This window comes from Deinococcus aestuarii (assembly GCF_018863415.1).
Classification (GTDB): Bacteria; Deinococcota; Deinococci; order Deinococcales; family Deinococcaceae; genus Deinococcus; species Deinococcus aestuarii.
Window position 1 is genome coordinate 1 of record NZ_JAHKSN010000003.1, and the last position, 56,824, is coordinate 56,824.

Annotated in this window: 55 protein-coding genes and 1 riboswitch (1 of these 56 cut by a window edge); of the genes, 45 read left to right on the forward strand and 10 right to left on the reverse strand. The window is 71.1% G+C overall.

Annotation, left to right across the window (positions count from 1 at the left end):
• Positions 1-130: 130 nt before the first annotated feature.
• From IC605_RS05980 to IC605_RS06090, 23 genes are all read left to right on the forward strand, one after another.
• Positions 131-550 (forward strand): glycoside hydrolase family 2 TIM barrel-domain containing protein, encoded by a 420-nt coding sequence (locus IC605_RS05980; protein ID WP_216320379.1) that lies wholly within the window; start codon positions 131-133, stop codon positions 548-550.
• Positions 547-1,815: a lactate racemase domain-containing protein gene (locus IC605_RS05985; RefSeq protein ID WP_216320382.1), complete on the forward strand. Its 1,269-nt coding sequence runs from the start codon at positions 547-549 to the stop codon at positions 1,813-1,815. The genes IC605_RS05980 and IC605_RS05985 overlap by 4 nt, the downstream gene beginning before the upstream one ends.
• Positions 1,812-2,234 (forward strand): phosphoribosyltransferase, encoded by a 423-nt coding sequence (locus tag IC605_RS05990; RefSeq protein ID WP_216320385.1) that lies wholly within the window; start codon positions 1,812-1,814, stop codon positions 2,232-2,234. The genes IC605_RS05985 and IC605_RS05990 overlap by 4 nt, the downstream gene beginning before the upstream one ends.
• Complete coding sequence (locus IC605_RS05995) at positions 2,204-2,728, forward strand: gluconokinase (protein WP_216320388.1); 525 nt, start codon at positions 2,204-2,206, stop codon at positions 2,726-2,728. Before IC605_RS05990 ends, IC605_RS05995 begins: the two co-directional genes overlap by 31 nt.
• Positions 2,729-2,798: 70 nt before the next feature.
• Positions 2,799-4,298, forward strand: coding sequence for a decarboxylating NADP(+)-dependent phosphogluconate dehydrogenase (gene gnd, locus IC605_RS06000; RefSeq protein ID WP_216320391.1), 1,500 nt, complete (start codon positions 2,799-2,801; stop codon positions 4,296-4,298).
• Between the two features lie 18 nt (positions 4,299-4,316).
• Positions 4,317-4,610 carry a transaldolase family protein gene (locus tag IC605_RS06005; protein ID WP_216320394.1) on the forward strand — a complete coding sequence of 98 codons (294 nt, stop codon included), beginning with the start codon at positions 4,317-4,319 and terminating at the stop codon, positions 4,608-4,610.
• Between the two features lie 99 nt (positions 4,611-4,709).
• Positions 4,710-5,861 carry a branched-chain amino acid ABC transporter substrate-binding protein gene (locus tag IC605_RS06010; protein ID WP_216320397.1) on the forward strand — a complete coding sequence of 384 codons (1,152 nt, stop codon included), beginning with the start codon at positions 4,710-4,712 and terminating at the stop codon, positions 5,859-5,861.
• A 60-nt stretch (positions 5,862-5,921) separates the two neighbouring features.
• Positions 5,922-6,182, forward strand: coding sequence for an aldehyde dehydrogenase family protein (locus tag IC605_RS25000; RefSeq protein ID WP_216320969.1), 261 nt, complete (start codon positions 5,922-5,924; stop codon positions 6,180-6,182).
• A gap of 35 nt (positions 6,183-6,217) precedes the next feature.
• Entirely contained in the window at positions 6,218-6,607 is a 390-nt protein-coding gene (locus IC605_RS25005; RefSeq protein ID WP_343216520.1) for an aldehyde dehydrogenase family protein, read from the forward strand.
• Positions 6,604-6,903: a sigma factor-like helix-turn-helix DNA-binding protein gene (locus tag IC605_RS24455; protein ID WP_343216521.1), complete on the forward strand. Its 300-nt coding sequence runs from the start codon at positions 6,604-6,606 to the stop codon at positions 6,901-6,903. The genes IC605_RS25005 and IC605_RS24455 overlap by 4 nt, the downstream gene beginning before the upstream one ends.
• A gap of 62 nt (positions 6,904-6,965) precedes the next feature.
• A riboswitch (cobalamin riboswitch) is annotated at positions 6,966-7,083 on the forward strand.
• 240 nt (positions 7,084-7,323) lie between these two features.
• Positions 7,324-8,010 (forward strand): cobalt-precorrin-7 (C(5))-methyltransferase, encoded by a 687-nt coding sequence (locus IC605_RS06030; protein WP_216320400.1) that lies wholly within the window; start codon positions 7,324-7,326, stop codon positions 8,008-8,010.
• Complete coding sequence (locus IC605_RS06035) at positions 8,007-9,569, forward strand: precorrin-8X methylmutase (protein WP_216320403.1); 1,563 nt, start codon at positions 8,007-8,009, stop codon at positions 9,567-9,569. The genes IC605_RS06030 and IC605_RS06035 overlap by 4 nt, the downstream gene beginning before the upstream one ends.
• Positions 9,566-10,705, forward strand: a complete 1,140-nt coding sequence (cbiD, locus tag IC605_RS06040; protein ID WP_343216522.1) for a cobalt-precorrin-5B (C(1))-methyltransferase CbiD — start codon at positions 9,566-9,568, stop codon at positions 10,703-10,705. The genes IC605_RS06035 and cbiD overlap by 4 nt, the downstream gene beginning before the upstream one ends.
• A complete protein-coding gene (gene cobI / locus IC605_RS06045; RefSeq protein ID WP_216320406.1) occupies positions 10,702-11,433 on the forward strand; it encodes a precorrin-2 C(20)-methyltransferase in 732 nt (243 codons plus the stop codon). Before cbiD ends, cobI begins: the two co-directional genes overlap by 4 nt.
• The gene (cobM, locus tag IC605_RS06050) at positions 11,430-12,212 is read left to right on the forward strand and encodes a precorrin-4 C(11)-methyltransferase (protein ID WP_216320409.1); all 783 of its coding nucleotides are present in this window, start codon (positions 11,430-11,432) and stop codon (positions 12,210-12,212) included. Before cobI ends, cobM begins: the two co-directional genes overlap by 4 nt.
• The gene (locus IC605_RS06055) at positions 12,209-12,979 is read left to right on the forward strand and encodes a cobalamin biosynthesis protein (RefSeq protein ID WP_216320412.1); all 771 of its coding nucleotides are present in this window, start codon (positions 12,209-12,211) and stop codon (positions 12,977-12,979) included. Before cobM ends, IC605_RS06055 begins: the two co-directional genes overlap by 4 nt.
• Positions 12,976-14,502 (forward strand): precorrin-3B C(17)-methyltransferase, encoded by a 1,527-nt coding sequence (gene cobJ, locus IC605_RS06060; RefSeq protein WP_216320417.1) that lies wholly within the window; start codon positions 12,976-12,978, stop codon positions 14,500-14,502. Before IC605_RS06055 ends, cobJ begins: the two co-directional genes overlap by 4 nt.
• Positions 14,499-15,599 carry a CobW family GTP-binding protein gene (locus IC605_RS06065; RefSeq protein WP_216320420.1) on the forward strand — a complete coding sequence of 367 codons (1,101 nt, stop codon included), beginning with the start codon at positions 14,499-14,501 and terminating at the stop codon, positions 15,597-15,599. Before cobJ ends, IC605_RS06065 begins: the two co-directional genes overlap by 4 nt.
• A gap of 7 nt (positions 15,600-15,606) precedes the next feature.
• Positions 15,607-16,587 carry a HoxN/HupN/NixA family nickel/cobalt transporter gene (locus IC605_RS06070; protein ID WP_343216523.1) on the forward strand — a complete coding sequence of 327 codons (981 nt, stop codon included), beginning with the start codon at positions 15,607-15,609 and terminating at the stop codon, positions 16,585-16,587.
• Complete coding sequence (gene cobN, locus IC605_RS06075) at positions 16,584-20,960, forward strand: cobaltochelatase subunit CobN (protein ID WP_216320426.1); 4,377 nt, start codon at positions 16,584-16,586, stop codon at positions 20,958-20,960. The genes IC605_RS06070 and cobN overlap by 4 nt, the downstream gene beginning before the upstream one ends.
• 43 nt (positions 20,961-21,003) lie before the next feature.
• The gene (locus IC605_RS06080; RefSeq protein ID WP_216320429.1) at positions 21,004-21,246 is read left to right on the forward strand and encodes a type II toxin-antitoxin system Phd/YefM family antitoxin; all 243 of its coding nucleotides are present in this window, start codon (positions 21,004-21,006) and stop codon (positions 21,244-21,246) included.
• Entirely contained in the window at positions 21,243-21,632 is a 390-nt protein-coding gene (locus tag IC605_RS06085; RefSeq protein ID WP_216320433.1) for a type II toxin-antitoxin system VapC family toxin, read from the forward strand. Before IC605_RS06080 ends, IC605_RS06085 begins: the two co-directional genes overlap by 4 nt.
• A 16-nt stretch (positions 21,633-21,648) precedes the next feature.
• Positions 21,649-23,367 carry a VWA domain-containing protein gene (locus tag IC605_RS06090; RefSeq protein WP_216320436.1) on the forward strand — a complete coding sequence of 573 codons (1,719 nt, stop codon included), beginning with the start codon at positions 21,649-21,651 and terminating at the stop codon, positions 23,365-23,367.
• A gap of 542 nt (positions 23,368-23,909) precedes the next feature.
• Here the strand turns inward: IC605_RS06090 and IC605_RS06095 are convergent.
• Both IC605_RS06095 and IC605_RS06100 read right to left on the reverse strand, forming a co-directional pair.
• Positions 23,910-24,527, reverse strand: a complete 618-nt coding sequence (locus IC605_RS06095) for an NADPH-dependent FMN reductase (RefSeq protein ID WP_216320439.1) — start codon at positions 24,525-24,527, stop codon at positions 23,910-23,912.
• Between the two features lie 206 nt (positions 24,528-24,733).
• Entirely contained in the window at positions 24,734-25,174 is a 441-nt protein-coding gene (locus IC605_RS06100) for a MarR family winged helix-turn-helix transcriptional regulator (RefSeq protein WP_216320443.1), read from the reverse strand.
• A gap of 256 nt (positions 25,175-25,430) precedes the next feature.
• Between IC605_RS06100 and IC605_RS06105 the strand changes: the two genes are divergently transcribed.
• Together IC605_RS06105 and IC605_RS06110 are read left to right on the forward strand one after the other, a co-directional pair.
• Positions 25,431-26,204: an SDR family NAD(P)-dependent oxidoreductase gene (locus tag IC605_RS06105; RefSeq protein WP_216320446.1), complete on the forward strand. Its 774-nt coding sequence runs from the start codon at positions 25,431-25,433 to the stop codon at positions 26,202-26,204.
• Between the two features lie 50 nt (positions 26,205-26,254).
• Entirely contained in the window at positions 26,255-27,661 is a 1,407-nt protein-coding gene (locus IC605_RS06110) for a glucose/sorbosone family PQQ-dependent dehydrogenase (RefSeq protein ID WP_216320448.1), read from the forward strand.
• A 339-nt stretch (positions 27,662-28,000) separates the two neighbouring features.
• Here IC605_RS06110 and IC605_RS06115 read toward each other — a convergent pair whose 3' ends face one another.
• A complete protein-coding gene (locus tag IC605_RS06115; RefSeq protein ID WP_216320450.1) occupies positions 28,001-28,858 on the reverse strand; it encodes an SDR family oxidoreductase in 858 nt (285 codons plus the stop codon).
• A gap of 137 nt (positions 28,859-28,995) precedes the next feature.
• On the opposite strand from IC605_RS06115, the gene IC605_RS06120 reads away from it, so the two are divergent.
• The 5 genes from IC605_RS06120 to IC605_RS06140 all read left to right on the forward strand — a co-directional run bounded on the left by IC605_RS06120 (position 28,996) and on the right by IC605_RS06140 (position 32,726).
• Entirely contained in the window at positions 28,996-29,730 is a 735-nt protein-coding gene (locus IC605_RS06120; RefSeq protein WP_343216524.1) for a TetR/AcrR family transcriptional regulator, read from the forward strand.
• 431 nt (positions 29,731-30,161) lie between these two features.
• Positions 30,162-30,638 carry a MarR family winged helix-turn-helix transcriptional regulator gene (locus tag IC605_RS06125; protein WP_216320454.1) on the forward strand — a complete coding sequence of 159 codons (477 nt, stop codon included), beginning with the start codon at positions 30,162-30,164 and terminating at the stop codon, positions 30,636-30,638.
• A 67-nt stretch (positions 30,639-30,705) separates the two neighbouring features.
• Positions 30,706-31,137, forward strand: a complete 432-nt coding sequence (locus tag IC605_RS06130; protein ID WP_216320456.1) for a DoxX family protein — start codon at positions 30,706-30,708, stop codon at positions 31,135-31,137.
• 36 nt (positions 31,138-31,173) lie between these two features.
• Positions 31,174-31,812 (forward strand): NADPH-dependent F420 reductase, encoded by a 639-nt coding sequence (locus IC605_RS06135; protein WP_216320458.1) that lies wholly within the window; start codon positions 31,174-31,176, stop codon positions 31,810-31,812.
• A 50-nt stretch (positions 31,813-31,862) separates the two neighbouring features.
• Positions 31,863-32,726: a VOC family protein gene (locus tag IC605_RS06140; RefSeq protein WP_216320461.1), complete on the forward strand. Its 864-nt coding sequence runs from the start codon at positions 31,863-31,865 to the stop codon at positions 32,724-32,726.
• A 112-nt stretch (positions 32,727-32,838) separates the two neighbouring features.
• Here the strand turns inward: IC605_RS06140 and IC605_RS06145 are convergent, their stop codons facing one another.
• The 3 genes from IC605_RS06145 to IC605_RS06155 all read right to left on the reverse strand — a co-directional run bounded on the left by IC605_RS06145 (position 32,839) and on the right by IC605_RS06155 (position 37,251).
• A complete protein-coding gene (locus IC605_RS06145) occupies positions 32,839-34,122 on the reverse strand; it encodes a S1C family serine protease (RefSeq protein WP_216320464.1) in 1,284 nt (427 codons plus the stop codon).
• A 196-nt stretch (positions 34,123-34,318) separates the two neighbouring features.
• Complete coding sequence (locus IC605_RS06150) at positions 34,319-36,523, reverse strand: phospholipase D-like domain-containing protein (RefSeq protein ID WP_216320466.1); 2,205 nt, start codon at positions 36,521-36,523, stop codon at positions 34,319-34,321.
• Positions 36,524-36,564: 41 nt separating this feature from the next.
• Complete coding sequence (locus IC605_RS06155; protein ID WP_216320468.1) at positions 36,565-37,251, reverse strand: ArsR/SmtB family transcription factor; 687 nt, start codon at positions 37,249-37,251, stop codon at positions 36,565-36,567.
• 87 nt (positions 37,252-37,338) lie between these two features.
• On the opposite strand from IC605_RS06155, the gene IC605_RS06160 reads away from it, so the two are divergent.
• The 7 genes from IC605_RS06160 (at position 37,339) to IC605_RS06190 (ending at position 44,865) form a co-directional block, all read left to right on the forward strand.
• A complete protein-coding gene (locus IC605_RS06160; protein WP_216320470.1) occupies positions 37,339-38,772 on the forward strand; it encodes an MFS transporter in 1,434 nt (477 codons plus the stop codon).
• Positions 38,765-39,682: a haloalkane dehalogenase gene (locus IC605_RS06165; protein ID WP_216320472.1), complete on the forward strand. Its 918-nt coding sequence runs from the start codon at positions 38,765-38,767 to the stop codon at positions 39,680-39,682. The genes IC605_RS06160 and IC605_RS06165 overlap by 8 nt, the downstream gene beginning before the upstream one ends.
• A 74-nt stretch (positions 39,683-39,756) precedes the next feature.
• A complete protein-coding gene (locus IC605_RS06170) occupies positions 39,757-41,646 on the forward strand; it encodes a sensor histidine kinase (RefSeq protein ID WP_216320473.1) in 1,890 nt (629 codons plus the stop codon).
• Complete coding sequence (locus IC605_RS06175; protein WP_216320475.1) at positions 41,639-42,283, forward strand: response regulator transcription factor; 645 nt, start codon at positions 41,639-41,641, stop codon at positions 42,281-42,283. The genes IC605_RS06170 and IC605_RS06175 overlap by 8 nt, the downstream gene beginning before the upstream one ends.
• A 67-nt stretch (positions 42,284-42,350) precedes the next feature.
• On the forward strand, positions 42,351-42,884 hold the full coding sequence (locus IC605_RS06180; RefSeq protein WP_216320476.1) for a GlcG/HbpS family heme-binding protein: 534 nt from the start codon (positions 42,351-42,353) through the stop codon (positions 42,882-42,884).
• On the forward strand, positions 42,881-43,555 hold the full coding sequence (locus tag IC605_RS06185; protein WP_343216525.1) for an ankyrin repeat domain-containing protein: 675 nt from the start codon (positions 42,881-42,883) through the stop codon (positions 43,553-43,555). Before IC605_RS06180 ends, IC605_RS06185 begins: the two co-directional genes overlap by 4 nt.
• 485 nt (positions 43,556-44,040) lie before the next feature.
• Positions 44,041-44,865, forward strand: coding sequence for an SDR family NAD(P)-dependent oxidoreductase (locus tag IC605_RS06190; protein ID WP_216320478.1), 825 nt, complete (start codon positions 44,041-44,043; stop codon positions 44,863-44,865).
• A 52-nt stretch (positions 44,866-44,917) separates the two neighbouring features.
• On the opposite strand, the gene IC605_RS06195 is transcribed toward IC605_RS06190, so the two are convergent.
• Genes IC605_RS06195 through IC605_RS06210 form a run of 4 tightly spaced genes read right to left on the reverse strand, consistent with a single transcriptional unit; the run spans position 44,918 to position 49,118 of the window.
• Positions 44,918-45,973 carry a zinc-dependent alcohol dehydrogenase family protein gene (locus IC605_RS06195; protein WP_216320480.1) on the reverse strand — a complete coding sequence of 352 codons (1,056 nt, stop codon included), beginning with the start codon at positions 45,971-45,973 and terminating at the stop codon, positions 44,918-44,920.
• Positions 45,974-45,998: 25 nt separating this feature from the next.
• Complete coding sequence (locus IC605_RS06200; protein WP_216320482.1) at positions 45,999-47,345, reverse strand: amidase; 1,347 nt, start codon at positions 47,343-47,345, stop codon at positions 45,999-46,001.
• Positions 47,338-47,532, reverse strand: coding sequence for a hypothetical protein (locus IC605_RS06205; RefSeq protein ID WP_216320484.1), 195 nt, complete (start codon positions 47,530-47,532; stop codon positions 47,338-47,340). The genes IC605_RS06200 and IC605_RS06205 overlap by 8 nt, the downstream gene beginning before the upstream one ends.
• Positions 47,529-49,118, reverse strand: coding sequence for an ABC transporter substrate-binding protein (locus tag IC605_RS06210; RefSeq protein ID WP_216320486.1), 1,590 nt, complete (start codon positions 49,116-49,118; stop codon positions 47,529-47,531). The genes IC605_RS06205 and IC605_RS06210 overlap by 4 nt, the downstream gene beginning before the upstream one ends.
• 254 nt (positions 49,119-49,372) lie before the next feature.
• Here IC605_RS06210 and IC605_RS06215 point away from each other — a divergent pair, with 254 nt between their 5' ends.
• The 8 genes from IC605_RS06215 to IC605_RS06250 all read left to right on the forward strand — a co-directional run.
• Positions 49,373-50,944 carry an ABC transporter substrate-binding protein gene (locus IC605_RS06215; protein WP_216320487.1) on the forward strand — a complete coding sequence of 524 codons (1,572 nt, stop codon included), beginning with the start codon at positions 49,373-49,375 and terminating at the stop codon, positions 50,942-50,944.
• 171 nt (positions 50,945-51,115) lie between these two features.
• A complete protein-coding gene (locus tag IC605_RS06220; RefSeq protein WP_216320489.1) occupies positions 51,116-52,054 on the forward strand; it encodes an ABC transporter permease in 939 nt (312 codons plus the stop codon).
• Positions 52,047-52,910, forward strand: a complete 864-nt coding sequence (locus tag IC605_RS06225; RefSeq protein WP_216320491.1) for an ABC transporter permease — start codon at positions 52,047-52,049, stop codon at positions 52,908-52,910. Before IC605_RS06220 ends, IC605_RS06225 begins: the two co-directional genes overlap by 8 nt.
• Complete coding sequence (locus IC605_RS06230) at positions 52,907-53,908, forward strand: ABC transporter ATP-binding protein (RefSeq protein ID WP_216320494.1); 1,002 nt, start codon at positions 52,907-52,909, stop codon at positions 53,906-53,908. The genes IC605_RS06225 and IC605_RS06230 overlap by 4 nt, the downstream gene beginning before the upstream one ends.
• Positions 53,905-54,951 (forward strand): ABC transporter ATP-binding protein, encoded by a 1,047-nt coding sequence (locus tag IC605_RS06235; RefSeq protein ID WP_216320496.1) that lies wholly within the window; start codon positions 53,905-53,907, stop codon positions 54,949-54,951. The genes IC605_RS06230 and IC605_RS06235 overlap by 4 nt, the downstream gene beginning before the upstream one ends.
• The gene (locus IC605_RS06240; protein WP_246580496.1) at positions 54,948-55,985 is read left to right on the forward strand and encodes a GntR family transcriptional regulator; all 1,038 of its coding nucleotides are present in this window, start codon (positions 54,948-54,950) and stop codon (positions 55,983-55,985) included. Before IC605_RS06235 ends, IC605_RS06240 begins: the two co-directional genes overlap by 4 nt.
• On the forward strand, positions 55,975-56,721 hold the full coding sequence (locus IC605_RS06245; RefSeq protein WP_246580497.1) for a creatininase family protein: 747 nt from the start codon (positions 55,975-55,977) through the stop codon (positions 56,719-56,721). The genes IC605_RS06240 and IC605_RS06245 overlap by 11 nt, the downstream gene beginning before the upstream one ends.
• Positions 56,718-56,824, forward strand: partial view of a ketopantoate reductase family protein gene (locus tag IC605_RS06250; protein WP_216320498.1) — the beginning only. 916 nt of this gene lie beyond the right edge of the window; the window shows 107 of its 1,023 coding nt (coding positions 1-107); its start codon is at positions 56,718-56,720; its stop codon lies off the right edge, out of view. The genes IC605_RS06245 and IC605_RS06250 overlap by 4 nt, the downstream gene beginning before the upstream one ends.

Sequence of the window (56,824 nt, forward strand, 5' to 3'; positions counted from 1 at the left end):
GCAGCAGGAAATGATACGTCTCGTCATCGACATCACTCGGGTACCCTTGTCGCACCATCCCCCATTCTGCTCACCACAGACCCTCTCCCCTCAACTTGGAACGCCTTTTACACAGCCTCTAGGCGGGCAGTTGGGCGAGGCGCGCGTGGGGCTGTCGGCGGAACTCGACCGCCTGTGGGAGCAGTTCGGCAGGCCCATCATCATGACCGAGTTCGGCGCGGACACGATGGCGGGGATGCACGGCCAGCCGCCCGTCATGTGGACCGAGGAGTACCAGGCCGACTACATCCGCTTCCACCTGGAGGAGGCCGAGAAGCGCGACTACGTGGCCGGAATGCAGGTCTGGAACTTCGCCGACTTCGCCGCCGTGCAGAGCATCATGCGGGTGGGCGGGCTTAATATGAAGGGCGTGTTCACCCGTCAGCGCACGCCGAAGATGGCCGCCCACGTCCTGCGCGAGTTCTGGGTGGACCGCGCCCAGAAGGGGGAGCCGTCCCCCCGTCAGGCCGTGTCCGACACTCAGCGGACCGACAAGGAGTTGTCGCGGTGACCCTGCTGGCCCGAGCCGTCGCCCCTCCAGGCGAACTCCTTGACGAGGGGACGATCACCCGCATCCTGGAACCGCTGCGGGGCCGCTTCACGGGCCAGAAGGTGCTCGTCCTGATTCCCGACCACACCCGCACCCTGCCGCTGCCACAACTGTTCCGCCTGCTCGCGGACGTGCTCTCGGACGCCTCGCAGCTCGACTTCATGGTCGCGCTGGGCACCCATCCGCCGATGACCGACGAGCACATCCGCCAGATTCTCGGTCTGACCGAGGAGGAGCGGCAGCGCAAGTACGGCCACATCCGCCTGTTGAATCACGAGTGGGCCGACCCCGAGACGCTCGTCAGCATCGGCACCGTGACGCAGGAGAAGGTGAGGGAGATCGCGGGTGACCGCTGGCACCCCACCCTCGGCGGCGACGTGGACATCCTGATCAACCGGGCGGCGGTGGAGGCCGATCAAATCGTGATCTTGGGGCCGACCTTCCCGCATGAGGTGGTGGGCTTCTCGGGCGGGGCGAAGTATCTCTTCCCAGGGATCAGCGGTGCGGACATGATCAACGTCACTCACTGGCTCGGCGCCCTGGCGGGGGTGCGCGGCACCATCGGCATCAAGGACACGCCCGTGCGCGCCCTGATCCACGAGGCGGCCACCCACCTGAGAACGCCCCTCACCCTGATCGCCCTGGTGGTGCAGGGCCAGGGGCTGGGGGGCATGTTCGTCGGCGACCACCTGGAGGCTTGGTCGGCGGCGGCGGACCTGTCGAGCGAGCGGCACATCGTCTGGGTGGAGAAGCCCTACCGCTTCATCCTGTCCGCCGCGCCCCCCATGTACGACGAACTGTGGACGGCGGGCAAGGCGATGTACAAGCTCGACCCCGCCCTGGCCGACGGCGGCGAGCTGGTGATCTACGCGCCGCACCTGGAAGAGGTGAGCGTTGTCCACGGGCGCTACATCTCCGAGATCGGCTACCACACGGTGCCGTACTTCCTGAACCAGTGGGAGAGGTTCGACCACGTGCCGCTCGGCGTGATTGCCCATAGCACCCACGTGCGCGGCGACGGCGAGTGGGTGGACGGCCACGAGGTGCCGCGCGTGAAAGTGACCCTCGCCAGCCGCGTCAGCCCCGAGGACTGCGCCCGGCTGAATCTGGGTTACCTCGACCCCGATTCCATCAACCTCGACGACTACGCAAACCGCGAGGACGAGGGCGTGCTGCTCGTCCGCAAGGCCGGGGAGACGCTGTACAGGTACAGGGGGGAGCAATGACCACGGCGACCGCCAAAGTCACGCTGACCTTCGCCGAGATCAGCGAGCGCCTGCACGCCGCCGACCTGCCCGAGGTGGACGTGGTGGTGGGCATCGCCCGGGGCGGCCTGGTGCCCGCCAGCCTCGTCGCCCACCAACTGCGCGTCCCGCTGACCGTGATGCGGGTGAACTACCGCGATGACGACAACAAGCCGCGCGGCGACGAGCCACGGCTGCTTCTCCCCCCCGACCTCGACCTCAGCGGCAAACGGGTCCTGCTGGTGGACGACGTGAGCGTGAGCGGGGCGACCCTGCGCTTCGCTGCCGGATTGCTGGGTGACACCGCGCACGTCACCACCCTCACCCTCAAAGGCGAGGCGGATATTGTCCTCTTCCCAGAGGTGCGGGCGTGCGTGAACTGGCCCTGGAGCCTGCCGTGAAGACGAACGCCGTCATCGTCATGGGCGTGTCGGGCAGCGGCAAGACCACCATCGGGGCGGCGCTGGCCGGACGGCTGGGGTGGGCTTTCGCCGACGCCGACGACTACCACCCCGCCGCGAACCGCGAGAAGATGGCGAGCGGTGTCCCCCTGACCGACGAGGACCGCGCGCCCTGGCTGGCGGCCCTGCACGAACTCATCGCCGATCACGTGAGCCGGGGCAGGACGCTGGTCCTCGCCTGCTCGGCCCTCAAGGAGCGGTATCGCCGCACCCTGATCGGCGACCTGGAAGGTGTGCGGATCGTCTTTGCCCAGGGCAGCCGGGAACTCATCGCCGAGCGGATGAGCGCGCGGCACCACTTCATGCCCGTGGCGCTGCTCGACAGCCAGCTCGCCGCGCTGGAACCGCCACGGGACGCCCTGAACGTGGACATCCGCCTGCCGCTGGAGGAAAACGTCCGGCGTCTCGCCGCCGAGCTGACCGACCCGGCCTGACCCTCAGCACCCATCCCCGTTCGCGGCGGTTCGGGGCCTGCGCCTTTCCGAACCGCGAAAGGAGACTGCCATGACCCACCCCACCCCGGAGGTCGTCCCCGCCGCCCAGAACCCCGCCCAGGCCGACATCGGCGTGATCGGGCTGGCGGTGATGGGCGAGAACCTGATCCTGAACATGGCGAGCAAGGGCTTCACGGTCGCCGCCTTCAACCGCACCGTCAGCCGCGTTACCGACTTCACCTCGGGGCGCGCGAAGGGGCAGACCATCGTGGGCGCGGCCACCCTGGAAGAGTTCGTGGCGGCCCTCAAGTCCCCGCGCAAGGTCATGCTGATGGTCAAGGCCGGGCAGGCGGTGGACGACTTCATCGCGCTGGTCAAACCCCACCTGGAACCCGGCGACATCATCATCGACGGCGGAAACAGCCACCCCGCCGACTCCACCCGGCGCACGAAGGAACTCGCGCAAGATGGCCTGCTCTTCGTCGGCACGGGCGTCTCGGGCGGCGAGGAGGGGGCGCTGACCGGCCCGAGCATCATGCCCGGCGGCAACCCGCAGGCGTGGGAGGCGGTCAAGCCGATCTTCCAGGGCATTGCGGCCCGCGCCTCCGACGGCACGCCCTGTTGCGAGTGGGTGGGCTCGGAGGGCGCCGGGCACTTCGTGAAGATGGTCCACAACGGCATCGAGTACGCCGACATGCAGATGATCGCGGAGGCGTACCACCTGCTCCGCGAGGTCGGCGGCCTGACCCCGCCCGAACTGGCTTCAGTCTTCGCCGAGTGGAACAGGGGCGAGCTGAACTCCTACCTCATCGAGATCACCGCCGACATTCTCTCCAAAACGGACGAGGTGACGGGGCAACCCCTGGTGGACGTGATTCTGGACGCCGCCGGGCAGAAGGGCACCGGCAAGTGGACCAGCGTGGCGGCGCTGGATGCGGGCAGTCCCGCCGCGACCATCGCCGAGGCCGTCTTCGCCCGCGCGCTGAGTGCCCTCAAGGACGAGCGGGTGACGGCGAGCCACTTTCTGCCCGGCCCGGACGCGCCCTCACCCGTCGCCGACCGGGACGCCTTCGTCGAGCAGGTGCGGCAAGCGCTGTACGCGAGCAAGATCGCCGCCTACGCCCAAGGTTTCCAACTGCTGAAGCTCAGCGCGCAGGACGCGGGGTGGCACCTCGACTTCGCCTCCATCGCGCGGATGTGGCGGGCGGGGTGCATCATCCGGGCGGCCTTCCTCGACCGGGTGGCGGAGGCGTTCGGGGAGCAGCACGACCTCCCCAACCTGCTGCTGGCGCCATACTTCCGGGAGGCCATCGCGGGAACGCAGGGGGCGTGGCGGCAGGTGGTGAGCACGGCGGTCCTCAGCGGGATTCCCACGCCCGCCTTCTCCAGCGCCCTTGCGTACTACGACGGCTCGCGGACGGCCCGCCTGCCCGCGAACCTGCTTCAGGCCCAGCGCGATTATTTCGGCGCCCACACCTATGAGCGGGTGGACCGCCCGCGCGGCGAGTTCCACCACACCAACTGGACCGGGCGCGGCGGCACGACGGCGAGCAGCACCTACAACGCCTGATCAGGCCGTGCGCCACAGGTGGAGGCGCTCGCGGGGTGTGACCGGCTGACCGTCAGCTCCGCCCTGCTCGGGGAACTCGACCGGGACGAGGGCGGGCTGGAACGTCGGCTCGCTCCCCCGGCCCAGGCGGCGGAGGCCGAACCCCGCCGGACAGAAGCGGCCTTCCGCTGGGCGCTCGTGGAAGACCAGATGGCCGGGGAGAAGCTCACGGAGGGCCTCCGGCTCTTCCACCAAGACGACCTCCGGTTGAGGGAAAGCGTTCAGGCGAAGCTCGCCCGGTTGTCTGTGCCGCAGGCCGTCCCCACACCCTGAACGCGGGACGCACCCTCTCACGCCCACACAACCATGCCGTCTCGCGCCCCGGCTACACTCCCCCGGGATTCAGGTCCACACCCTTCTTCAGGAGCAGCGATGAAAACGAAGACCACCCTGACCGTGATCGCCGTCCTCGCCCTGGGCAGTGCCAGCGCCCAGACCACCATCAAGGTCGCCAGCCTCGCGCCGCTGTCCGGGGGGCAGGGCGCCATCGGAACCCAGGCCCGCAACGGCATCGACCTGGCGGTGCGCGAGTACCAGCCGCAGTTCAAGCGGCTGGGCCTGACCCTCCAGTTCGTGCCCTTCGACGATCAGGCCGACCCCGCCACCGGGACCGCTGCCGCCCGCAAGATCGCCGCCGACCGTCAGGTGCTCGCCGTGGTGGGGGCCCTGAACAGCGGCGTCACCATTCCGGTGAGTGCCGCCCTGGCCCCCAGCCGGGTGGCGCTGGTCAGCTCGGCGAGCACTGCCAACCAGGTCACCGACCGCGGCCTGAGCAACATGAACCGCATCGTGGCGCGTGACGACGCGCAGGGCCCGGCGGGGGCGAATTTCATCACCTCCAACCTGAAGGCCAAGAAGGTCTATGTCCTGAACGACAAGACCGCGTACGGCGAGGGACTGGCGAACGAGGTGGAAAAGGCCCTCAAGGCGAAGGGCGTGGGGGTGGTCGCCAACGAGGGCACCGAGGAGAAAAACGACTTCTCCGGGATCATCGCCAAGATCAAGCTCCAGCGCCCCGACGCGATCTACTTCGGCGGTATCTACAACCAGGTGGGCGTCTTTCTCCGGCAACTGCGCGACGCGGGCGTCACCGCCCCGGTGGTCGGCGGGGACGGCCTGGACAGCCTGGAACTGCTCAAAATCGCGGGGCCGGGGGCCGAGAGCGTGTACTTCACGACCGGCGCGGCCCCGGTGGAGGCGCTGCCCGCCGCGAAGACCTTTGCCGCCACCTATCGGAAGGCGTTCGGCCAGCCCGCCCAGGGCTTCGCGGTGTACGGGTACGACGCGGCGAAGGTGGTGCTTCAGGGCATCCTGAACGCGGCGAAGGCCAACGGGAACAAAGCGCCTACCCGCGCGCAGGTGGAAAGCGCCATCCGCAAGGGCAACTTCACCGGGCTGCTGTCGGGTCAGGCCAGCTTCAACAGCGTCGGGGACCGCAAGGCGGCCACCCTGTACGTGATGCGGGTCGGGGGCGGGCAGGTCAAGCTCAGCACCACCCTGCCCGTCAAGCCCGGCAGGTCCTGAGGGAAGCGGTCGGCGGGGGGCGGAGGGGAGTTCCTTCCGCCCCCCGGCCTTGTTCGTTGTCTGGCCGCCCGTGCCCGCCATCACCGCCACGCCTTCGCCGACAGCGGAGGGTCCTGCGCCCGGGTGAACCGGAGTCACGTCCACGAGCGGCTCTCTTCGGAGGTCGTGGGCAGGCTCGCGGAGGCGGTCAGTCCGCTCAGGGCCGGGAACGGCGTGGACCTGGGGCCGCTCGTCGACGAGAAGATTTTCCGGACCAGCGAGGAACACGTCGCGGACACACCGGAAAAGGGCGGGTGGGGGCGGCGGGAGGACGGCGCCTGACGGGCGCTCACGACGGCGGGTCCTCCTTCCCGACCGTGCGGGCCGATCCCACGCCCGACCTGCGGACCATGACCGGGGAGACCCTCGGCCCGGTGGTGGGCGTGATGCCCTTTGCGGACCTGGAGGACGCCATCCGCCTGGCGAACGACAGCATCTCCGGTCTGGCCGCCTTCGCCTTCACCCGCGACCTCGCCCGGGGGCTGCGGCTGGCCGGGGCGTTCGGGGCGGGAAGCGTGTGGATCAACGACGTTCACCGCAGGGGGCAGGCGGGGACACCGCGAAGATCGAGGAGGTCCAGAAGATTCGCCGCGAACCGATCTCGCTGGAGGCGCCGGTCGGGAAGGAGACTCTTGGTCCGGCGACTTCATCGCGGACGATCACTTCTCCTCGCCTGCCGGGAACGCGAGTCGGGCCCCGCCCGGTGACCTCCTGGACCGGGCGCCGGGAGCGGGAGGCGCAGGTCCTCCGGCTGCGCCACGGCCTCTTGGACGGCCGCCAGCACACGCCGGAGGAGGTCGGGCAGGTGCTCCCCGTCACCCGTGAGCGGGTGCGGCAGATCGAGCACAAGGCCCTGCACAAGCTCAAGGGTCAGCAAGGGCGCACCCGCAGGCTGCGCGACGTTCCCGAAGAGTGTGGGGAAGGCTGGCGTGGGGAGAGAGCGGGTGCGCCCTCCTTTCACCACGCGGGCGTCCCGGTGGGGTGCCCCGAACACAGGCGGTGAGCGACCGAACTTCGAGGGGGGTCCGGGCTGGAGGCACGAGCCGACCTCCCGACCTTTTCTCTGCTACTCTTGCCCGACCTGGTGCTGGGGAAGTCCGGTGAGAGTCCGGCGCTGTCGCGCAGCGGTAAGCAGGCACAGAGACCTGTCAGCCCGAATGCCACCCAGGGACGCCCCGTGAAGACGGGGCACCTCTCGCCGTCAGAGGGCCACCCTGTGAGTTCGCGCGTATCCGGTCTTCCTGGCCGTCTATGCCCGCTCCGGCCCCGGCTGGAGCGGGCTTTCGCCGTGCGCCCCTCCAGACCCCCCTCCTGACGCCCCTGTCGCCCTGCATACCGGAGTCGCCGCTGTGTCACCTCCCCTTTTCCCCGTGGTCCCGGAAGGTCACTTCCTCCAGTTTCGCCCCCCGCCGAGAGGCACGGCGTGATCGTCTGCGTCGGTGCCGGTCCCGGCCACCTCGACTTCCTGACCCGGCGTGGCGCATCCCTCGTCGAGGGGGCCGACATAGTGGCGGGCTTCGACGCCGTGGTGGACGTGGTGCGGCCCCTGATTCCCGAGGGAGCCGGGGTCGTCACGATGGGCTACCGCGATCAGGTGGCGCGGCTCGCCGAGGTCGCCGCCCTCCATCACGCCGGGAAACGCTGCGTCGTCGTGTTCATGGGTGACATCCACTTCTCGGGCTTTCAGTACCTGGAGCGGGTGGAGACGGCCTGCGGGCACCCGGTCGAGACGGTGCCGGGCATCTCCAGCGCGCAGATGCTGGCGAGCCGGGGCCGCGTCTGCTTCGACGAGACGACCTTCCTCACCTTCCACCGCCGGGGCGACCTGACGCCCTTCAAGACCCACCTGCGCGACGTGCTGCGGGCCGGACGTAACGCCATCGTGATTCCGCGCCCGTGGGACTTCATGCCGAAGGACGTGGCCTCGTACTTGCTTGCGGGAGGAGTAAGCGCCGCACACCGGGTCGAGGTCTGGGAGAACCTGACGCGGACGGAGGCGACCTGGGCGGGCACGCTGGGCGAGCTGGAGGGGCGGGACTTCTCCGACATGAGCATCCTGTTGATCCGCGCGCTGACACCCCTGCCCACGGGTTTAGAGGGAGAACGATGAACGACTACGCGATCATCCTCGCCGCGCACGGCAGCCGCGACCCGGCGAGCGCAGCGCAGTTCGAGGAGCTGGTGCGGGAGGTCAAGGCGCTGGAGCCGAACCGCGTCATCACCCACGGCTTCCTCGAATTCAACACGCCCACCATCGACGAGGCGGCGCGGGAGGCGGTGGCGTCGGGAGCGCGCGAGATCGTCCTCGTGCCCGGCGTCCTCCTCGCCGCCACGCACGCGAAAAACGACCTGCCGAGCGAGCTGAACGCCCTGCGCCGCGAGTTCCCGCACGTCACCTTCCACTACGGGGCGGCGATGGACCTCCACCCCGCCCTCCTCGACGTATGCCGCGAGCGGCTGATCGAGGCGGAGGCGGGTGCGGCGGGTGAGGTCAGACGGGACGAGACGCTCCTCCTCCTCGTCGGGCGGGGCACCACCGACCCGGACGCGAACGGGGACGTTCACAAGCTGGCGCGCTTTCTGGAGGAGGGGCTGGGGTACGGGGCGAGCCTGGTCTGCTACAGCGGGACGGCCAGGCCCGACCTTCCCACCGGCCTCGCCCGCGCCGCCCGTCTCGGTTTCACGCGGGTGATCGTGCTGCCGTACCTCCTCTTCGATGGGGTGCTCGCCCGCCGGGTGCGCTCGGCGGTGGAGGCCGCCGCCCAACGCTGGCCGGGCACCGAGTTTCTGACCGCCTCCCACTTAGGGCCGCATCCCAAGGTCGCGCGGGTGTTTCTGGAGCGGGCGCGCGAGGGGGTGCAGGGCCACGGGCACATGAACTGCTCGCTGTGCAAGTACCGGGTGGGCGTCGTGGGCTACGAGGCGCAGGTCGGCGAGCCGCAGGTGGGGCACCACGGGGCGGTGCGGGGCCTGCTGGCAGGTGGAGAGGCGCCGGGGCCGAAGGTCATCCGGCCCTACGAGCCCCACCCCATCGAGGCGCAGTCCTTCGAGATCATCGAGGGGTTGCGGGACTGGTCGGCGGTGAACGCGGCGGACCGCTACGCGATGCAACGCCTCGTCCACACGGCGGGCGACCCCGGCATCGTGGAGGACCTGTCCTTCTCGCCGGGCGCGACCGAGGCGGGCGTCATGGCGATCCTGCGCGGCCTGACCGTCGTGACGGACGTGACGATGGTGCAGAGCGGCCTCAAGCGCCAGCTTCTCTCCGAACTCGGCGTGCGGGTCTGGTGCGGGGTCCACGACGCGGAGACACACCTGCTGAGCCGTGAGGCCGGGATCACCCGTTCGGCGGCGGGCATCCGTCGGGCCTACGAGAAGTTCGGCAACGACTGCATCGTCGCCATCGGGGACGCGCCCACCGCCATTTTCGAGACGGTGCGCCTGATCCGCGAGCGGCGCTGGCGGCCCGGGCTGGTGATCGGCCTGCCCGTGGGCTTCGTGGGCACGCGGGAGAGCAAGGCCGCGTTGCGTGCCTGCCTGAGCGTCCCCCGGGTCACGAACGTGGGCACGCGCGGCGGGAGTCCGTGGGCGAGCAGCGTCGTGAACGCGCTGATGATCGAGGCGCAAAACCGTCTGGCGGCCGTGTCCGCCGCCGGGGCAGGGACGTGAGCCTGCTCGTGACGCCACCCGCCCGCCTCGATCTGAACTTGCCCGCCTCCAACGGGATGCGGCGCGGCTTCACCACGGGGAGCGCGGCGACGACGGCCTTGAAGGCGGCCCTGCTCCTGCTCGTCCGTGCGGAGACGACGGGCGAGGTAGAGATCACGCTGCCGGACGGGGACCAGAGCCTCCTCCTGCCCGTGCAGAACGTCCGTCTGACCGATGTGGGGGCATACGCGGAAGTCGTCAAAGACGGTGGGGACGACCCGGACGCGACGCACAGGGCGACCCTGTGGGTAACCGTTACTCCCCTCCCCGACCCGCGCCTGCCGATGACCTTCCACGCCGGAGAGGGGGTTGGCACGGTAACGGCGCCCGGCATCCGCGTTCCCGTGGGCGAGCCCGCCATCAACCCCGTTCCGCGCGAGATGATGCGGCGGGCGGCGCACGAGGTCGCAGGCCACGAAGCCTTCGCGGTGACGGTGGGCTGCGTGAACGGCGAGGCCATCGCCCGCAAGACATTCAACCCCCGGCTGGGCATCGTGGGCGGCATCAGCATCCTGGGCACGACGGGGATCGTGGAGCCGATGAGCCTGGAAGCGTACATGGCCTCCGTGGAGGTCTACGTCCGCGTGGCCGTCCACGCCCGCCCGGAGGCGGTGGTCCTGACCCCCGGCAAGCTGGGCCGCGACTACGCCCGGGAGGCGCTGAACGTGCCTCCACAGGCCATCGTCCAGATGAGCAATTTTGTGGGGGCGGCGCTGAACGCCCTTCAAAACGCGCTGGAAGAGACCGGCCACCCACTCCCCCTCCTCCTCGTCGCCGGGCACCCCGGCAAACTCGCCAAGGTGCTCAACGGCGACTGGAATACGCACAGTCAGCACAGCGGCATGGCGATGAACGCGGTGGCGAGAGTCGCCGAGGGGCTGGGGGTGGATGCGCCGACCGTGCAAGCCCTTGCAGAGGCAAACACGGTGGACGCGTGCGTAGCTCTACTCGCCGAACACGAACGCGGCGCGGAGGTGTGGGAGGAGGTCGCGCGGCAGGTCGCACAGGCGCTCCATGAGCGCGCGTCGGGGGTGGGTCGAGTTCGAGTCGCCCTCTTCGCCCTCGACGGCACGGGGTTGGGGGAGGCGGAAGCGTGACCCAGCCCGGCACCTTCTACGGCCTCGGCGTTGGTCCCGGCTCCTACGGCCTCCTGCCTGTCGCCGCGCTCGAAGTCCTGCAAGGAGCTGACCTCATCTACGCCCCGCGCTCCCGGGTGTCGGAGGCGTCGGTGGCGCTGACCGCCCTGCGGGACCTCGACTTCCCCCGCGAACGGGTGCGGGAGGTCGAGTTCAACATGGACGGCGACGACGCGCGGCTGGGTGAGCATTACGCCATCCTCGCCCGTGAGATCGCCGCACACCAGCGGGCCGGGCACAGCGTCGCCTACCTGACCATTGGTGACGCGATGACGTACAGCACGTTGGGCTACCTCGTCGCCGCTCTGGGACGTGAGGCGCCCGAGTTGCCCCGGCACGTTCTTCCCGGCGTGACGAGTTACGCGACCGCCGCCGCCCTGACCGGCTTCAGCCTCGGGGAGGGGAAGGAACGGGTGCTCATCCTGCCCTGCCCGGACGACCTGGACGCGCTGCGGGCCGACATCCTCTCCCACGATGTGGTCGTCCTGATGAAGGTGGGGCGGCGCATGGCGGTCGTGTTGAGCCTGCTCGCCGACCTCGGCATCCTCGAACATTGCGCCCTGGCGCACCGCCTGGGGCTGGACGGGGAGGTCGTGCTGCCCTCGCTGAACCCCGCCCCCGACGCGGGCCGACTGGGCTACCTGAGCGTCGTCCTCATCCGCAGGTCATCTCCCCGGAGGTTTTCTTGAAGGTCTACTTCATCGGCGCGGGCCCTGGTGCCCCCGATCTGATCACCCTGCGCGGCGCACGGCTGCTGGCGTCGTGCCGCCTCATCCTCTACGCCGGGTCGCTCGTGCCCGAGGCGGTGCTGGAACATGCCCACCCTGACGCCGAGCGGGTGAACACGGCGGGGCTGAACCTGGACGAGCAGGTGGCGCTGTACCGCCGCGCATCAGAACAGGGGCTGGACGTGGCCCGTGTCCACAGCGGCGATCCTGCCATCTACGGGGCGACCGCCGAGCAGATGCGCGCCCTGCGGGAACTGGGCATCGACTACGAGGTCGTGCCGGGGGTGAGCAGCTTCACCGCCTGCGCCGCCGTGCTGGGGGCCGAACTGACCCGCCCGAACGTCACCCAGACCGTGATCCTCACCCGCGCCTCGGGTCGGGCGAGCCCCGTCCCCGAGCGGGAGAACCTGCGCGGGCTGGCCGAGCACGGGGCGAGCCTGTGCGTCTTCCTGGGCGGGAATCAACTGCCCGAGATCGTGGCCGACCTGCTGGACACCTACGGTCCCGACATGCCCGTCGCCCTGGTGCAGCGGGCGAGCCAGCCCCAGGAGCGGCGGCACGTGAGCACGCTGGGCCGTCTCCTCTCGGAGATTCGGGTCAGCGAGTGGACGTTGACCACCATGCTGATCGTCAGCCCGGCGCTGAGCGAGCCGGAGGCGTTGGAGACGACGAGCCGCCTGTACGACCCCTCCTACGCCCACCGCTTCCGCCGCGCCGTGAAGGAAGGGGGGGAGGCGTGACGGCTGCCCTATCTGACTTGGCTGTATGGCCCGTGCGTCGGGAATCCGAGGCGCTGGCCGAACGGCTCGCGGACGGGTTGGGAGCGGCATTGCACCGACCCTGGCAGAGCGCCGAGCGACAGCTCACCGCCTTCCGGTCAACCTTCCACACCACCCGCGCGTGGGTGCTGATCGGCGCCGTGGGCATCGCGGTCCGCTTCCTGTCCGGTTTGCCCGAGAGCAAGCACAGCGACCCGGCGGTCGTCGTGCTGGACGACGCGGCCCGCTTCGCCGTCGCCCTGCTGGGGGGGCACGAGGGGGGAGCGAACGCCCTCGCCTACCGTGTTGCCCGTCTGACCGGGGCTGTCCCTGTCGTCACCACCGCCACCGAGGCCACCCGCCCCCTCACATTGGGCATCGGCTGTCGGCGCGGCGTGAGCGCGGAACAGGTGGAAGCCGCCGTGACCCATGCTCTAGCGGGCCGCCCCCTCACCGACGTGCGGGAGGTCGCCACCGTGGACCTCAAGGCGGACGAGGCCGGACTGCTCGCCTTCTGTGACAGGTACGGGCTACCACTACGGGTCATCGCGCACGCAGACGTAGAAGCCCGCCCCTATGTCACCCAGCCGAGCGCGTGGGTTCAGCAGAGCGTGGGATTGCCCGGCGTGTGCGAGCCCTGCGCCCTGATCGCCAGCCCACGTGGTCGGCTCATCGTGCCGAAAACGGCCTTGAACGGCGTGACCGTCGCCGTGGTGGAAGACCGCCTGCCCCTGGAGGTGAGCGCGTGACCGGCCACCTCAGCCTCGTCTCCGTCGGGCCGGGCGACCTCTCGCTCGTGCCGGAACGGGCGCGGCAAGCGCTGGTGGAGGCGGACGTGATCGTCGCCTACGACCTCTACCTGCGCTGGGTCGCTCCCCTGATCACGAGCCAGGAAGTGCTGACGCCACCGCTGACTCAGGAAAAAGTGCGGGCGCAACTCGCTATCCAGAAGGCGGGGGAAGGCAAACGGGTGGCCCTCGTCAGTAGCGGGGACATCGGCGTCTACGCGATGGCGGGGCTGGTCTTCGAGGACCTGCCCGAGGAGCCGCTCTTCGGCGTGGAGGTCATCCCCGGCATCACGAGCGCGACCGCCTGCGCCAGCCTGCTCGGCTCACCGCTCACGCACGACTTCGCTACCCTCAGCCTCTCGGACCTGCTGTGCCCCTGGGAATGGATTGAGGAGCGGGCGAGGCACATCGCGCAGGCCGACCTCGCCTGCGTCCTATACAACGTGCAGAGCAAAGCCAGGCGGGAGGGCGTGTACCGCGTGCTGCGCCTGATGCTGGAACACAAGCGGCCCGACACGGTGTGCGGTGTCGTCCGCAACGCCTACCGCGAGGATCAGGAGGTGCGCGTCACCACCCTGGAAGCGCTGCTCTCGGACGAGTTCGACATGCTGACGACGGTCGTGATCGGCAACCGCTTCACGGCGCGCAAGGGACGCTGGATGTACACCCCGCGCGGCTACAACGACTGGCGGGGGGAGGAGGTCGCCCCCGTTTCCCAGCCCGAAGGCACCGTCTGGGTCTTCAGCGGCACCCGCGACGGCAACGCCCTGGCCCTGCGTCTCGCGGAAGAAGGCGAGCGGGTGACGTTGAGCGTGGCCTCCGAACTGGGGGCACAGGTCGCGCCGAAGCATCCGAATTTGCATGTGTACGACGGCCCGCCCGGCGTCGAGGCCCGGCGGCGGGCTTTGCGCGGGGCAAGGGCCATCGTGGACGCCACCCACCCCTATGCACAGGCGATCACCGCTCAACTGCGGGAACTGAGTGCCGACCTCGACCTTCCCTACCTCCGCCTGGAGCGGGCGAGCGGCCTGCCGGAAGACACGACCGGGCTGACCCTCGTGGACGACATCGAGGAGGCCGCCCGCGCCGCTTCCGGGTACGGGCGCGTCTTCCTGGCGACGGGCAGCAAGGACCTTGAAACCTTCCTGCACGCCGCTCCAGACGCCGACGTGTTCGTGCGCCTCACCCCGCAACCCGGCGTCCTCGAACGGGCGTTGAGCCTGGGCGTCCGGCCCGACCACATCTGCGCGATGATCGGCCCCTTCACCCGCGAGTTCAACGTAGCTCAGTGGCAGGCCTGGAACATCGGCGCCGTCGTGACCAAGGACAGCGGCGACGTGGGGGGGTTCACCGCCAAGCGCGATGCGGCCCAGGAACTCGGCCTGCCCCTCATCGTCGTTCGCCGCCCGGCTCCCGTTCCCGGCGCCTTCCACAGCCAGGACGAGTTGATCGCCGCCCTCCAGACCCTCAAGGAGCATGCATGACCACCTCTTTCAAAACGCCCGTTACCATCGTCAGCGGCTTTCTGGGCAGCGGCAAGACCACCCTGCTCGGCAACCTGCTGAACCAGACGCACGACCGCACCCTGGCCCTGATCGTGAACGAATTCGGGGAGGTCAGCATCGACGGCCCTCTGCTGGAAGTCCGCGAGGACGGGGTGGAACTCCACGACGTTCACGGTGGCCTGCTCGCCTACGGTGGGGAGGGGGACGCCTTCCGCCGCACCCTGCGAGCCCTGCGGGAACGCCGCCACACCTTCGACCACGTGCTGATCGAGACGAGCGGACTCGCCGTGCCGACCGCCGTGATGGTCACGCTGGAGGAGGGCGAGTTCGCCGCCGACTTCGCCCTCGATGCCACCCTCGTCGTGGTGGACACGCCGCTTTTGCTCGCGGGGGCCTTCAGCCCAGACGCCGGGGACGAGGCCACCCGGGGCGCCGCCCGCGTTTTCGACGCACAACTGGAGTTCGCGGACGTGGCCGTGCTGAACAAAATCGACGAACTGAGCGACGCCGATCTCCTCCAGGCCGAGGCCGACGTGCGTTACCGGGCTCCCCGCGTGCGCTTCCTGGAACTCGCCTACGAGGCCAGGCTCGACACCCAGCTCACCCTCGGCCTGAACCTGCACGGCACGCGGCGGAGTGCGGCCCACCACGCGCCCGTGAGCGGCGCGCCCGGCGAGCTGATGGCCCCGCTCCACGACCACTCGGGCCTCGACGGGCACTCCCACGGCGACCTCGACGCGCACGTCCACAGCCTGAGCACCCACCAGCACTTCCACGAGCACGACCCCGGCTGGCAGTCCTTTCGCCTGACGAGCGACGACGTGCAGAGCGTCCCCGACCTCGTGCGGACGGTGCAGAACGTGGCCCGTGTGTTCCCCGTGCTGCGCGTGAAGGGCTTCGTGCAGGGCGAGGGCGGGGAGCGGTACGCGGTGCAGGCCGTCCGTTCAAGGGTGGAGACGCACCCGGCCCCCTCAAGACCGGATGCCCCGAATGAACTCGTCTTCATCGGCTACCACGTCAGCCGCAAGAAGGTGATCGAGGCGCTGCAAAAGGCGCTGCCGCAGCGGTGGGCCTGAGGTGAGCGTGCCCGGCCTCCTTCCCGTCACGGCGCGCAAGACCGTGACCCTGAGCGCGCCCTACCTGCTGGCGGTGCTGGCGCTCCACGTCCTCGCGCTCGGGCTGCTGGTGCCGTCGGCGCTCGCCGAGCCGCTGGTGTGGGGGCTGGGCCTGACCGCCTACCTCTTCGGAATGCGGCACGCCTGGGACGCCGACCACATCGCCGTGATCGACAACACCGTGCGGAAACTCCTGACATTGGGACGGCCCGCGTACGGGGTCGGGCTCTTTTTCAGCCTGGGGCATTCGAGCGTGGTGCTGCTGATGGCGATTGCGGCGGCGGTTATCGGTCGGGCGCTGCTGGGGGCACAGGAGGAGATCGGCGCCCTCGGGGGGTGGATCGGGCCCTTCGTGGCGGGGGTATACCTGCTGCTCGTGGCGGGGTTCAACCTTCACGCGGTGTGGCGGACCCTGCGCGGAGAGGACGAACACCATCATCACGGAGGACTTCTCGCCCGCGTGATCGCGCCGCTGACCCGGCTCGTCAACCACCAGTGGCAGGTCTTCCCGTTGGGCTTCCTGATGGGGCTGGGCTTCGACACGGCCTCGGAAATCGCCCTGCTCGCCCTCGCCGGGCAGGCGGGGCAGGACCATCTGGGCTGGAGCGCCATCCTGGCCCTGCCGCTGCTCTTCGGGGCGGGAATGACCCTCTTCGACACCCTCAACGGCGCGTTCATGACCCACGCCTACGGCTGGGCGCTCGACAAACCGGGGGCCAGGCGCGTGTATAACCTCCTGATCACCGGGCTCTCGGGCGTTCTCGCGCTCGTGATCGGCGTCGTCACGCTGATGGGATGGGCGGCGGAACACTTTCCGGCGGCCCGCGCCCTGAGTGCGTGGGAGGCGGTGGACCTCTCCCCGCTGGGGTTCTGGCTGGCGGGGTTGGCCCTCGTGTTGTTCCTCACGGCGCAGGTGTGGTCGCGCTGGCGCCGGGGCAGGCCAGCGTGACCCGCCCCGCCCCCCGCCAGAGGGTGACCCGGGCCGACGGGCGCACCATCAACGTCGTTCGCAAACGCGGGCACCTGAGCTACTGCTTCCACGGCTGTTGCTGTGGTCGGACGGACAAGGGCTACGCCGCCGCCCCCGTGGACGTGTACAAGGACGAGTGGACCCGGCGCAAGATCAGGAACGCCGTCCACCTCACCAAGGGGGGTTGCCTGGGGCCCTGCCCCCTCGCCAACGTCGCCCACCTCGTCTTCGACGGGCACGACGTGTGGTTCCACTCGGTGAACGACGCGTGGCTGGTGCGAGCGATCTTCGACTACATCGAGGCGATGTTGAGCGCGGACGGGTACCTGCCGCTGCCGCCCGAACTCGTGGAGTACACCTTCAACTATTACGCGTGGGATGTGGCGGGGGGTGCCGAGGCGGCCACGCCCCTGCCCCTCGCCACCTCCGACGCGCCCACCGAACTTTCCGGGATCGCCTTCCTGACCCACGCGGATACGGACCTGCTCAACCTCCGCGCGGCACAGGAGACGCTGCCCGCCGACTTCGGCCCGGTGACGGGGGGGGCACTGGGCGGCATCCGCTCGGAGGCGCAGATGGCGACGTTGCTTTCGGGGGCAGTCGGACAGGCCGAGGTCGTCCTCGTGCGGATTCACGGCAAGTTCTCGGCGGTACCGGGGGCGGAACTGCTGCTCGACCACGCGCGCCGCTCCGGCCAGCACCTCCTTCTCGTGAGCGGGACGAATGAGCCGGACGCAGAGCTGGCGGCCCTCAGCCTCGCGCCCGCCCACACGCTCGACACGGCGCGGGCGTACCTGGCGGCGAGCGGGTGGCAGAACACACGCGAACTCCTCCTCTCCCTCAGCGACACGCTGCGGCTGACGGGGTACGGGGCCGAGCCGCCCCTCGCCCTGCCCGAACACGGCCTCTACCACTCCGACCTGCCCGAGAACGCGACGTTGGAGGACTGGCAGCGGCTCCGCACCCCGGGCCGCCCCGCCGTCGGCGTCCTGCTCTACCGGGCCCACGCGCTGAGCGGCAACACGGCCTTCATCGACTCGCTCGTGACTGCACTGGACGAGGCGGGTGCCGATGCCCTGCCCGTCTTCACGACCAGCCTCAAGGACGTGGATGGGAACGGGGACCCGAAAGCCTTTGCCCTGCTGCGGGGAGAGGCGGACGCTCTCATCTCCACCCTCTCCTTTGCTATGGCCGACGTGCAGGCGGGGGACGTGACGGCGGCGGGGGCGAACGTCGGCGCGTTGGAACGGCTGGGCGTGCCCGTCGTCCAGGGCATCACGAGCGGCGGGGCGCGCGGGCCTTGGGAGACGAGTGCGCGAGGTCTCAATCCCCTCGACACGGCCATGAACGTTGCTTTGCCCGAGTTTGACGGGCGCATCATCGGCGTGCCCTTCGCCTTCAAGGAGAGGGAGGCGGGGGACGCCGCGCGCCTCGTCGCCGACCCCGAACGCACCGCGCGGCTCGCTGGCATTACCGTTCGCCTGGCCCGCCTGCGTCAACTGCCGAACTCCGAAAAGCGCCTCGCCTTCGTCTTCACCAACTCGACCGCGAAGGCGTCACAAGTGGGGAACGCCGTGGGGCTCGACTCCGCCGCCTCTCTCCTCCACATCCTCCGCGCGCTGGAGGCCGAGGGGTACGACGTGGGCGAGGTGCCGGGGACAAGTGATGAACTCATGCACGCCCTCCTGGCCCGCACGACGTACGACACGACGCAACTCACGCCCTCCCAGCTCGCGCAGGCCGCCGCCCACGTTCCCGCCGACCTCTACCGCGCGTGGTTTGCCGACCTTCCCGACGCTCAGCAACGCCGGATGCAGCAGCAGTGGGGCGAGGCGCCGGGTGAGGCTTACGTTCACGACGGCGCCCTCGCCCTGGCCGGGCTGCACTTCGGCAAGATGTTCGTCGCCCTGCAACCCCCGCGCGGGTACGGCATGGACCCGGACGCGATCTACCACACGCCCGATCTGCCGCCCACCCACCACTACCACGCGCTTTATCGCTGGCTGCGGGAGACGCCGGCAGGTGGGGGTTTCGGCGCGGACGCCATCGTCCACGTCGGCAAGCACGGCACGCTCGAATGGCTGCCGGGGAAGGGGGTGGGCCTGAGTGCGAAGTGCTTCCCCGACTCCCTCCTCGGCGACCTGCCCCTCTTCTACCCCTTCGTGATCAACGACCCCGGCGAGGGCACCCAGGCCAAGCGGCGGGCGCACGCGACGATCCTCGACCACCTGCCGCCACCCCTCACGCGCGCCGACACCTATGGGCCGCTCGCCGAACTCGCCGCGCTCGTGGACGAGTATTACCAACTGGAACTCCTCGACCCGTCGAAGTTGCCGCTCCTCCAGGAGCAAATCTGGGACCTCGTGCAGCGGGCGAACCTGGGCACCGACCTCGGGACCATGCTGCGGCGCGATCACGGTGACCACGTTCACGAGTGGGACGAGGCGTTCACCCCCGAGGGCGTGCCCGTCACCCTGACCGAGATGAACGGGTCGGACGTGGCCCACCTCCTCGAAGACATCGACGGCTACCTGTGCGAGTTGGGGATGGCGCAGATTCGGGACGGGCTGCATGTGCTGGGGCAGGCGCCGGGAGGGGAGCAGCTGCCCGAGATGCTGCGTGCCCTCACGCGGCTGGCGAATGCGGAAGTGCCGGGGCTGCACGCGGGGATGGCGGGAGTGCTGGGGCTGGAGTTGGGGGCGCTGTTGGAGAATCCGGGGGGGCGGTTGGCGGGCGAGTCGTCTGCATTCCCCCTCACCCCGGCCCTCTCCCACGAGGGGAGAGGGAGAAAAGAACTCGACCTCAGCGAACTCGCAGGCCGTCCCGTCCTCACCCACGGGGACGCGCTCGAACTCATCGACGAACTCACATTGCACCTCTACCAGACGCTTGAGGCGCGGGACTTCGACCCCACTGCCATTCCCGACGCGCTCGCCCTTACGCTGGGTCCGTTGGACGACTTCGGCACCCTGCCCGCCACGCTCGATTACGCCTGCCGGGTCCTGAAGCCAAATCTGGACGCGACGACCGACGAGATCACGCACCTGCTCGCGGGGCTCTCCGGGCGGTATGTCCCCGCCGGCCCGAGCGGCGCCCCCTCGCGCGGCCTCGCCCACATCCTGCCGACGGGGCGGAACTTCTACGCGGTCGATCCGCGCGCCCTGCCCTCGCAGGCGGCATGGACGGTGGGGAGCAACCTCGCGCGGGAGGTGCTCGAACGGCATCTCAAGGAGGCGGGCACCTACCCCGAACACGTCGCTATCAGCGTCTGGGGTACGAGCAACATGCGCACGCAGGGGGACGACGTGGCGCAGATTCTCGCCCTCCTCGGCGCGCGGCCCGTGTGGCACCCGCAGAGCCGACGCCTGACTGGGGTAGAACTCATTCCGCTGGAGGAGTTGGGCCGTCCCCGCATCGACGTGACGGTGCGCATCAGCGGCTTTTTCCGTGACGCCTTCCCCCACCTGATCTCCCTGCTCGACGAGGCGGTGAACCTCGCCATGCAGGCGGACGAGCCGGAGGAGCAGAACTACCCGCGCAAGCATTACCTCGCCGACCTCGCGGGCCGCCTCGCCGAGTTGCCGCCTGAGGAGGCGCAGTCGCGCGCCGCCTACCGCCTCTTCGGCAGCGCGCCGGGCACCTACGGGGCGGGCATCCTCGACCTGATCCACGAGGGGAACTGGCAGGACGAGGCCGATTTCGCGCGCACCTTCGTCAACTGGGGCGGGTATGCCTACACCGTCGCCGAGGCCGGAACGGACGCCCGCGAGGACTTCCGCGCCCGCCTCGCCGTCACCCAGCTCGTGTTGCACAACCAGGACAACCGCGAGCACGACATCTTCGACAGCGACGACTACCTCCAGTTCTTCGGCGGGATGATCGCATCCGTGCGGAGTCTGAGCGGCGCCCAGCCCCGGCACTACTTCGGGGACACGGCCAACCCCGAGCGGGCGCGCGTCCGCGATCTGGGGGAGGAGGCGCTGCGGGTGTACCGCTCGCGGGTGGTGAATCCCAAGTGGCTGGAGGGCATCCGCCGCCACGGCTACAAGGGTGGCCTGGAGCAGACGGCGACGGTGGACTACCTTTTCGGCTTCGACGCCACCGCGCAGATCGCGCACGACTTCATGTACGAGGGGGTGGCGCAGGCGTACGCCCTCGACCCCGAGAACCAGGCCTTTCTGCGCGAGTCGAACCCCTGGGCGCTGAACGCCATCGCCGGGCGACTCCTCGAAGCCCATGCCCGCGAGCTGTGGAGGCCGGAGGCAGAGACGCTGAACGCCCTCCAGAACCTCCTTGCCGAGAGCGAGGGGCTGCTGGAGGGGCGCGGCGAGATGGGGCGGGTGAGTGGATGAAAACCATCATGTTCCTCTGGACTAACTCGACTAAGCTTAGTTCATGCCCGAGATCGTCAACATCCACGCGGCCAAGACACACCTCTCGAAATTGGTGGAGCGCGCCGAGAGAGGGGAGGAAATCATCATTGCCCGGGCAGGGAAACCCAGTGCGCGGCTTGTGCCCCTGGCCCCGACCCGGCAGCGCGAGTTCGGCTTCCTGGCTGGACAGGTTCAACTCAGCGACGAGGAAAACCGCGAACTCATGCGCCCCCTCAGCGAGGAAGAGCTGGCGGACTGGGAGTGAGGCTGCTGCTCGACACCCACATCCTGATGTGGCTGGTTTCGAACGACGCCCGTCTTCCTCAGACTCTCGCCGCACAGCTTCAGGCACTGGAGAACGATCTTGTTCTCAGCGCGGTGGTCGCCTGGGAAATGTCCATCAAATTTCATCAGGGCAAGCTACCGAGCGCCGCCCCGCTCCTGGCCGACTTTCCCGCCGTCGCCGCCCGGCTGGGTGCCGAAGTGCTCGACATCACGCCTGCCCACGCCATCCGGGCCGGGGCCCTCGACTGGACTCACCGCGACCCCTTCGACCGGATGCTCGTCGCGCAGGCGTTGGGGGAGGGCTTGCGGCTGGTCACGCTCGACGAGAGCATCACCAGCTACGCACAGGCGCCCATCCTGCGTTAACCGCCGGGAGTCGCCCGTGACCCTCCCCCTCTACCCCCTCTCCGCCGTCGCCCACCAGCCGGACCTCCTGCTGGCCCTCTCCCTCCTGGCCGTCTCACCCGACATCGGCGGTGTCCTGATCCGGGGGGACCGGGGCGCGGCGAAGAGTACGGCGGCACGCGGCCTCGCGGCCCTGCTGCCCCCCGCGCCGGACGGCACGCCCGCCCCCTTCGTCAACCTCCCCCTCGGCGCGACCGAGGACCGGGTGGTGGGCACCCTCGACCTCGACGCGGCCTTAAAAGGCGAGGTACGCCTGCGGCCCGGCCTGATCGCCGCTGCCCACGGCGGCGTCCTCTACATCGACGAGGTGAACCTGCTCGCCGATCACCTCGTGGACGTGCTGCTCGACGTGGCGGCGATGGGCGTGAACCGGGTGCAGCGCGACGGCCTGAGCGCCGAACACCCCGCCCGCCTCGCCCTGATCGGCAGCATGAACCCGGAGGAAGGCGGCCTGCGCCCCCAGTTCCTCGACCGCTTCGGGCTGTGCGTGGATGTGCAGGCGCCCGCCGCACCGGGGGAACGGGCAGAGATCGTCCGCCGTCGGATGCGCTTCGAGGCTAACCCGCAGGTCTTCACGCGGGAGTGGCAGGAGGAAGAGGAGACCCTCGCCGCCCGCCTCGGCGCCGCCCGTGTCCGGCTGCCGCGCGTCACCGTGCCGGACAGGCTTCTCGACGCCATCGCCGCCCTGAGTGCTGGGGCCGGGGTGCGGAGCCTGCGCGCCGACCTCGTGCTGCACCGGGCTGCCCGTGCACTCGCCGCTTTGGAGGACCGGGAGGAGGTGCGGGAAGGCGACCTGCACCGCGTCGCGCCCCTCGTGCTGACGCACCGCCGCGATCCACGGTTGCCGCCGTCGCCCCCACCTCCGCCGCCCGCCCCGCCGCAGGAGACCCCGCCCCCGCAGCCGGACACGTCCCGGGAGCACTCCGCTCAGGCTCCCTCGGCGGACGGACCGGAGGAAGTCTTCGCGCCCGGCGTGAGCACGCTTTCCCTTACCCCTCCTCTTTCCTCCCCCATCCCCGGCACGCGGCGGGGTGAGGGCGTGCCGGGCCGCGTCGTTCGGACGGTCTCCGACCCCCAGCCGACCACGCTCGCCGTGCCCGACACCCTGCGCGCCGCCTTGACCCGCACGGCCCTGAGTGGGGGCGGCACCGTCACCCTGCGCCGCGAGGACTTGCGAATCCCCGTCCACGAGGAAACGGGTGGGCGGCGGGTCCTCTTTGTGGCGGACGCGAGCGGCAGCATGGGCACGCGCGAACGCATGGGAGCGGTGAAGGGGGCGATGCTCGACCTCCTGCGTGAGCAGACGCGCCGCGACCGGGTGGCCCTGATGACCTTCCGGGCAACAGGTGCCACCCTCGACCTCGGTTTCACCACCGACCCACACGCCGCCGAGGCCGCGATCACGGGGGCGCCGACCGGGGGACGCACGCCGCTCGCGCACGCGCTGAGCCTCGCCGCCGAGGTGCTCGCGGGGGAGCGGGGGGCGCAGCTCGTGCTGTTCACCGACGGGCGGGCGAACGTGCCGCTGACGCCCGGCGGGGACGCCTGGGCCGACGCCTTGGACGCGGCCCGTGCCCTGCGAGGCGTGCCCACCCTCGTCGTGGACACCGAGAGCGGGCACGTACGCCTGGGCCGGGCGGCGCGACTGGCCGAGGTCCTGGGGGCAGACCTCACGGCCCTGGGAGCCCCCGCGTGAGGCGGCCCGTTCCCGCCACACCGCCCTCCAGCACACGCACGTCTCGCAGACACGCCCCGCTGTGGAGCCTCCCGCTTCTCGGCAGGAGCGGCCCAGCGGACCCGAACCGAGCCCGGTCGGGCCACGGCGCGAGCCCTTCTGGCGACGGGGGACCTTCCCGGTCGTCAGGGCCGCCGATGGTCGAACCTCGGCGCTCGGGGATCAAGGGGCCAGGGCGGTGTCCCGGATGCGCTCACCATCGGCGACTTGCTGGCGAACAGCAAGGAACCCTCCCAGCGCGCGACCGTGCAGACGCCGACCTCGAACGCCCTGCCGGTCGGCGCAATCCCGGTCCCGTCATCGGCCCGGTCACCGTGCCGGTGAAACGGGAAATCGAGCACGTCCACTCGCCTGAGGCAGATGTTTTGTGGGGCCGATCTTCGACACGCTGATCGGGAAGCGTCCGCCACAGTTCAATCGACCCCTGCACATGGGCATGACCGTTCTCCTGTCCCGTGCCCCTCCTGTTCTGTGCGGCCCGGCAGGCCCGGTCGAGCTGTGCGCTAGGAGCCCGAGGCGGACACCTGAATCTCCTGGGGCGGGTTGGTCGTCTCGCGGGCCGTCTTCAGGGCCTTCGTCCACCAGGCCAGCTCCTCGAACATCGCCGTCACGCCCGGCTCCAGGTACGTCAGCTCGTCCAGGCTCTTGCCCTGCTGCCAGGCCGCGAAGAAGTCCCCTCCCTGGATATGCACCGCCGCGCGCAGGGGCGCCATCTGCAACTCCACCGCAATCGCGCGGAGCTGCTCGATGGCGCGCGCCGCCCCGACCGAGCCGTAGCCGACGAAGGTCACGGGCTTCTTGTTCCACTCGGGGTAGGCGTAGTCCAGCGCGTTTTTCAGGGCGGCCGTCGGCGCGTGGTTGTACTCGGCGGTGATGAACACGTAGCCGTCGAACTCCGCGAGTTTGCGCTGCCACCGCTGGCCGACCTCGTTCTGGGTGGGGGCCCAGGCGTTGGAGGCGACCTCGTTGAACAGCGGCAGCGGGAAGTCGCGCAGGTCGAGCACCTCGAAGTCGAGGTCGGGGCGCTGGGAGGCACGCTTTATGAACCACTCGGTGGGCTTGTCGGCGAAACGGGCGTCGCGGGTGCTGCCGATGATGACGGCGATTTTCGGGTTCGTCATGGGGGGCTCCTGGGGGACGTCCACAGAGGACCGGCGTGGGGAGGGGGACTTGAGGCGGGTTCGGGCAACGTCATGGTCTGCCCTCCGGTGGGGGAGCACGCCGGTTCCAGGCCCGCCGCACCGATGGTGAGCGCAGTCAATCAATTAAAGATTGAATTGTCAAGGGAGCCCTTCCCGGAAGGGCCGCTCAGCCCTGCCGCCGCGCTTCAGCGCAACAGGCGAAGCAGCTCGTCGAACTGCCGCAACTGGTCGGCGTTCATGGCGGCGAACTGACGTCCGTGCAGCTCGACCACGGTGGGCAGGGCGCGGTCGATCAACTCTTGGCCCGCGGGCGTCAGGGAGAGCCGTTTGGTTTTGCCGGACGGTTCCCGGCGGATCAGGCCCCGGTGGCACAGCCGCTGGGCGTGGTACGTCATGTTGGCCTCGCTGAACAGCAGACGCTGGGCGAGTTCCTGCTGGGTCGCTCCCTCGTGGGCCCGCACGACGGCGAGCAGATCGAACTCGGTGGCGCTCAGTCCCAGGGGCGCGAGGGCGTCCTCGACCTCCTTCAGCTTGGTCTGGGTCAGCCGCACCAGTCGCCGCCACAGCCGGATGGGAGGTCGCCGCAGCGCCTCGTCCAGGTCGGTGGCAGCGGTCTCGTCGGTCACATGGACACTATAGCGGCGGGCCAAAGCGCCATTTTTTCCCCAACGCCACGGGCCAGACCGTTCACAAGGTGGCCCGGATTTCAAAACGGTTCAATCCTTAATCTTCTAATGCCCACAGGTGCCCGCTTCAGGTCCTGAGGGACTCTCCGGCCCTGGTCCAGGTTCTGGGCGTACCGGCACGGGTCCAGGCTCCGTGCGCGAACTGCGGCCTGCCGTCCGTCACTCACCCCCCGTCAAGGAGTGGAAAGGAGCTTGGATGACACTGCCTTCCCTGCAAGACAAGGTGGCCCTCATCACCGGAGCGGCGATGGGCATGGGCGAGGCCACGGCCCGGCTGTTCGCCGAGGCCGGGGCCAGGGTCGTCGTCGCGGACTTCAACGACGAGAAGGGCCAGGCGGTCGTGGACGCCATCACGGGGTCGGGCGGAGCGGCCACCTTCGTCCACGTGGACATCTCGAAGGCCGAGCAGGTGCAGAACATGGTCCGGGCCGCCGTGGACGCCTACGGACGGCTGGACGTGGCCGTGAACAACGCCGCCCTGACGCCCGACGACAAACCCGCCCACGACTTCGACGAAGGCTACTGGGACCGCCTGATGGCCGTCGACCTCAAGGGCACGGCCCTGTGCCTGAAGCACGAGCTGCGGCAGATGCGTGACCAGGGGGTCGGCGGCTCCATCATCAACATCTCCTCGGTCAGCGGCTTCCGGCCCCAGCCTGGCAACATCGCCTACGTCGCGGCCAAGCACGGGGTGAACGGGATCACCAAGGTCGCCGCCCTGGAAAACGGCGCGCACGGCATCCGGGTGAACGCCGTGGCCCCCGGCGCCATCGACACGCCCATGCTGCGCGGCGCCCTGGAGCAGTTCGGCCTCGATCCGCAGGCCTACGCCCCGCAACTGAGCCTGCTGGGCCGCTTCGCCCAGCCTGGGGAGGTCGCGCAGGCCAGCCTGTGGCTCGCCTCGGACCTGTCGAGCTACGTGACCGGCACGGTCATCCACGTGGACGCCGGGTACGTGGGCGCCCGCTGAGGCCGCCCCGTCCACCTCGCCTCACGCCCGCTCGCCCAAAGGAGAACGCCATGACCCTCCGACTTGCCCCCCTCGCCCTGGGCACCCTGCTCGTCTCCATCACCCTGGCCGGTTGCGGCCTGACCCTTCCCGGTGTTCCTGGGAGCGGCGAGGCCGTCGGCGAGCCCTTCACCCTGCGCGTGGTCACGACCGGCCTGGAGATGCCCTGGGAACTCACCCTCGGTCCCGACGGTCAACTCTGGGTGACCGAACGCCTCGGGAAGCGGGTCGTGCGGGTAGACCCCACCACCGGACAGCGGAGTGTCGCCGTGACCATCCCCGACGCCCTGGCGGGCGGGCAGCACCAGGGCGTCCTGGGGATGGCGCTGCATCCCGACCTGCTCCAGGGTCAGGGGCGTGACTGGGTGTACGTCGCCTACACCTCCGGCACGGCCGAGGCTCCCACGAAGAAGATCGTGCGCTACACCTTCGACCGGGCGAGCGGGCAACTGACCTCGCCCAGCACCGTCATCGACAGGCTGCCCGCCGGAAGCGACCACAACGCCGGGCGCCTCAAGATCGGGCCCGACGGCAAGCTGTACTTCACGATGGGCGACCTGGGGCACAACCAGTTCGCCAACGCCTGCAAACCCATCACCTCGCAGGTGCTGCCCAGCGCCGCCGAGATCCAGGCGGGGAACTGGGTGAACTACACCGGAAAGACCCTGCGCCTGAACCTCGACGGCAGCATTCCGGGCGACAACCCCAGCCTGGGCGGGGTCGTCAGCCACGTCTTCACCGTCGGGCACCGCAACCCGCAGGGAATCGACTTCAGCCGCCAGGGCGTCCTGTACTCCAGCGAGCAGGGCCCGAACACCGACGACGAGGTGAACATCCTGGAGGCGGCGGGCAACTACGGCTGGCCCCACGTCGTCGGGTATCAGGACGATCAAGCGTACGTGTACGGCAACTGGAGCGCCGCCCCCAACTGCGCCAGCCTGACCTGGGAACCCTACACCATCCCGGACAGCGTGCCCCAGACCCGGGAGACGGCGTTCAGCGCCCCCAACCTCAAAGACGCCCTGATCACCCTGTGGACGGTGCCGGGCGGACACGACTTCACGGACACGCCCATCCCGAACACCAACCTCTACCGCCCCAACATGGCGCCCAGCAGCATCGAGGTGTACGAGAACGCCGGGATTCCCGGCTGGAACCGCTCGCTGCTCGTCCCCAGCCTGAAGCACGGCGCGATCTACCGCGTCCCCATCATGCCCAGCGGCCTGAACACGCGCGGCGAGGCGATCAAGACCCTGCCGACCAACAACCGGTACCGCGACACCGCCGTGTCGAACGACGGGCGCACCATCTACGTCATCACGGACAGCGCCGGGCAGATGCTCGGCCAGGACAACCAGCCCGTGACCGAGCTGACCAACCCCGGCAGCGTCCTCGCCTTCACATACACCGGGAGATAACCGCGCAAGAGCGTCCACCGTCATCCGGGCACCAGCGTCTCTGGGGCCGCCCGTGACCTGAGCCTGCAACACGGCAACGTCAGCGTGACCCTGCGGAGTTTGGCGGCGCGCGAGCCGGTCTTACGGCGACCGGATGACCACGGCCGCCGCACCACGCGCCTTTCCCCAGCCTCACCACCGCCGCCACCCGCGCCGAGATCGACGCCTGGGCCGGGGTGCTCGCCCCCTTCCTGAACGAGCTGTCCGCGGAGGAGCCGCGGGTGCTCCCGAACATCCGCCCCCTGCGGGCGGTCGCTCGACGACGGGTGAGCGAAGCCCGCGCCGTGTGCCCTTGAGCGGTCAGCGGCCGAACTTCTGGGCGAGCACGTCACGCATGGTCAGCGCGGGGCGCCCGATCAATTGCTCCAGCGCCCCATCGACGGTGGCGAACTCGCCCGCCCGGCTCGCGCGGTACATCCCGAGCAGATGGTTCCCCGGCGCGCCCCGCGCCGCCATCCTGGCGCTGAAGTCCTCGTCGGAGATCACCCGCCGCTCCACGGGTCGGCCCAGCACCTCCGAGGCGAGGCCCGTGAGGTCGGCGAAGTCGAGCGCCTGCGATCCGGTGAGGGGCGGCGTCGGCCCCTCGAACCGGCCCGGGTCGGTGAGGATGGCCGCCGCCCCCTCGGCCAGGTCGGCGTGCGTCGTCCAGGCGACCGGACCGTCCGCAGGTGCCTCGAAGAGTCCCGTGTCGAGCGAGTCTCCCAACATGAACAAGCTGCTCGTCGCGTGGAAGCCGTTGCGCAGGGCGGTCCAGGCCAGACCCGACTGACGCAGCAGCTCCTCGGTCGCCGCGTGGTCGAGGGCGGGCGCGAATGCCGAGGACGGGCTGGCGGCCATCTGGCTGGTGTAGACGATCCGCGTCGCCCCAGCTTCGCGGGCGGCCCCGATGGCCGCGCGGTGCTGCGCGAGGGGGTCACCCCCGTAGGCCCGCGCGTTAGAGGACACCATCAGCACCTGCGTGGCGCCCTCGAAGGCGTGGGTGAGGCTGGCGGGGTCGCGGAAGTCACCCTGGCGCACCCGCACCCCGAGGGCCTCCAGATCGGCCGCCTTCTCGGGGTCGCGGACGCTGGCGCCGACCTGGGTGGCCGGCAGACGGGCGGTGAGTTGTTCGACGATGGCCCGGCCCAACTGGCCGGTCGCTCCGGTCACGATGATCATGGGATGCTCCTTGTCCTGCGGGTGTCCTCGGGCTCGCCCCTAAACCACGAACCTGGGCCGGGGTTAACGCAGCTAACACTACACCGTTTCCGTTGATACCACAAGTCTGTTCACAATGGGGCGTTATCATGGTTAACGTGAACGCGCGAGCCACCGGGGCCCGGGAACGCATCGTGGAGGCGACCGCTGAATTGCTGGCCCGTGGCGGGCGGGAGGCCGTGTCCACGCGGGCGGTGAGTGCCGCCGCGGGGGTCCAGGCGCCCACGCTCTACCGGCAGTTCGGTGACCTGCAAGGGCTGCTGGAGGTGACGGCCCGCGAGACGTTGGCCGCGTACGTGCGAGAGAAGGCGACCCACGAGCCCACCGACGACCCGCTGGAGGACCTGCGGCGCGGGTGGGATCTGCACGTCGCGTTCGGGCTCGCCAACCCAGCCGTGTACACCCTGATCTACGGCGACCCGGTGGCCGGGGCCCACACGCTGGCGGCCCGGGACGGCCTGGCGGTGTTGCACCGGCTGGTCACCCGGGTGGCGCAGGCGGGGCGGCTCCGGGTGGGCGTCCCTCTGGCGGTGGGTCTCATTTCCGCTGCTGGGGAAGGGGTGACCCTCTCCTTGATCGGCACCCCGCCGGAAGCGCGGGACCCGCACCTCCCGGCGGCCCTGCGCGAGGCCGTGCTGGCGGCGATCACCATTGCCCATCTGCAGGGCAGCGCCTCTCAGGAAAGGCCGGGGGCGGATCGGGTGGCGGCGCGTGCCACCGCGCTTCAGGCGGTGCTCTCCGAGGCGCCGGACGTCCTCTCGCCGGCCGAGCGGCACCTCCTGGGGGAGTGGCTCGACCGGCTGACCACCCCAGGCGTGCCCGCATCGTCCTGAGGGCGTCGGGGAAGGCGGCGGGCAGTGCGCCGGGGTGGAGCCTCGCAGCGCGGCGGTGGTCTGATCGGTGGGGACGCCCGCGCAGAGCGCCACGTCGGGGGCCGTGAGCCGCACGGCCAGGTGGGCCTCGTCGCCCCCCGTGTCGGACCGGGCCACCTCCGACGCCCGGTCCACCGCGCGGTGCCGGGCCGCGCGCTCCCCGAGGCTCCCGGCGAGGACCGTCAACGTGTCCGCCCAGTCGCACACGGCGGGGGCGAGCGCCTGCCGCGCGGGCAGGCCTTGCACCACCCACCCGGCGGGCGAGTTCGGTCAGGCGGCCCGAAGTGCCCCCGGGGCTCGCCTGCACCCCTCCTCAAAACTCCGTGTTGACAATATTCGTTGTAACGATTATATTTGGGACAGTCGCCCGGCGACGAACAGGAGCCTTCCCGATGTCCTCACCTCCCCCGACCGACCGACCCGGCACGCCCTTTGTCAGCCTGGAGCATGAGGTTTACCTGACGTTACAGCGGCTGGCGGCCGACCTGGGTCACCAGACCGCCGAGCTGCTCAAGGGAGCCGACCTGAGCCCGGCGCAGTTCAACGTGCTGCGGATTTTGCGCGGCGCGGGGGAAGGCGGGCTGACCTGCGGCGAGATCGGCGAGCGGCTGATCACCCACGACTCGGACGTGACCCGGCTGCTCGACCGCCTGGAAAAGCAGGAGCTGGTGACCCGCGTTCGCAGCACCCAGGACCGCCGCGTCGTCCTGACCTGCATCACCGGAAGGGGACGGGCGATTCTGGCCGACCTGGACCAACCCCTCGCGGAGTTGCACCGCGCCCAACTGGGACACCTCGGGTCTCAGAGGTTGCGGCAGCTCCTGGGCCTGCTCGGTGAGGCGTCTGCCCACGGCGAGGAGGTCGCCTGAGCTCCCCTCGCCACCTTTCCGCCCAATATTCGTTGCCACAGATTCCCTCACCACAAGGAGACCTCCGATGACCACCCTGACCTCTGCTCCCCGGCGTTCTTCCGGGCTCGACCTCGGCCTCACCGTCCTGCGCGTTTTGATCGGCGTGATCTTCGTCGCGCACGGCCTCCAGAAGTTCTTCGAGTTCGGCATTCCGGGCACGACGGGCGCCTTCACGCAGATGGGCGCGCCCCTGCCCGGGCTCACCGCCCCGCTCGTCTCGGCCCTCGAACTGCTGGGCGGCGCGGCGCTGATCCTGGGCCTGTTCACCCGCGCGGCGGGTGTGCTGCTCGCCCTGAACATGCTGGGCGCGATGGGGCTCGTCCACCTCAAGGGCGGGTTCTTTGCCCCGGGCGGCGTGGAATTCGTGCTGGCCCTGTTCGCCGCGAGCGCCGCACTCGCGCTGACCGGACCCGGGCGCTACTCGCTCGACGCCGTGCTCGCCCGCCGCGGGGCCTGACTCTTCCTCTCGCCCTCTCCCGACAGGAGGACCACCGTGAACGTCACGATCATCGGCACCGGCAACATGGGGCGCGGCCTCGCCCACACCCTCGCCCGCGGCGGCCACACCGTCACCCTGCACGACCGCCAACTCGAAAAGGCTGAGGCGCTCGCGCAGGAGGTGCGGGCGGCCCTCCCGGGCGCCACCGTCCAGGCGGGCACCCTCGGGGAGCCCCTCCAGGGCGACGTGGTGATCCTCGCCACGTGGTACACCGCCTCGCAGGACCTCGCCCGGCAGTTCCGGGACGAATTCGCGGGCAAGGTGGTCGTGGACATCAGCAACCCCCTGAACGCCCGCTTCGACGGCCTCGCCACCGCGCTCGGCACCAGCGCCGCCGAGGACCTCGCCCGGCTGCTGCCGGACAGCCGGGTCGTGAAGGCCTTCAACACCACCTTCGCGGGCACGCTGGTGCAGGGGCAGGTCGCCGGGCAGCCCCTCGACGTGCTCGTAGCGGGGGATGATGAGGGGGCCAAGCGGCAGGTGCTCGACCTCGTGACCTCGGGCGGGCTGCGCGGCATCGACGCGGGAGGGCTCGAACGGGCCCGGCAGCTCGAAGGGCTGGGCCTGCTGGGCATCACCCTCCAGGGCCCGCTCGGCACCGGCTTCATGAGCGCCTGGAAGCTGCTCGGTTGATCTGCGCCCACAAGCTCCCCCCCGCCCTGCTCCCACCTCCCGGAGGACCCATGACCGCCACCCCCACCTTCCGCCTGCACCCCGACCTCACCCTCGGCGCCGCCGAGCTGACCGTCTCCGACCTCGCGCGCAGCGTCGCCTTTTACGAGCAGGTGCTCGGCATGACCGTGCTCGAACGCCAGGGCCGCACGGCCCGCCTCGGCACGGCCGCGCGGCCCCTGCTGACCCTGACCGAACTTCCCGGGGCCAGCCCCGCTCCCCGCAGCACGCCCGGCCTGTACCACTTCGCGGCGCTGCTGCCCACCCGGGTGGACCTCGCCCGCTGGGTGCGGCACGCCGCGGGCACGGGCCTGCGGATCGGGCAGGGTGACCACCTCGTCAGCGAGGCGTTCTACCTCAACGACCCCGACGGGCACGGCATCGAGGTCTACCGCGACCGGCCCCGGAGCGAGTGGCGCTGGAACCTCGACCAGGTGCAGATGGCGTCCGATCCCATCGACGTGGCGGGCCTGCTGGCCGAGCCCGGCGCGGACGAGCCGTTCCAGGGCCTTCCGGACGGCACCGTCATGGGCCACGTCCACCTGCGGGTGACGGACCTCGCCGCCACGGAGGCGTTTTACCGCGGGCTGCTGGGCTTCGATGTCGTCGCGCGCTGGCCGGGGGCGCTGTTCGTCTCGGTCGGCGGCTACCACCACCACTTCGGCCTGAACACCTGGCAGAGCGAGGGGGGCAGACCCGCCCCCGAGAACACGGCCCGGCTGCTGGGCGTTCACGTCGGGCTGCCGAGCGCCGCCGACGTGGACCGTCTGGCCGAGCACCTCCGGGCCGCGGGCGTGCCCTCCACCCGCACCCAGGGCGGGCTGGACGTGCGCGACCCGTCGGGCAACCGGCTGATCTTCGGCGCGAGCGCCTGAGCGGCCCCGCGCGTCCCCTCCCACCCGCAGGGACGGGAACGGGGACGCCCCGCCGCACCGAAAGGGACAGACCGGGGAATCCGGGGCCTGTCCCTTTCGCCTGGAAGCCGCCCTACGACCCGGGGACGGGTGGAGGGGTGCCCTGCTCCCCTCGCCCCTGGGACGAGGCGGTGAGGGTCAGCTCGCGCGTCACGGTCTGGCCGCCCCGCCGCACCGTCACGGTCACCTCGTCGCCCGGCTGTTTGCCGATGAGGACGCTCTGGAGGTCCTGAACGGTCGAGACCTCCTGGCCGTCGAGGGCGGTGATGATGTCGCCCCCCAGCCGGATGGCCGCGTCCGCGAAGCGCTGGGTGCGCTCCCCACCCCGCAGTCCCGCCGCCGCCGCCGGGGTGCCCGGCTCGACCGACTGGACCAGGATGCCGCTCGCCGGGAGGTCCAGGGCCTCCCGCGCCGAGGGGGTCAGGGCTTGCAGGGGAATGGAGACGACCCCGATACGGGGCACCGTGATGGTCTCCCCCGCCCGCAGCCGCGGCAACAGGGCCTTGACCACGTTCACGGGAATGGCGAAGCCCACGCCCGCGCTCTGCCCGACGCCGCTCGCCGCCCCCGCCGGGGAGAGAATCTGGGTGTTCACCCCGATCACCTCGCCCCGGCTGTTCACGAGCGGCCCGCCCGAGTTGCCGGGGTTGATGGAGGCGTCGGTCTGGACCGAGTTCTGCGGGATGTAGTTCACGCCCGTGGGCACCACCCGGTTGACGGCGGAGACGATGCCCTGGGTGACGGTGAATTCCAGGCCGAAGGGGGCCCCCAGCGCGATGGCTTTCTCGCCGACCCGCAGGACGCCGCTGTCTCCCAGGGTCAGGGGCCTCACCCCGGCGGGCAGCGCGCGCGCCCGGATCAGCGCCAGGTCGTAGTCGGGCGCGGTGCCCACCACGCTGGCCTCGTATTCCTGTTCGTTCTGGTGCAGCCGGACGCGGAGGTTGGACGCCCCCTGGATCACGTGGTAGTTGGTGACGATCTCGCCCTGGGCGTCGATCAGGAAGCCCGACCCCGTGCCGGACGGCACCTCCAGGCCTCCCGGCGGGGCGTCCGGGCCCAGGGGCGACCCGCCGTAGAGGGAACCGCCCCCCACCTGATCGAAGCGGGTGACGAACACGACGCCTCCCTGGGTCCGGTTCACGACCGAGATGGTGTTCTCGTCGTAGGCGAGGCGCCCGTCGTTGCCCCCGGAGGCGGCGGGACTCGCCGTGCCGGGCGGGTTTTGCCCCGCCCCCTGCGACGGCGACGAGGCCGCCGGGCTGGTCGTCCCCGTCCCCGTGCCCCCGGAATCGCCGGTGGCCTGATCCTGGCAGCCGACCAGCAGCAGCGCCGTCAGAAGAGTCGTCGGGAGTTTCATCGGTCCTCCTCCGGGCCCCCGGGCCCGGGCACACGTCCGTTGCCGAAGACAGGCTGGGGTGAACTGGCGCCTTTGTACCGCGGGGGCACCGGGCCGTTCACCGCTTCCCATGAATTCGCCTTGACTTCCGGGAAAGGGTGAAGGGCAGATGACGGCTGAGCCTGGTGGGGAGGCGAGCAGGCCGGGCGAGACTCGCTCAGGGGGTCTCGCCTTGCAGGAACGCGGGGAGAGCGGCGGGCTCGGCTCCGGCCCAGACGCGCTCGAACAGCGCCTGAAACTCCCGTGCCCCGGTGGGGTCGCTGGTGGCGAGCACGGCCTCGTTCAGCCCGAGCGGGCCCCGGGTCCAGGAGGAGTGGTGCAGGTTCATGGACCCGACCACCAGCATCCGGCGGTCGATCAGCGCGGCCTTGGCATGGACCGCGCCGGGAAACCAGCGGGCGGTGAAGCGGGACGGCGGCAGGCCTCGCCCCGCCATCTCCCGCCTCAGGTAGGCGAGGGCGACGCGGTTTTCGAGAGCCCCCAGGCTGCCGCTCCCGTCGGTCAGCAGCCGCACGTCCACGCCGCGCTCCAGCGCCCCCAGCAGGGCCGTCATCCAGGGGAGGCGGTCCTGGCCCGTGCACAGGGCCGGGTTGAGCACGGCCACGATGCAGCCCAGGTCCATGCTGAAGTTGACGTGCATCAGGTCGATCCGGGTGGTCGCGGCGTTCAGGAGGGCGAGCAGCGCCTCGTCCGCCTGGGAAAAGCCCTCCCGGCGGTACAGGCTGAAAGCGCGCGCCCCCCCGGCGGGCCGGGCCCGGCGCGCGGCGGCAGGGTGCCGGGGCGTTCCCGGCCCGCCGAGGTGGCAGGCCTGCCGCACGTCGTCCGGGCGCGGCTCGCCCTCACACACCACCACCTTGCTGCGCGCCCACAGGTCGTCGAAGACGTTCACCCCGTCCTGCGCGACCGGGCCCCGGGCCACCAGCCCCAGGTCGTACAGCCCCCTGCCCCTTCCCGACGGGTGTCCCGGGGGATAGTGCCCGTACGCGTAGTTGAACCCCGCGGTCAGCAGCGTCTCGCCGTCTATGGCGACGAGCTTGACGTGGCTGTGGGGGAAGGTCCCCGCGTAGTTGCCCAGCTCGACCCGCCAGCCGTGCGCGGGGTCCGCCAGGGGCACGCCCGCCGCGAGCAGGTCCCCCAGGGCCGTCCAGACCTCCGCGCCCCACTCGAAGGTGGAGATCACGGGGTAGTTGCCCAGCGTGATCCGCACGCGCACGCCGTCCGGGAAGGCGGCGGGCTCGGCCCTCACCCGCGCGTACAGGCGGGCGAGGGCCCCGGCCAGGGTCGAGCCGGGGTTGAGCCTCCCGCCGTCCCACTGCATCGTCGTGAAGAGGACCTCGTGCCGGGCGCCCCCCACGAGCGCCGCCACGTCGTCGAAGCCGCTGCGGGCGGAACCGGGCGCCGCGTCCCCCGGCAACTGGATCAGCGGGCGAATCCGGTTGAGGCAGGACAGGTCGGGTCGGCGGCCCCGGGTGGAGACCGCCCAGACCGCCCGTTCCAGCGCGTCCGTGGGAACGGGGCAGCCGGGCACGTTCAGCGGGCGGGCCACCCGCAGGGGCGTGGGGTCGGCCGGGCGGGCGGTCACGAAGTCCCCCAGGGTGCGGGTGAAGGCGACCACGCTGCCGAGCAGGCTCAGGCCCAGGGTGGCGACCAGGGCCACCTGCGCCCGCCCGGCGGCGTGGAGCGGGTGCCCCGCGGCGGCCTTTTTCCGGCCCAGCGCCGCCAGACGGCCCAGCGCCCCGCGCACGGCGAGGCCCCACCCCAGGTGAATCGTGAGGACGACCAGCGACACGAGGAGCACCAGGCCCGGCGCGCTCCGCAACACGGCCCTGGGGTCGACGAGTTCGAGCGCCAGGCCGCAGACCGCCCCCGCGGCGAGCGCGCCCGCCAGCCCCGCGAGCGCCGGACGCCACAGGTGCCGCAGCCGCACGGTGAGCAGCCCCAGGACGAGGCCCGCGAGCAGCCCGTACCCCCCGGCACACAGGGCCAGGATCAGGCTGCCGTTGCTCAGGGCTCCCCCCAGCGCCCCCTCCTGGGAGACGGCGGCGATCACCGACAGCAGCAGGACGGGAATGACCAGCAGCCCGCCGGGCACGGCGAGCGAGACGCCCACCCGGTACGGCCCGGCGCGCGGCGCAACCCCCACCGCCGCCAGGGGCAGGGCCGCCGCGCTGAGGGCCCCGGTGGTGGCGAAGCCCGCGGCCACCGTGAGGTAGGCGACGATGACCCCGGCGTAGGCCCGCAGAAACGTCTGGTTCTCGGGAATGGCCCCCAGCGCGGGGCTCACGGCCAGCGCGGCCAGCCCGACCGTCACCAGGAGCCCGGCGAGTCCGGCGAGGAGGAGGCGCGCGGGCTGACGCTGCATGGGGGCATCATTCCACGGCCCTGGAGCGGGCCGGCGGGTCCTCAGCGCATGGTGACGTTCGGCAGGCCGGGCACGTCCCCCGGCAGCGGGGCGAGGCGCAGTTGCAGGAGGTAGCGCCCGGCGCCGCCGCGCTGGAGGTAACGCTCCAGCACCTCGCCGAGGTCGCGGCGCAGGGCCCGGGCGTCCTCGAAGTCGAGGTGCAGGTCCGTCACCCAGCCGCCCAGGAAGAGGGCGGGGAGGCGCTCCTCCTCCAACCCCTCCTCGCTGTGCGGGTCCGGCACCACGTGGGCGCGGACGTGGCCGGACGCCGTGCGCTCCAGGCGCATCCCCCAGGTGCCGGGGTTCTCGCGCCACACCTGGGCCAGCGAGCGCAGGAAAAGCGTCAGCCACGGCTGATCCGCCGCCAGCAGCGCCGTCTCCACGCTCTCCAGCGACATCAAGTCGAAGGGGATGAAGAGGCGGTCGGCGACCGCCCGGTAGACCTTGAGTTCGCGCCTGCCCCGCCGCTCGACCCGCGAGACACGCAGCAGGCCCTCGCCCTGGAGCTTCCTCACCTGGTAGTGGAGCCTGGAGACGCTCACCCCGAGTTCGCGCGCCGCCTGGCTCATCGTCGCCTCGCGGCCCAGGAAGGGGGCGAGGTAGCGCATCTCCCAGCCGCTCATCACGCGGGGGGCGGCCCGGGGGTCTCGCACGTGCAGGACACCATTGCTCAAAACGGCTCGGTCCATTTGAAGCACTCTACCCCTACGCTGAGGCCCCGGACCGCCCACCCTGCCGAGTTCCCGCGTCCCACCCCCCGCCCGGAGGTGTCCCGAGTGACTGCCCGTCTGCGCCCCCGCGACAAGCTGCTGTACGGCCCCGCCGACTTCGGGGGCAACCTCGTCGGGGTGGTGGGCAACACCTGGCTGCTGTACTACCTCGTGAACATCGCCGGGCTGGCGCCGCTGCCCGCGGGGCTGGCCTTCCTCGCCGGTCGGCTGTTCGACGCCTTGGTCGATCCCGCCATCGGGGCGCTCTCCGACCGGCTGCGGGAGCGGCGGGGGCGGCTGTGGTTCACCCGGGTCTTCGCCGTGCCCGCCGGGCTCGTGTTCGCGGCGCTGTGGCTCATCCCGTACGTGGAGGGCACGCCCGCCCGCTTCGTGCTCGCCGCCCTGGGCTTCATGGCGCTCTCGGCGCTGTATTCGCTGGCGACCATCCCGTACCTCGCGCTGGGGCCCGAACTCACCCCCGACTCGGACGAGCGCACGAGTCTGAATTCTTACCGCCTCGCCTTTTCCATGCTCGCCACCCTCGTCGGCGTGGCGCTGCCGCCGCTGCTCGTCCTGGGGCTCACGGGGGCGCGCGACCTCGCCGCGAGTCCGCCGGGCGGCTGGCTGGTCGTCGGCGTGCTCTGCGCCGCGGCGGCGAGTTCGGCCCTCCTCGTCACGGGCTTCGGGGTGCGCGAGCCCGTCCGCACCCGCCGGGGGGAGGAGAGCCCGCCCCTCACCCTGCGCGCGGTGCGCGAGCTGCTGGGCACCTTCGGCCTGAAACCGCTGCTGGGTGTCTTCGTGCTCGTCACGGTGGCCCTGACGATCACCAATTCGATCCTGCCCTTTTTCCTGGAGTCGGTGCTGCGGCTGCCGGGGGCGCTTCAGGCCCCGCTGCTGGGCGGCCTGTTCGTGGTCGCGATCCTGGGGTTCGCGGGGTGGGCGTGGCTCTCGGCGCGGATCGGCAAGCGGGCGGGGGTGATGCTGGGGCTGGGGCTGATGGTCGTGAGCCTCCTGCTGTACGTGTACGCGGTGCCGCGGGGGGTGGTCTCGCCCTCACTGATCGGTACCATCGTCGTCAACGGGCTGGGGCTGGCGGCGGTCTCGCTCTTTCCCTGGGCGATGCTGCCCGACGTGCTGGAGTTCGACGAGTTGCGCAGCGGCCTGCGCCGCGAGGGGCTGCTCTACGCCCTGCTGCTCTTCGCGCTCAAGGCCGCCGGGTCCTTCGGGGTGTTCTCCAACGCGCTCGTGACGAGCCTGCTGGGCTACGTGCCGGGGAGCGCCGCCCAGAGCCCGGAGACGGTGCGCGGCATCGCCCTGATGATGGGCCCGGTCCCCTGCCTCCTGTACCTGCTCGCCCTCGTGTTCGCGTGGCGCTATCCCATCACCCGCGAGAACCATGCCGAGGCCCGCGCGGACCTCGCCGCCCGCGCCACCCCACCCGCCCCGCCCGGCCCGCGGCCCGCGCCCGCCCCCCTGGGGGGCCAGGAGGCCCATGACTGACGTTTTGCGCACGCCCGACGAACATTTCCGCGACCTGCCCGGCTACCCCTTCGCCCCGCACTATCTGGACGACCTGCCCGGCTCCGAGGGCCTGCGCCTGCACTATCTCAACGAGGGCCCCCGGGACGCCCCCGAGACCTTCCTGTGCCTGCACGGCCAGCCGACGTGGAGCTACCTCTACCGGCGGATGATCCCGGTCTTCACCGCCGCCGGTCACCGCGTCCTCGCCCCCGACCTCTTCGGCTTCGGGCGGTCCGACAAGCCCACCGACGACCGGGTGTATACCTTCGACTTTCACCGGGAGAGTCTGCTGCGCCTGATCCAGCGGCTCGACCTCCGTAACATCACCCTCGTCGTGCAGGACTGGGGCGGGCTGCTGGGCCTGACCCTGCCGCTGGAGGAGCCGGGGCGCTTCTCCCGGTTGATCGTCATGAACACGGCGCTCGCCACGGGCGACGTGAGGCCGAACGCCGCCTTCTACGCCTGGCGGGCGTACTCGAACGCCCACCCGAACATGGACGTGGCCGCCCTGCTGCGCCGCGCGTCGGGGCGCGTCTCTCACGAGGAGTCGCTCGCCTACGAGGCGCCCTTTCCGGACGCCCGCTTCAAGGCGGGGGTGCGGGCCTTTCCGCGGCTGGTGCCCACCCACCCGGACGCGCCGGGCGCCGAGGTTTCGAGACAGGCCCGGGACTGGTGGGTGGTGCAGCTCCATGTCGAGAGCTTCATGGCGGTGGGGCTGCGCGACCCGATCCTGGGGGCAGGGCCGATGCGGCTGTTGCGCTCGGTGATCCGCGGCTGCCCGCCGCCGCTGGAAGTCGCGCACGCCGGACACTTCGTGCAGGAGGACGCCGGGGACGAGGTGGCCCGCGCCGCCCTGGAAGCGTTCGGGCTCGCCCCGGGAGGGCGCTGAGGAGGGCCCCGCTCGGGCGACCCTCCAGGCGGGCGGCTTGACACCTCCCCGCGGCGGGCACCCATCATGGACACATGATCCCGCCCCGCCGCGCCGCATTCCTCGTGTGGGGCCTCGTGACGCTCCTCGTGGGCGCCGCGTGGCTCGTCACGTCGGCGCGGGGGGTGCAGACGCGGTTCGAGACGGGCGCGCGCATCCTGCACCGGGTGCTCTCGCAGCGCAGCGAGCAGCAAGAAGCCGTGCTCGCCAGCCTGACCGCCCTCACCCGCGCGGGGGTGGGGGGCGCGGCCCTGCACGAGTACGCCGGGGCGATGCGGGCGCAGTACCCGCAGATCGTTGGGGTGCAGCGCTGCCGCCCGGACTGCGTGGACCTCGGCCCGAGCGGCGCGGCGCTTCCCGCAGGCCCGCTCGCCCCCGACCCGGCGGGGTTGCGCTGGCACCCGGCGGCCCCCGCGCTCTACGCCCTCACGCGGGGGGACATGCGCGTCTGGGTGGATGCCCGGCGCCTGTTCCGGGCGGAGGATTTCACGGACCTGACCTCGGCGTTTCGCCTGCGCCGCCCGGGGAACGGGGCAGTTCTGGTCGAGCAGGCTGTGGGCGACCCGGCCCGCCCGGCGGACGGCCCGCTGCCGGTGCTGCGGGTGCGCAAGGTGCTCGGCGACGGGGGGCAGCCCCTCGTCTTCGAGGGCGAGCACCCGCTGCGCTGGGCCGAGTTGCCACTGGGGGGAGTGGCGCTCTTCGCCCTCCTCGCCGCGCTGGCTGCCGGGGGGTGGGCGCGCCTCGTCGAGGGGCGCGAGCGCGACCGCGCCGCCGCCCGGGAGGCCGCGCGGGCCCTCCAGGCGGAGCGGGCGCGCGCCCGGAGCGCCTTCCACGCCGTCAGCGAGGCGCTGGTGGTCACCGACGCCGGGCACCGGGTCCGCCTCGCCAACCCCGCCGCCCGCGCCCTGCTGGGAGACGCGCTCGCCGAGGGGCGCGACCTGCGTGAGGTGGCGCACTTCCGGGCCACCCTCGACCAGCGGCCCTTTGACCCGGACGCCTTTTGGAATCAGCCTGCGCCCGCCGAGCTGCCCGAGGGCATCACGCTCGTGACCGGGGCGGGCGCGCGGCTGGTGGAGGGGGCGCTGGCCCCGGTGCGCGGCGAGGACGGCGAGCGGGCCGGGTGGGTCCTCGTGCTGCGCGACGTGGGGCCGCCCCGTGCGCGGGTGGTCGCGGCGCTGGAGGCGAGCGAGCGGCGGCGGCGCGAGCACGAGCAGACCCTCGCCCACGTCACCAGGCTCTCCACCCTGGGCGAGATGAGCGCGGGCCTCGCGCACGAACTCAACCAGCCCCTCACCGCCATCGTGAGCCACGGGCAGGCCGCCCTGCGGATGCTCGCCGACCCGGAGCGCGACGAGGCGCGGGTGCGGCGGTCGGTGGAGGCCACAGTCACGCAGGCCAAGCGGGCGGCGGGCATCATCGCCCACCTGCGCGCCCTGGTGAAACGGGCCCCGGCTCAGCCCCGGCGGGTGGACGTGAACCAGGTCCTCGAAAACGTCGCCGCCCTCACCGCCCTGGGCACCGACCTCGCGGGGGTGACGCTGGACGTGCGCCCGGACCCCGCCCCCCTGATCGTGCGGGGCGACCCGGTGCATCTGGAGCAGGTGCTTCTCAACCTCGTGCGCAACGCGGTCGAGGCGGCGCGGGGGATGCCGGGGGCCGAGGTTTGGGTAGAGGCCCGGCGTCTGGGGGAGGACGTGAGGATCGAGGTGCGCGACACCGGGCCCGGTCTGGCGGAGACGGTGCGTGACCGGCTTTTCACCCCCTTCACCACCACCAAGCCGGGCGGGCTGGGGCTGGGCCTGTCGCTGTCGCAGACGCTCGTGCAGGGCATGGGCGGCGACCTGCGGGGGGAGAACGGGCCGGGGGGCGGCGCGGTCTTCACGGTGACCCTGCCGCCCGCGGTGGGGGAGGCCGTCCATGCCTGACCCCTCCCCCACCCGGCCTCCCGCCACCGAACCCACCGTGTTCCTCGTGGACGACGACGAAGCGGTGCGCGACGCCCTCGCCACCTTGATCGGCACGGTGGGGCTGGGCGTGCGGGACTACCCCGATCCGCGCGCCTTTCTGGCCGAGTTCGACCGGGAGGCGGTCGGCTGCCTGATCCTCGACGTGCGGATGCCCCACGTGAGCGGGCTCCAGCTTCAGGAGCAGCTCACCCGGGAGGGCGTGGACCTGCCCGTCGTCGTGATCACCGGGCACGGGGACATCGACGTATGCCGCCGGGCCTTCAAGGCGGGGGCGGTGGAGTTCCTCACCAAGCCGGTGGACGAGCTGGCGCTGCTGGAGGCGATTGGCCTCGGGGTGCGCACCCACCTCGCCCGCCGCGAACGGCTCGCCGCCACCCGGGAGGCGCGGGGGGCCGTCGCGGGCTTGACCGCACGCGAGCGCGAGGTGCTGCGGCTGATCGTGGAGGGCGCGAGCAACAAGCAGGCGGCCCGGGTGCTGGGCATCTCGGCCCGCACGGTTGAGACCCACCGCGCCAGCGTGTTCGGGAAGCTGGGGGTGGCCTCCCTCGCGCAGCTCGTCCGGGTGTACCTCACCAGCGTGGGCGAGGGTCCGTAGTTCTACGGAGGCCGCCCGGGGGGAACGCGAATGGTGCCGCGCCCCGCGTCCGCGCCAGAGTGGGCGCATGAAGCGAATCCTGCCCGCCGTGCTCGCCCTGAGCCTGCCCGCCGCCCTCGCCCAGACGGCCCAGCCTGCCCAGGCCACCCCGGCGCCCCAGCCCGTTCAACTCGCCACCACGCCGACCGTGACCCAATCCAGCCTGAGCACGTCCGCCGCCGTCCGGATCGCCCAGCTCGCCGTGCAAAACTGTGCTCAGGACGGCTACAACGTCACGGCGACGGTGGTGGACCGGGCCGGGATCACGCTCGCCGTCGCCCGCGCCGAGAACGCCGGGCCGCACACGGTGGACGCCTCATCCCGCAAGGCGTATACCAGCGCGTCGGCACGCAACGCGACCTCGGCCATCGCGGAGAACATCCGCACCAACCCCGCCTCCGCCGAACTCGCCCGCATCGACCGTTTCCTCGTGCTGGCGGGCGGCGCGCCCATCCGCGTGAACAATGCGGTCGTCGGCGCGGTGGGCGTGGGCGGCGCCCCCAGCGGCACCATCGACGAGAAGTGCGCGACCGATGCCGTCGCCACCGTCCTGGGCCGGTGAAGTTCCTCCTGCTGGCCGCCCTGCTCGCCCTCCCCGCGGGAAGGGTGGGTGGGGCGGCCTCTTCCTCCCAGGTGAGCCGAGTGACCCTGAACGCCGAGCTGATCGAGGCCGCCGGTCGTGGGGACGCGGGGGCGGTCCGCGCCCTGCTGGCCCGCGGCGCGTCCCCGGGTGCCCGCCGGGCCGATGGCCGCACCGCCCTGACCGCCGCCGCGCTGGGCGATCACGTGGCGGTGGCCCGCCTCCTCGTGGACGCCGGGGCCGACCCTGACCCCCAGGATCAGGCACGGAACAACGCGCTGCTCGTGACGGGTGAGACGGGCAGCGTGGCGATGCTGCGCGAGGTGCTGCGGGCGGGGCCGGACCTCACGCGCACGAACCGCTTCGGCGGCACCGCCCTCATTCCGGCGGCGGACCGCGGCCACGTCGAGTACGTGCGCGAGCTTCTCAAGACGGGGGTCAACGTCGACCACGTGAACAACCTGGGCTGGACCGCCCTGCTGGAGGCGGTGCTCCTCGGGGACGGGGGCCCGCGTCACACCGAGATCGTCCGGCTGCTGCTCGCGGCGGGGGCGACTTCCGACCTGGCGGACCGTGACGGGGTGACCGCCCTGGAACACGCGCGGCGCCGCGGCTACGGCGGGATGGTGGCCCTCCTGGCGGCGGCACACTGATCCGGGGGTGAGCAGGTCTGGTGGACGGGCTCCCGGGGGTGGGTGGCTGTCGTGGGCTTCGGGGAGAGGAACGCTGGTCCGTTCGCCCCACCGGACCGGAGCGCGTGCCCGGTGCGGAACCGGGCGCCCGGCTCGCCGCCCGGCGTGAGGCGGACCTGCGCGCCGCAGTCCCGCGAGGCCACCCGCCGCACGAGGAAGCCCGTGGAAACGGGGGGATGGGTCCGGGTCCCGGCGCCGGGATAGGCGGGGCGCGGGGTCCGGCAGGGGGCGACGAGAGGCGCCCGCTTCCGGGGCTCCGCAGCATCTCCTTGCGGCCACGACCCGGGTCCACCGCCCTCCCACGAGCACGCCGGGCGGGGACGCTTCCCGTCTTCGTCAGGTCAGTTGGCGAAGCGCTCCTGTGCGCTCATCTGTCTGAAACAATGTGCGGGGTGGCGCGGTCGCCCGGAGGGTGAGGACGACCCGGACCGCAAGGAGGAGGCAACATGGACCCGTTCGGCTCGGAGATGAGGACCCCACGCCTGCGGGGCCGCGTGGTGGTCGTGACCGGAGCGGCCGGCGGCATCGGCCGGGCCGTCGCCCTGATGGCCGCGGGGGAGGGCGCCCGCCTGGTCCTCGCGGACGTCGACCGCGGGGGCGGTGAGGAGACGGCCCGGGCTCTCTCGGGCGGGGGCGGGGAGGCCCTGTTCGTGCCCTGCGACGTGTCCGACGCGGCCCAGGTTCGCCACCTGATGGACGAGGCCAGCCGCCACTTCGGCGGCCTCGACGTGCTGGTCAACAACGCCGGGATCGCGGGCGACGCCGTGCCGCTGCACGACCTCGACCCCGACGCCTGGGACCGGGTGATCGCCGTCAACCTGCGCGGGCCCTTCCTGTGCGCGAAGTACGCCCTGCCCCTCCTGATGCGGGGCGGTGGGGGCGTGATCGTGAACGTCGCCTCGACCTACGGCCTGATCGGCGCGCCCCTCGCCCCGGCGTACTGCGCCTCCAAGGGGGGCCTCGTGAATCTCACCCGCCAGCTCGCCGTGGACTACGGGGGGCGGGGCGTCCGCGTGAACGCGGTCTGCCCGGGCTACGTCGACACCGACATGGGCGGGCACCGCGCCCGGCTCCCCGAGGCCGAACGTCAGGCCGCCCAACAAAGACGCGAGGCGAACGCGGCCCGCCAGCCCCTCGGCCGCCAGGCCCACGCCGACGAGATCGCCCGCGCCGTCGTGTTCCTGGCCTCGGGTGACAGCTCGTTCATGACGGGCTCGGTCGTCACGGTCGACGGGGGCTGCACCGCCACCTTCAACCACGGCACAGGCTGAGCCCCGGTGGCCGTGCGGAGGGCGCGGGGGCACTTCCGGGCAGCCCGGGGGATCAGGCGCCCTGCCCCGCGGAAAGCTCGACCACCGTCACGCCCGCACCCGGGAAGCGGTCCATCGTCACCAGAGCGTCCGGGGCGTCCTCCAGCCCGATCCTGCGGCCGATCAGGCGCTCCGGCCGCAGGGCCCCCCGCTCGATCAATCCCAGCATCTCGGGGTAGGCGTGCGCGGCCATGCCGTGGCTGCCGTAAATCTCCAGCTCCCGCGCGATCACCCGGTCCATCGGAAGCGGGGGATGCCGCTGCTCGCCCAGCAGGAGCCCCACCTGCACGTGCCGCCCCCGGGTTCGCAGGCTCTCGACGGACTGGAAGCACGTCTGCGGGTGTCCCAGCGCGTCGAGCGACACGCGCACTCCCCCGGCGGTCAGGTCCCGGATCGCTCCCACCACGTCCGGGGTCGTGCGGCTGTTGAGAACCACCTCGGCCCCGAGTTCGCGGGCCAGCGCCAGTTTCTCGTCGTCGATGTCCACCGCGACCACCCGCGCCCCGACCGCCGCGGCGATCATCACGGCCGAGAGCCCCACCCCGCCGCAGCCGTGCACCGCCACCCACTCCCCGGCCCGCACCCGTCCCTGCTGAACCACCGCCCGGAAGGACGTGGCGAAGCGGCACCCCAGGCTCGCCGCCGTCACGAAGTCGAGCGCGTCCGGCAGCCGCACGAGGTTCCCCTCCGCGTGGTGCAGGGCCACGTACTCGGCGAAGGAGCCCCAGTGGGTGAAGCCGGGCTGAAACTGGCGCTCGCACACCTGCTGATGTCCCGAGCGGCACTCCGGGCAGCGCCCGCACCCCGAGACGAAGGGCACGGTCACCCGGTCGCCCACCCGCCAGCCCCGCACGCCCCGCCCCACCGCTACCACCGTCCCGGCGAGTTCGTGACCGGGCACGTGGGGCAGGGTGATGTCGGGGTCGTGGCCCATCCACCCGTGCCAGTCGCTGCGGCACACGCCCGTCGCGCCGACCTGAACGACCACGCCATCGACCGGGGGTGTGGGGTCGGGGACGGTGACGAGTTCGGGGCGGGCTCTGAACTCGCGGTACAAGGCGGCTCGCATGGGGCTGACTGTAGCGGGTGGGGGGTCAGGCGGGGTCGGGGGGCCGCCGCACGCTTCCCAGGAGCCCCTCCAGCCTGCCGCCCAGCCACAGCGCCAGCGCGTCCTCCCCGGCAGGTGTGACGATCTGGAGGCCGACCGGCAGCCCCGCCCGGTCAAAGCCCCCGTTCACGCTGTGGGCCGGAAAGCCCGTGAGGTTGTGCGGCCCGGTGCGCCGCGCCTCCGCCGCGCCCTCGCCCTCCACCACCGCCGGATCCTCCTGCGGGGCGACCCAGGGAGCGGTCGGGGTCAGGATGGCCTCGACCTCCCCGAAGACCCGTGCGAAGCTGCGGGCCAGGTGGCGGCGGTACTGCCCGGCGCGCACGTGCGTCACGGCGGGCACCGCAAAGCCGAGTTCGAGCTGGGCGCGGGTGGCGGGGGCGTAGTCCTCCGGCCGTTCCGCGATCCAGCGGGCGTGAACCGCGCTCGCCTCGGGAAGCAGGACGTTCAGCAGCGCGGCGTCGGCGAGGTCGAGCCCCGGCACCTCAACGTCGGTCACGACGGCGCCCACCTCCCGCAATACCCCGCAGGCCCGGCCGAACACGTCCCTCACCCCGGCCTCCACCTCCGCCCCCTCGGTGTGGGTCCGCAGCACCCCCACCCGCAGCCCGCTCAGGTCCCGTTCCAGCGCGAAGGAGCGCCCCGTCAGCACCTCCAGCAGCACCCGCGCGTCCTCGCTCGTGCGGGCGAGGGGACCCGCGTGGTCGAGGGACCACGAGAGGGGGAAAACCCCGTCCAGCTCCACCAGCCCATAACTCGGCTTGAGCCCCGCCACCCCGCAGTAGGCCGCCGGGATGCGGATCGAGCCGCCCGTATCCGTCCCCACCGCCGCGAAGCACAGCCCCGCCGCGACTGCCGCCGCCGAGCCCCCGCTTGACCCGCCCGCCGTGCGCGACACGTCCCAGGGGTTGTTCGTCTGCCCGTGGTCCGGGTGGACGATCCCGTAGGCGAACTCCAGCAGGTTCGTCTTGCCGACGAGCACCGCGCCCGCCGTCTCTAACCGGGTCGTGACGGCCGCGTCCCGCTCGGGCACATGGTCCGCCCAGATGCGCGAGCCGCAGGTCGTGGGCACCCCCGCCACGTCCACGAGGTCCTTGAGGGCGACGGGGACCCCGTGCAGCGGCCCCCGGTCCAGGCCGCCGCGCAACTCCGCCTCGGCCCGCTCTGCCTCCAGAAGCGCCCGCTCCGCCGTGACGGTGATGAAGGCGTTCAGGACGGGGTTCAGCCGTTCTATACGTTCCAGGGTAAACCGCGTGACCTCACCGGGAGAGAGGGAGCCGTCCCGGTAACGCCTGCCCAGCTCGGCGACGGAGAGGAAGAGCACGTCGTCATCCACGGCGCTCCTCCGGCCAGGGCGGGCCCAGGGCGCTCAGCGGACCGAGGTCGAGTGCGGCGATCCGCGCGTCCCCCTCCAGGACCGACTGGAGCAGCGGCACGAGGTCCGCCGCCCGTTCCGGGGGTAACTCCAGTCCGGCGAGGCGGGCGAGCCTCCACACGAGGTCCGGCGTCAGGTCCTCGCTCATTTGGCGAGGTAGGTATTGACGAAGACGTTGTTGCCCAGGGGCGTCTGCACGAAGCCGCGCACGTTCTTCGCCAGCGCCACCGGGAAGGGCTGCTCGTACAGGAAGACCATCGGGGCGGCGTTCACGTAGAGGTTCTGGATGCGCTTGTAGAGGGCCGCGCGCCGCGCGGGGTCGGTCTCGCGCTGGCTCTGGGCGAAGAGGCTGTCCACCTCTTTACTTTGAAACCCCGTGTGGAAGGACTCGGCGGAGCTGTAGACCGCCGCGTAGGCCGTGAGTTCGTTGGGATCGGCGATGTCGTCGTTCCAGTAGTTCATCTGCATCTGGAAGTCGTTCGCCTGGTAGCGCCCGTTGGCGGTCGCGCTCTCAAGCTGTTCGATCTTGAGCTGAACGCCGAGTTGCCCCCACATCTGCTGAAGGGCGGTCGCCAGCGCGAGTTGATCCGCGTTCCCCGCCACGACCTGGAGGGAGAGGGACAGGCCCGGCTTCGCCCCCGAGGCCGCGAAAAGCTGCTTGGCCTTGTTCAGGTCGAACGTGTACGTGTTCTGCGGCGAGAAAAGGGGCGTGGCGCTCGACAGGTACGACCCCATCGGCTTGCCGTTCCCGAAGGTCACGAGCCCGATCAGGGCCTTCTTGTCCGTCGCGTAGTTCAGCGCCTGCCGCAGCTTGACGTTGGCGAGCGGATTGGCCGACCCGTCCTTGAGCCTCGGGCGGTTGTTGAGCACCACGAACGTCACCCGCGTCGAGGGGAAGAGCTGCATGTTGAGCTTGGGATTGGCCTTGAGCTCCGCCACCCGCGAGAAGGGGATGAACTCGGCGCCCTGCAACTCGCCCGCCTGGAGTTTGAGGATGCGGGTATTGTCGTCGGGGATGATCTCGAAGCGCACGGCGTCGAGGTACGGCAGGGGCTGGCCGTCCGCCCCCTTCTGCCAGTAACGCGGGTTGCGCTTGAGGGTCATGGAGGAGCCGCGCTTCCACTCGCTCAGGACGAAGGGGCCGGAGCCGACCGGCCTCTCCCCCACCGCCCGCGCCCGCTCGGCGTCCGTCTTGCCGGGCGCGTTCGCATAGAGCTTGCGGGGCACGATGGCCGAGTTGAAGGTCGCCAGCGCCGCCGTGAGGGAGGGGTCGGGGTTCTTGAGGGAGAGCACGACCTGATTGCCCCTCGCCGTCACGCTGGCGATGCTCCCGAGCAGGAAGTTCCACGCCCCGTTGTCGGGCTTGCGCGCCCGGTCGAGCGAGAACTTCACGTCGTCGGCGGTCACGGGCGAGCCGTCCGAAAAGGTCACGCCGGGGCGGAGGGTGAGAGTCAAGGTCTTCCCGTCCCCCGAGAAGCCGTAACTCGACGCCAGGCCGGGCCGCAGCCCCTTGCCCCCCGGCCCCGTCTGGATCAGCGTGTCGTAGAGGTTGGTCAGAATCCAGATGTCGAGGTTCGCGTCCGTGAACACCGGGTCGAGCAGCAGCGAATCCGCGTAGCGCCCGTACGTCAGCGTGCCGCCGCGCTGCGGGGCCGGAGTCTGTGCGCTCAGGCTGACGGAGGCGAGCAGGCAGGAAGCGAGCAAGAGGGTGGCGCGGCCAGGAAGGGTTCGCATGGGCAGCCTCCAGAACAGGGGGTGGGACGCGCGGAAGTGTTATGCCGAACGGGGCGGGTGTACTGGAAGGAGAGTGGCCCCATCGTTGTCCTTTCGGGCGATCCAGGCCATGATTCGTCCAGACATGCCGGTGGCCGCTTGACCACTGCGGAGTCGGCCGTTACAGTCTTCCATAACACCCTCATCCTCATGGCGTGACACCTCGGGTGCGCCCGGCGTTCGTTCCCCCCCCGCTCTTGTTCTCGGAGGTCCGCATGAACCGATTCGCCCGCCTGACGCTCGCCCTCGGTGCCGCCCTGACCCTCGGTTCCTCGCTCGCCGTGACGCGGGGCGGAACGCTGGTGTATGGCCGCTACGCCGACTCGCTCTTTCTCGACCCGGTGCTCAACGACGCCAACCTCGACATCTGGATTCTGACCAACCTCTACGACACGCTGCTCCAGCCCAGCCCGGACGGCCGCAGTGTCCGGCCCGGCCTCGCCACCCGCCAGGTGGTGAGCCCCGACGGCAAGACGATGACGCTGACCCTGCGGCCGGGCATCCGGTTCGCCAACGGCACGCCCATCACCGCCGGGGACGTGAAGTGGTCCCTCGACCGGGCGCGCAACCCGAATAACGGCGCGTGGAACGGCTCGCTGGCCTCGATCAACTCGATCACCGCCCAGGGCAACACGGTCGTGCTGAACCTCAAGAACCCCGACCCCACCCTGCCCGCCGCGCTGGCGACCTTCAACGCGGCGATCATGCCGCAAAAGCTCTTCACCGCCGCCCCCGGCGGGACCGACGCCGAGAAGGCCAAGGCGTTCGCGGAAAAGCCCGTCGGCTCGGGCCCCTTCGTCCTGAGCGAGTGGAAGCGCGGCTCGTACATGGTCCTCAAGCGCAACCCCTACTACTGGCAGCGCGGCGAGGACGGCAAGGCCCTGCCGTACCTCGACGCCGTGCGTTTCGAGATCATCCCCGACGACAACACGCGCATCCTCAAGTTGCAGGCGGGCGAGTTGCAGGGCGCCGAGTTCATCCCGCTCTCGCGCGTGGCGGAGCTGCGGAACAACCCCCGGATCAACATGCAGCTCTTCCCCTCCACCAAGGTCAACAACATCCTGATGAACAACCGCCCGAAGCTGAATAGCGGGGCGGCCAACCCGATGTCCGACGTGCGGGTGCGGCAGGCGCTGAACTACGCGACGAACAAGGACGCCCTGATCCAGGTCGTGACCTACGGGACGGGCAAGCCGATGCGGTCGTACATGTCGGCCACCACGCCGCTGTTCGCCGCGCAGCCGGGCTACCCCTACGACGTGAACAGGGCCAGGCAGCTCCTCCAGGCGGCGGGCTTCGGCAACGGCTTCGAGGTGACCTGCCTCGCCACCTCGGGGAGCGCCGACGACCTCGCGCTGCTCACGGCCCTCCAGCAGATGTGGGGGCAGGTCGGCGTGCGGCTCAAGATCGAGCAGCTCGACGCGGCCACGAAGACGGCCCGCTACCGCGCCAACGACTTCCAGATGCGGACCGCCGCGTGGACGAACGACATCAACGACCCCAGCCAGATCACGAGCTACTTCGCGATCTACGACAACGTGGAGAGCCTGCACACCGGCTTCAAGAATGCCGAGGTGGAGAGGCTTTTCGCGCAGAGCCAGGCCGAGACGAGCGCCATCAACCGCGCCTCCCAGTACCGCCGCATTCAGGACATCTACATGAAAGCCGCGCCCATCGTCTTCCTGTACGAGACGCCGTACCCGGTCGCGCTGGCGAAGAACGTCCGCAACTTCGTGCAGATTCCGCTGGGCAACAACATCTTCACGGCCACGTCGCTGGAGAAGTGAAGAGGGGGCTCTGACGAGCCGTTTTTCTGCACGCCAGGCCCGCTCACCCTCACCCCGACCTCCCCCCTCTGCCTCGCGGCTTTGCGAGTCAAGGGGGAGGAGTGAAAAGCTTTTGCCCGGTGCTCCCGTGATGCGGCGCCCACCTTCCGAACCACGTTCCCAGAGGTTCCTATGCGATGGACCTACGTCCTCACGCGCCTGCTGCAAATGATTCCCACGCTGATTCTCGCGGCGGTGCTGGTGTTCATCCTGGTGCGGCTGCTGCCCGGCGACCCGGCGAGCGCCATCCTGGGCGACCGCGCCACGCCCGAGATCGTGGAGCGCACCCGGCGTGAACTCGGCCTCGATCAGCCGCTGGTCGTGCAGTTCGCGCGGTTCGCCGGGCGGCTGCTCCAGGGCGATTTCGGGATCAGCACCAGCCTCAAGGTGCCCGTGCTGCGACTCATCGCCGAGCGGCTGCCCGTCACGCTGTTTCTCACCGTGTACGCCGCCGTCCTGGGGGCGCTGCTGGCGGTGCCGCTCGCGGTGCTGGCGGCGGTGCGGAGGAACACCTGGGTGGACGGGGTGATCCGGGCGGTCTTTCAGGTCGGCCTCTCGCTGCCGGTGTTCTACATCGCCCTGCAACTGCTCACCCTGCTGGGCGCGCGGCTGGGGTGGTTTCCCATCGGCGGGTACGGTGAGACCTTCGGCGAGCACCTGTACTACCTCTTCCTGCCTGCCCTGACGCTGGGCTTCAACCTCGCGGCGGTGCTCATGCGGACCCTGCGCGCCTCGGTGATCGAGGTGCTGACCGCCGAGTACGTGGATTTTGCAAGAGCAAAAGGGTTGCGTTCGCGGGTGATCATGACGCGGCACGTCCTGAGGAACGCGATGATCTCCACCGTCACGCTGCTCGGGCTGAACATCGGGGCGCTGATCGGCGGGGCGGTGATCACCGAGAGCGTGTTCGCCATCCCGGGCGTCGGGCGGCTGATGGTGGACGCGATCTTCGGGCGCGATTATCCGGTGATCCAGGGGTTGACGCTGATGTTCGCGGTGCTCGTCTCCCTCGTCTTCCTGATGACCGACCTCGTGCACGCCCGCCTCGACCCGAGGGCGCAACATGCTTAGGGGCGCGGACGCGGCGGCCACCGCACCGCTGCCGAGGGCCTCGGCGCGGCGCTTCCGGCCCAAGCCGACCCTGGTCGCGGGGCTCGCCATCCTCGGCGTGCTGATCTTCGCGGCGCTGTTTCCCGGCGCCCTCGCCACGCACAGCCCCACCGACTTCGACTACACCGCGATCCTCAAGGGGCCGAGTGGGGCGCACCTCTTCGGCACCGACAACTTCGGGCGCGACGTGTACTCGCGGGTGGTGTACGGGGCGAGGATCGACCTCCAGATCGCCCTGTTCACGACCCTCTTTCCCTTCCTGTTCGGCAGTCTGATGGGCGCGGTGACGGGCTTCACGGGCGGGTGGCTCGACGCGGTGTTCGGGCGGCTGGCCGATCTGGTGGTCGTGTTTCCCTTCCTGGTGCTCGTGATCGCCATCGTCGCGGTGCTGGGGCCGGGGCTCGGCAATCTCTATCTGGCGGTGAGTGCGGTGGGCTGGGTGACCTACTGGCGGCTGGTGCGCGGGGAGGTGCTGGCGCAGAAGAGGGCCGAGTACGCCCAGGCCGCGCGGGTGATGGGCTACAGCCCGTCGCGCACGCTGCTGCGCCACCTGCTGCCGAACGCGATCACGCCGAGCATCGTCTACCTGATGACCGACATGAGCCTGGGTATCCTGCTCGGGGCGTCGCTGGGGTACCTGGGCCTGGGCGCGCAGCCGCCGACCCCCGAGTGGGGCGTGATGGTCGCGGACGGCAAAAACTTCATGGCGAGCGCGTGGTGGGTCTCGACCTTCCCCGGCCTGGCGCTGACGCTCGCGGGCGTCGGCTTCAGCCTGATCGGCGACGGCCTCGCGGACGCCCTGAGGCCCCGGTCATGACGGCGACGCTGACGGACACGACCCTCTCCGTGCGCGACCTCCAGGTGCGCTTCGTCACCCCACGCGGGGTCCTGAACGCGGTCCGCGGCGTGACCTTCGACCTGCGACCCGGCGAGGTGCTGGGGCTGGTAGGTGAGTCGGGCTCAGGCAAAAGCGTGACCCTGCGGGCCCTGCTGCGGCTGCACCGGCCACCCACGCAGGTGAGCGGGGAGGTGCACTGGAACGGGCAGAACCTCCTGGCCCTCCCCGAGCCCCGGCTGCGCTCCGTGCGCGGCGGGCAGATCGGCATGATCTTTCAGGAGCCGATGACGGCCCTCAATCCCGTGCTGACGGTGGGCGAGCAGATCGGCGAGAACCTGCGGGAACACGCCCGGCTGACGGGCCGCTCGGCGCGGGAGCGGGCGACCGAACTCCTCGACCTGGTGGGCATTCCCGCCCCCGCCGCGAGACTGCGCGACTACCCCCACCAGTTCTCGGGCGGGATGCGCCAGAGGGCCATGATCGCCATCGCGCTCGCCTCCGAGCCGAGGGTGCTCCTCGCGGACGAGCCCACCACCGCGCTCGACGTGACGATCCAGGATCAGATTCTGCGGTTGCTGCTCCGGCTGCGCGACCAGATGGGCATGAGCCTGATTCTCGTCACGCACGACCTCGGGGTGGTGGCGCAGACCTGCGACCGGGTGGCGGTGATGTACGCGGGGAAGCTGGTGGAGACGGCGCCCGTCCAGGGGCTCTTCCGCGCGCCGAAACACGCCTACACCCTGGGCCTGCTGCGCTCGCTGCCGGAGGGGGGAGACCGCCGGGTGCCCCTCCAGCCCATCCCCGGCTCGCCGCCCAACCTGCTCGCCCTTCAGGACGCCTGCCCCTTCGTGCCGCGCTGTGCCTACGCGACCCTCAAGTGTCAGGTCGGGGAGCCGCCGCTTATTGAGGTCGCCCCCGGTCGCTTCAGCGCCTGCGTCCACCACGAAGAGCTGCCGAGGCCGGAGGTGCGGGGATGACGGCTTACGAGAACGTGGTCGCCGCCGAGCAGAACGCACCCGGCGAGGTCATCCTCACCGTGCAGGGGCTGAACAAGTTCTTCCCGGCGCCGTACTCACCGATAGACCGGCTGCGCGGCGTTCCAAAACGGGTCGTCCGCGCCCTCAACGACGTGAACCTCGACGTGCGGCGGGGCGAGACGCTGGGGCTGGTGGGCGAGTCGGGGTGCGGCAAGTCCACCCTCGCGCGCTGCCTGGTGCGGCTGCATACCGCCGATGCGGGCAGCGTCACCTTCGAGGGCCGGGACGTGCTGGGGCTGAGGGGGTCGGAGCTGCGGGCGTACAACCGCCGGGTGCAGATGATCTTCCAGGACCCCTTCTCGTCCCTCAACCCACGCATGACGGTGGGGCAGACGTTGCGTGAGGCGCTGAGCGTGCACAAGATGCGTCCTCCTGCCGAGATTCCCGCCCGGGTGCGCGAACTCCTCTCCCTCGTCGGCCTGCCCCCGGAGGCGGAGGGACGGCTCCCCCACGAGTTCTCGGGCGGGCAGCGGCAGCGCATCGGCATTGCCCGCGCTCTCGCCGTCGAGCCCCAGTGCCTCGTCGCGGACGAACTCGTCTCGGCCCTCGACGTGAGCGTGCAGGCGCAGGTCGTGAACCTGCTGCTGGAGTTGCAGGAGCGGCTGGGGCTGACGGTGCTCTTCGTCGCGCACGACCTGCGGCTGGTGCGTCACCTCTCGCACCGGGTCGCGGTGATGTACCTGGGGTCGGTGGTGGAGGTCGCGGGCACGGACGACGTGTTCGAGCGGCCCAAGCACCCCTACACCCAGGCCCTCCTCGCCGCCGCCCCGAAACTCGACCCCGCGCACCGGACGGACGCGCCCGCCGTGGAGGGCGAGATTCCCAGCCCCCTGAACGTGCCGAGCGGCTGCCCCTTCCGCACGCGCTGCCCGCACGCCTTCGAACGGTGTGTAACGGAAAAGCCTGCGCTGCTGGAGACAGACCCGGGACAGTACGTCGCGTGTCACCTGTACGACCCACGCCCGGGGCAGGTCGCCCGATGAATCCGGCGGCCTCTGCCCAGGAGACGGCGGCGCGCTTCGCCTTCCACATCGACCGCTCGCTGGCGGTGCCGGTGGGGGTGCAACTGCGCGGGCAGATCGAGTACGGGGTGGCCTGCGGGGAGATTCCGCGCGGGGCGCAGATGCCCTCCGTGCGCGAACTCTCGCAAGACCTCGGCCTCGCGCACGTGACGGTGGCGGGCGTGTACAAGGAGCTGGGGCAAAAGGGGCTGCTCACCACCTCGCCGGGGCGCGGCACCTTCGTCGCGGACGGGCAGGGCACGCCGGGGCGGGACCTCGCGGGGCTGCACCGGGCGGTGGAGCGGCTGCTCGCGGAGGCGGAGCGGCTGGGCTTCACCCCGGGGGAGGTCTCGCAGGCCCTGGGAACGCGGCTGGGCCGTCCGCGCAGCCCCGGGCGCCCGCTGCGCCTCGCCTTCGTCGGCATCTTCCCGGAGGCGACGCGCTTTTACGTGGACGAGCTGCGAATGCGGCTCCCACCCGGGGACCGCATCGAGGCGCTGACCGTGCAAGACCTCCTGAACGACGCGGTGGCGGCCCGCGCGTCGGAGGCCGACCTCGTGGTCACCCTCGGGCACCGGGAGGCGCAGGTGCGCGACCTGCTGGGCGGGCCCCCCGTCGTGTCGGTGCAGTTCATCCCGGCGGACTTCACCCGCACCGCCCTCGCCGCCCTGAGTCCCCTGACGCGGCTGGGGCTGGTCGTCACCTTCGAGGACTTCCTGCCCACCATGCGGGCGGGGGTCTCGCGCTTCGCCCCGCACATCGACCACGTTCGGGCCGTCACCCTGGGCAGCCCGGAGCTTCCCGAGCTGCTGCGCGGCAGCGACGTGATCGTGTACGCCACCGGCTCGGAGCGGGTGGTGGCCGAGCTGCCCAGTGGCACCCAGGCCTTCGAGTACCGCCACGTCCCCGACCCCCGCGCGGTGGAGGCCCACCTCCTGCCCCTGATCGAGGAGCGGCGGATGCGGCTCGACGCCCAAGACCGTGCCTCCGAAGAAAGGACTCCCGATGCGAATTGACGACATGAACTGGATGCAGGTCGAGGAGCACCTGACCCGCGACGACCGCTGCGTGCTGCCCCTCGGCAGCACCGAGCAGCACGCCTACCTCAGCCTGTGCGTGGACAACACCCTGCCCTCGAAGCTGGCCCAGGACGCCGCCGAACCGCTCGGGGTGCCCGTCTTCCCGGTGCTGCCCTACGGGATCACGCCGTATTTCCGCGCCTACCCCGGCTCCGTCACGCTGCGGGTGAGCACCTACCTCGCCGTCGTGCGCGACCTTCTCGACGGCCTGTTCGAGACGGGCTTCCGCCGCATCCTGATCGTGAACGGGCACGGCGGCAACTCGCCCGCGCAGGGCTTCGTCGGCGAGTGGATGGCCGACCACCCGGAGGCGCGCGTCAAATTCCACAACTGGTGGAACGCGCCGCGCGTGTGGGCGAGGGTGCAGGAGACCGACCCCAACGCCTCGCACGCCTCGTGGATGGAGAACTTCCCCTGGACGCGGCTGGAGGGCGTGAGGCTCCCCGACGGGGAGAAGCCGATGGCGGACCTCGACCGCCTGCGCCTGCTCCCTCCCCGCGAGCTGCGCGACTACCTGGGGGACGGCAACTACGGCGGCAAGTACCAGCGCCCCGACGAGGACATGCGGGCGATCTGGGACGTGGCCGTGCAGGAGACGCGCGACCTGTTGGAGGGTGGCTGGGGCGAGAACTCGGCGCCCGCCCCCGTCGGCTTCGGGCGGGGGCGACCATGAGGTTGCTGATCTGGGGAGCGGGGGCCATCGGAGGAACCATCGGGGCGCATCTGGTCCGTGAGGGGCACGACGTGACCTTCGTGGACCGGGCTGCGGAACACGT

What these genes read in the sequence shown, in the direction of transcription:
- IC605_RS06210 (WP_216320486.1), bottom strand. Translation starts at nt 49,118, where the DNA reads ATGCGAACCCTTCCTGGCCGCGCCACCCTCTTGCTCGCTTCCTGCCTG.
- IC605_RS06065 (WP_216320420.1), top strand. Translation starts at nt 14,499, where the DNA reads ATGACCACCTCTTTCAAAACGCCCGTTACCATCGTCAGCGGCTTTCTG.
- IC605_RS06180 (WP_216320476.1), top strand. Translation starts at nt 42,351, where the DNA reads ATGAAGCGAATCCTGCCCGCCGTGCTCGCCCTGAGCCTGCCCGCCGCC.
- IC605_RS06145 (WP_216320464.1), bottom strand. Translation starts at nt 34,122, where the DNA reads ATGAAACTCCCGACGACTCTTCTGACGGCGCTGCTGCTGGTCGGCTGC.
- IC605_RS06220 (WP_216320489.1), top strand. Translation starts at nt 51,116, where the DNA reads ATGCGATGGACCTACGTCCTCACGCGCCTGCTGCAAATGATTCCCACG.
- IC605_RS06195 (WP_216320480.1), bottom strand. Translation starts at nt 45,973, where the DNA reads ATGCGAGCCGCCTTGTACCGCGAGTTCAGAGCCCGCCCCGAACTCGTC.
- IC605_RS06215 (WP_216320487.1), top strand. Translation starts at nt 49,373, where the DNA reads ATGAACCGATTCGCCCGCCTGACGCTCGCCCTCGGTGCCGCCCTGACC.
- IC605_RS06245 (WP_246580497.1), top strand. Translation starts at nt 55,975, where the DNA reads ATGCGAATTGACGACATGAACTGGATGCAGGTCGAGGAGCACCTGACC.
- IC605_RS06125 (WP_216320454.1), top strand. Translation starts at nt 30,162, where the DNA reads ATGTCCTCACCTCCCCCGACCGACCGACCCGGCACGCCCTTTGTCAGC.
- gnd (WP_216320391.1), top strand. Translation starts at nt 2,799, where the DNA reads ATGACCCACCCCACCCCGGAGGTCGTCCCCGCCGCCCAGAACCCCGCC.
- IC605_RS06140 (WP_216320461.1), top strand. Translation starts at nt 31,863, where the DNA reads ATGACCGCCACCCCCACCTTCCGCCTGCACCCCGACCTCACCCTCGGC.
- IC605_RS06035 (WP_216320403.1), top strand. Translation starts at nt 8,007, where the DNA reads ATGAACGACTACGCGATCATCCTCGCCGCGCACGGCAGCCGCGACCCG.
- IC605_RS06095 (WP_216320439.1), bottom strand. Translation starts at nt 24,527, where the DNA reads ATGACGAACCCGAAAATCGCCGTCATCATCGGCAGCACCCGCGACGCC.
- IC605_RS06170 (WP_216320473.1), top strand. Translation starts at nt 39,757, where the DNA reads ATGATCCCGCCCCGCCGCGCCGCATTCCTCGTGTGGGGCCTCGTGACG.
- IC605_RS05990 (WP_216320385.1), top strand. Translation starts at nt 1,812, where the DNA reads ATGACCACGGCGACCGCCAAAGTCACGCTGACCTTCGCCGAGATCAGC.
- IC605_RS06230 (WP_216320494.1), top strand. Translation starts at nt 52,907, where the DNA reads ATGACGGCGACGCTGACGGACACGACCCTCTCCGTGCGCGACCTCCAG.
- IC605_RS06205 (WP_216320484.1), bottom strand. Translation starts at nt 47,532, where the DNA reads ATGAGCGAGGACCTGACGCCGGACCTCGTGTGGAGGCTCGCCCGCCTC.
- IC605_RS06155 (WP_216320468.1), bottom strand. Translation starts at nt 37,251, where the DNA reads ATGGACCGAGCCGTTTTGAGCAATGGTGTCCTGCACGTGCGAGACCCC.
- IC605_RS06110 (WP_216320448.1), top strand. Translation starts at nt 26,255, where the DNA reads ATGACCCTCCGACTTGCCCCCCTCGCCCTGGGCACCCTGCTCGTCTCC.
- IC605_RS06190 (WP_216320478.1), top strand. Translation starts at nt 44,041, where the DNA reads ATGGACCCGTTCGGCTCGGAGATGAGGACCCCACGCCTGCGGGGCCGC.
- IC605_RS06130 (WP_216320456.1), top strand. Translation starts at nt 30,706, where the DNA reads ATGACCACCCTGACCTCTGCTCCCCGGCGTTCTTCCGGGCTCGACCTC.
- IC605_RS06010 (WP_216320397.1), top strand. Translation starts at nt 4,710, where the DNA reads ATGAAAACGAAGACCACCCTGACCGTGATCGCCGTCCTCGCCCTGGGC.
- IC605_RS06105 (WP_216320446.1), top strand. Translation starts at nt 25,431, where the DNA reads ATGACACTGCCTTCCCTGCAAGACAAGGTGGCCCTCATCACCGGAGCG.
- IC605_RS06115 (WP_216320450.1), bottom strand. Translation starts at nt 28,858, where the DNA reads ATGATCATCGTGACCGGAGCGACCGGCCAGTTGGGCCGGGCCATCGTC.
- IC605_RS06080 (WP_216320429.1), top strand. Translation starts at nt 21,004, where the DNA reads ATGCCCGAGATCGTCAACATCCACGCGGCCAAGACACACCTCTCGAAA.
- IC605_RS06225 (WP_216320491.1), top strand. Translation starts at nt 52,047, where the DNA reads ATGCTTAGGGGCGCGGACGCGGCGGCCACCGCACCGCTGCCGAGGGCC.
- IC605_RS06175 (WP_216320475.1), top strand. Translation starts at nt 41,639, where the DNA reads ATGCCTGACCCCTCCCCCACCCGGCCTCCCGCCACCGAACCCACCGTG.
- IC605_RS06235 (WP_216320496.1), top strand. Translation starts at nt 53,905, where the DNA reads ATGACGGCTTACGAGAACGTGGTCGCCGCCGAGCAGAACGCACCCGGC.
- IC605_RS06240 (WP_246580496.1), top strand. Translation starts at nt 54,948, where the DNA reads ATGAATCCGGCGGCCTCTGCCCAGGAGACGGCGGCGCGCTTCGCCTTC.
- IC605_RS06165 (WP_216320472.1), top strand. Translation starts at nt 38,765, where the DNA reads ATGACTGACGTTTTGCGCACGCCCGACGAACATTTCCGCGACCTGCCC.
- IC605_RS06150 (WP_216320466.1), bottom strand. Translation starts at nt 36,523, where the DNA reads ATGCAGCGTCAGCCCGCGCGCCTCCTCCTCGCCGGACTCGCCGGGCTC.